Annotated in this window: 56 protein-coding genes (1 of these 56 cut by a window edge); 19 read left to right on the top strand and 37 right to left on the bottom strand. The window is 70.3% G+C overall.

Features of this window, described 5'->3' with window-relative positions:
- From AB0C21_RS03065 to AB0C21_RS03055, 3 genes are all read left to right on the top strand, one after another.
- Nucleotides 1-789 carry the 3' portion of a hypothetical protein gene (locus tag AB0C21_RS03065; RefSeq protein WP_500202392.1) on the top strand. The gene continues 63 nt to the left of window position 1, outside the view, so the window shows 789 of its 852 coding nt (coding positions 64-852); its start codon lies off the left edge, out of view; its stop codon occupies nucleotides 787-789.
- The gene (gene fahA / locus AB0C21_RS03060; protein WP_500202391.1) at nucleotides 786-1952 is read left to right on the top strand and encodes a fumarylacetoacetase; all 1167 of its coding nucleotides are present in this window, start codon (nucleotides 786-788) and stop codon (nucleotides 1950-1952) included. The genes AB0C21_RS03065 and fahA overlap by 4 nt, the downstream gene beginning before the upstream one ends.
- 118 nt (nucleotides 1953-2070) lie before the next feature.
- Complete coding sequence (locus tag AB0C21_RS03055) at nucleotides 2071-2601, top strand: hypothetical protein (protein ID WP_500202390.1); 531 nt, start codon at nucleotides 2071-2073, stop codon at nucleotides 2599-2601.
- Nucleotides 2602-2825: 224 nt separating this feature from the next.
- Here the strand turns inward: AB0C21_RS03055 and AB0C21_RS03050 are convergent, their stop codons facing one another.
- Entirely contained in the window at nucleotides 2826-3110 is a 285-nt protein-coding gene (locus tag AB0C21_RS03050) for a hypothetical protein (RefSeq protein WP_500202389.1), read from the bottom strand.
- Between the two features lie 192 nt (nucleotides 3111-3302).
- Nucleotides 3303-4307 (bottom strand): alpha/beta fold hydrolase, encoded by a 1005-nt coding sequence (locus AB0C21_RS03045; protein WP_500202388.1) that lies wholly within the window; start codon nucleotides 4305-4307, stop codon nucleotides 3303-3305.
- Nucleotides 4308-4429: 122 nt separating this feature from the next.
- On the opposite strand from AB0C21_RS03045, the gene AB0C21_RS03040 reads away from it, so the two are divergent.
- Nucleotides 4430-4924: a nuclear transport factor 2 family protein gene (locus tag AB0C21_RS03040; protein WP_500202387.1), complete on the top strand. Its 495-nt coding sequence runs from the start codon at nucleotides 4430-4432 to the stop codon at nucleotides 4922-4924.
- Nucleotides 4925-4951: 27 nt separating this feature from the next.
- Here AB0C21_RS03040 and AB0C21_RS03035 read toward each other — a convergent pair whose 3' ends face one another.
- From AB0C21_RS03035 to AB0C21_RS03025, 3 genes are read right to left on the bottom strand one after another with little or no spacing between them, the layout of a single operon-like run.
- Nucleotides 4952-6136, bottom strand: coding sequence for an oxygenase MpaB family protein (locus tag AB0C21_RS03035; protein WP_500202386.1), 1185 nt, complete (start codon nucleotides 6134-6136; stop codon nucleotides 4952-4954).
- On the bottom strand, nucleotides 6129-7118 hold the full coding sequence (locus AB0C21_RS03030) for a polyprenyl synthetase family protein (protein ID WP_500202385.1): 990 nt from the start codon (nucleotides 7116-7118) through the stop codon (nucleotides 6129-6131). Before AB0C21_RS03030 ends, AB0C21_RS03035 begins: the two co-directional genes overlap by 8 nt.
- Nucleotides 7111-7371 (bottom strand): hypothetical protein, encoded by a 261-nt coding sequence (locus AB0C21_RS03025; RefSeq protein ID WP_500202384.1) that lies wholly within the window; start codon nucleotides 7369-7371, stop codon nucleotides 7111-7113. The genes AB0C21_RS03030 and AB0C21_RS03025 overlap by 8 nt, the downstream gene beginning before the upstream one ends.
- A gap of 179 nt (nucleotides 7372-7550) precedes the next feature.
- On the opposite strand from AB0C21_RS03025, the gene AB0C21_RS03020 reads away from it, so the two are divergent.
- Complete coding sequence (locus AB0C21_RS03020; protein ID WP_500202383.1) at nucleotides 7551-8102, top strand: GNAT family N-acetyltransferase; 552 nt, start codon at nucleotides 7551-7553, stop codon at nucleotides 8100-8102.
- Nucleotides 8103-8130: 28 nt separating this feature from the next.
- Here AB0C21_RS03020 and AB0C21_RS03015 read toward each other — a convergent pair whose 3' ends face one another.
- Both AB0C21_RS03015 and AB0C21_RS03010 read right to left on the bottom strand, forming a co-directional pair.
- Nucleotides 8131-9282, bottom strand: coding sequence for a glycosyltransferase (locus AB0C21_RS03015; RefSeq protein WP_500202382.1), 1152 nt, complete (start codon nucleotides 9280-9282; stop codon nucleotides 8131-8133).
- A 2-nt stretch (nucleotides 9283-9284) separates the two neighbouring features.
- Nucleotides 9285-9866 (bottom strand): TetR/AcrR family transcriptional regulator, encoded by a 582-nt coding sequence (locus AB0C21_RS03010; protein WP_500202381.1) that lies wholly within the window; start codon nucleotides 9864-9866, stop codon nucleotides 9285-9287.
- A gap of 188 nt (nucleotides 9867-10054) precedes the next feature.
- On the opposite strand from AB0C21_RS03010, the gene AB0C21_RS03005 reads away from it, so the two are divergent.
- Nucleotides 10055-10252 (top strand): hypothetical protein, encoded by a 198-nt coding sequence (locus AB0C21_RS03005; protein WP_500202380.1) that lies wholly within the window; start codon nucleotides 10055-10057, stop codon nucleotides 10250-10252.
- Between the two features lie 117 nt (nucleotides 10253-10369).
- Here the strand turns inward: AB0C21_RS03005 and AB0C21_RS03000 are convergent, their stop codons facing one another.
- A complete protein-coding gene (locus tag AB0C21_RS03000; protein WP_500202379.1) occupies nucleotides 10370-10951 on the bottom strand; it encodes a hypothetical protein in 582 nt (193 codons plus the stop codon).
- A gap of 329 nt (nucleotides 10952-11280) precedes the next feature.
- Here AB0C21_RS03000 and AB0C21_RS02995 point away from each other — a divergent pair, with 329 nt between their 5' ends.
- Nucleotides 11281-12357: a helix-turn-helix domain-containing protein gene (locus AB0C21_RS02995; RefSeq protein ID WP_500202378.1), complete on the top strand. Its 1077-nt coding sequence runs from the start codon at nucleotides 11281-11283 to the stop codon at nucleotides 12355-12357.
- A 33-nt stretch (nucleotides 12358-12390) separates the two neighbouring features.
- Here the strand turns inward: AB0C21_RS02995 and AB0C21_RS02990 are convergent, their stop codons facing one another.
- From AB0C21_RS02990 to AB0C21_RS02960, 7 genes are all read right to left on the bottom strand, one after another.
- Complete coding sequence (locus tag AB0C21_RS02990; RefSeq protein WP_500202377.1) at nucleotides 12391-13077, bottom strand: class I SAM-dependent methyltransferase; 687 nt, start codon at nucleotides 13075-13077, stop codon at nucleotides 12391-12393.
- A gap of 22 nt (nucleotides 13078-13099) precedes the next feature.
- On the bottom strand, nucleotides 13100-14332 hold the full coding sequence (locus AB0C21_RS02985; RefSeq protein ID WP_500202376.1) for a DUF4032 domain-containing protein: 1233 nt from the start codon (nucleotides 14330-14332) through the stop codon (nucleotides 13100-13102).
- Between the two features lie 4 nt (nucleotides 14333-14336).
- Entirely contained in the window at nucleotides 14337-15626 is a 1290-nt protein-coding gene (locus AB0C21_RS02980; protein WP_500202375.1) for an ABC transporter ATP-binding protein, read from the bottom strand.
- Between the two features lie 9 nt (nucleotides 15627-15635).
- Entirely contained in the window at nucleotides 15636-16466 is an 831-nt protein-coding gene (locus tag AB0C21_RS02975) for a carbohydrate ABC transporter permease (protein ID WP_149260353.1), read from the bottom strand.
- A complete protein-coding gene (locus AB0C21_RS02970) occupies nucleotides 16466-17416 on the bottom strand; it encodes a carbohydrate ABC transporter permease (RefSeq protein WP_149260354.1) in 951 nt (316 codons plus the stop codon). Before AB0C21_RS02970 ends, AB0C21_RS02975 begins: the two co-directional genes overlap by 1 nt.
- A gap of 28 nt (nucleotides 17417-17444) precedes the next feature.
- Nucleotides 17445-18704 carry an extracellular solute-binding protein gene (locus tag AB0C21_RS02965; protein WP_500202374.1) on the bottom strand — a complete coding sequence of 420 codons (1260 nt, stop codon included), beginning with the start codon at nucleotides 18702-18704 and terminating at the stop codon, nucleotides 17445-17447.
- 544 nt (nucleotides 18705-19248) lie between these two features.
- On the bottom strand, nucleotides 19249-20235 hold the full coding sequence (locus AB0C21_RS02960) for a hypothetical protein (RefSeq protein ID WP_500202373.1): 987 nt from the start codon (nucleotides 20233-20235) through the stop codon (nucleotides 19249-19251).
- Nucleotides 20236-20437: 202 nt separating this feature from the next.
- Between AB0C21_RS02960 and AB0C21_RS02955 the strand changes: the two genes are divergently transcribed.
- Entirely contained in the window at nucleotides 20438-21610 is a 1173-nt protein-coding gene (locus tag AB0C21_RS02955) for a hypothetical protein (protein WP_500202372.1), read from the top strand.
- A 275-nt stretch (nucleotides 21611-21885) separates the two neighbouring features.
- Here the strand turns inward: AB0C21_RS02955 and AB0C21_RS02950 are convergent, their stop codons facing one another.
- The gene (locus tag AB0C21_RS02950; RefSeq protein ID WP_500202371.1) at nucleotides 21886-22077 is read right to left on the bottom strand and encodes a DUF6243 family protein; all 192 of its coding nucleotides are present in this window, start codon (nucleotides 22075-22077) and stop codon (nucleotides 21886-21888) included.
- Nucleotides 22078-22323: 246 nt separating this feature from the next.
- Between AB0C21_RS02950 and AB0C21_RS02945 the strand changes: the two genes are divergently transcribed.
- Nucleotides 22324-23394, top strand: coding sequence for a quinone-dependent dihydroorotate dehydrogenase (locus AB0C21_RS02945; protein ID WP_500202370.1), 1071 nt, complete (start codon nucleotides 22324-22326; stop codon nucleotides 23392-23394).
- Between the two features lie 54 nt (nucleotides 23395-23448).
- Here AB0C21_RS02945 and AB0C21_RS02940 read toward each other — a convergent pair whose 3' ends face one another.
- The 4 genes from AB0C21_RS02940 to AB0C21_RS02925 all read right to left on the bottom strand — a co-directional run bounded on the left by AB0C21_RS02940 (nucleotide 23449) and on the right by AB0C21_RS02925 (nucleotide 28257).
- Entirely contained in the window at nucleotides 23449-24888 is a 1440-nt protein-coding gene (locus tag AB0C21_RS02940; RefSeq protein ID WP_500202369.1) for a DUF7059 domain-containing protein, read from the bottom strand.
- A 335-nt stretch (nucleotides 24889-25223) separates the two neighbouring features.
- The gene (locus AB0C21_RS02935) at nucleotides 25224-26066 is read right to left on the bottom strand and encodes an N-acetylmuramoyl-L-alanine amidase (protein ID WP_500202368.1); all 843 of its coding nucleotides are present in this window, start codon (nucleotides 26064-26066) and stop codon (nucleotides 25224-25226) included.
- Nucleotides 26067-26158: 92 nt separating this feature from the next.
- Nucleotides 26159-26404 (bottom strand): hypothetical protein, encoded by a 246-nt coding sequence (locus tag AB0C21_RS02930; RefSeq protein WP_235036917.1) that lies wholly within the window; start codon nucleotides 26402-26404, stop codon nucleotides 26159-26161.
- Between the two features lie 779 nt (nucleotides 26405-27183).
- Complete coding sequence (locus AB0C21_RS02925) at nucleotides 27184-28257, bottom strand: LacI family DNA-binding transcriptional regulator (RefSeq protein WP_500202857.1); 1074 nt, start codon at nucleotides 28255-28257, stop codon at nucleotides 27184-27186.
- A 335-nt stretch (nucleotides 28258-28592) separates the two neighbouring features.
- Here AB0C21_RS02925 and AB0C21_RS02920 point away from each other — a divergent pair, with 335 nt between their 5' ends.
- On the top strand, nucleotides 28593-29282 hold the full coding sequence (locus AB0C21_RS02920; RefSeq protein WP_500202367.1) for a TetR/AcrR family transcriptional regulator: 690 nt from the start codon (nucleotides 28593-28595) through the stop codon (nucleotides 29280-29282).
- Nucleotides 29283-29677: 395 nt separating this feature from the next.
- Here AB0C21_RS02920 and bldC read toward each other — a convergent pair whose 3' ends face one another.
- Both bldC and AB0C21_RS02910 read right to left on the bottom strand, forming a co-directional pair.
- Nucleotides 29678-29881, bottom strand: a complete 204-nt coding sequence (bldC, locus tag AB0C21_RS02915; protein ID WP_012850682.1) for a developmental transcriptional regulator BldC — start codon at nucleotides 29879-29881, stop codon at nucleotides 29678-29680.
- Between the two features lie 272 nt (nucleotides 29882-30153).
- A complete protein-coding gene (locus AB0C21_RS02910) occupies nucleotides 30154-31071 on the bottom strand; it encodes a DUF8083 family protein (protein ID WP_500202366.1) in 918 nt (305 codons plus the stop codon).
- A gap of 102 nt (nucleotides 31072-31173) precedes the next feature.
- Here AB0C21_RS02910 and AB0C21_RS02905 point away from each other — a divergent pair, with 102 nt between their 5' ends.
- Both AB0C21_RS02905 and AB0C21_RS02900 read left to right on the top strand, forming a co-directional pair.
- Nucleotides 31174-32256: a Leu/Phe/Val dehydrogenase gene (locus AB0C21_RS02905; protein WP_500202365.1), complete on the top strand. Its 1083-nt coding sequence runs from the start codon at nucleotides 31174-31176 to the stop codon at nucleotides 32254-32256.
- 333 nt (nucleotides 32257-32589) lie between these two features.
- Nucleotides 32590-32796, top strand: a complete 207-nt coding sequence (locus AB0C21_RS02900) for a DUF3073 domain-containing protein (protein WP_149260363.1) — start codon at nucleotides 32590-32592, stop codon at nucleotides 32794-32796.
- A gap of 248 nt (nucleotides 32797-33044) precedes the next feature.
- Here AB0C21_RS02900 and purM read toward each other — a convergent pair whose 3' ends face one another.
- Together purM and purF are read right to left on the bottom strand one after the other, a co-directional pair.
- Complete coding sequence (purM, locus tag AB0C21_RS02895; RefSeq protein ID WP_500202364.1) at nucleotides 33045-34085, bottom strand: phosphoribosylformylglycinamidine cyclo-ligase; 1041 nt, start codon at nucleotides 34083-34085, stop codon at nucleotides 33045-33047.
- Nucleotides 34082-35575: an amidophosphoribosyltransferase gene (gene purF, locus AB0C21_RS02890; protein ID WP_500202363.1), complete on the bottom strand. Its 1494-nt coding sequence runs from the start codon at nucleotides 35573-35575 to the stop codon at nucleotides 34082-34084. The genes purM and purF overlap by 4 nt, the downstream gene beginning before the upstream one ends.
- A gap of 127 nt (nucleotides 35576-35702) precedes the next feature.
- Here purF and AB0C21_RS02885 point away from each other — a divergent pair, with 127 nt between their 5' ends.
- Nucleotides 35703-36068, top strand: a complete 366-nt coding sequence (locus AB0C21_RS02885; RefSeq protein WP_500202362.1) for a hypothetical protein — start codon at nucleotides 35703-35705, stop codon at nucleotides 36066-36068.
- On the opposite strand, the gene AB0C21_RS02880 is transcribed toward AB0C21_RS02885, so the two are convergent.
- Both AB0C21_RS02880 and AB0C21_RS02875 read right to left on the bottom strand, forming a co-directional pair.
- Complete coding sequence (locus AB0C21_RS02880) at nucleotides 36065-36703, bottom strand: LamG domain-containing protein (RefSeq protein ID WP_500202361.1); 639 nt, start codon at nucleotides 36701-36703, stop codon at nucleotides 36065-36067. The two genes, AB0C21_RS02885 and AB0C21_RS02880, sit on opposite strands and share 4 nt — an antisense overlap.
- Before the next feature lie 110 nt (nucleotides 36704-36813).
- Nucleotides 36814-37257, bottom strand: coding sequence for a sterol carrier family protein (locus AB0C21_RS02875; RefSeq protein WP_500202360.1), 444 nt, complete (start codon nucleotides 37255-37257; stop codon nucleotides 36814-36816).
- 128 nt (nucleotides 37258-37385) lie between these two features.
- Here AB0C21_RS02875 and AB0C21_RS02870 point away from each other — a divergent pair, with 128 nt between their 5' ends.
- From AB0C21_RS02870 to AB0C21_RS02860, 3 genes are all read left to right on the top strand, one after another.
- Nucleotides 37386-39392 carry a serine/threonine protein kinase gene (locus AB0C21_RS02870; protein WP_500202359.1) on the top strand — a complete coding sequence of 669 codons (2007 nt, stop codon included), beginning with the start codon at nucleotides 37386-37388 and terminating at the stop codon, nucleotides 39390-39392.
- A 135-nt stretch (nucleotides 39393-39527) separates the two neighbouring features.
- Complete coding sequence (locus AB0C21_RS02865) at nucleotides 39528-40688, top strand: S8 family peptidase (protein WP_149260370.1); 1161 nt, start codon at nucleotides 39528-39530, stop codon at nucleotides 40686-40688.
- A gap of 151 nt (nucleotides 40689-40839) precedes the next feature.
- Complete coding sequence (locus AB0C21_RS02860) at nucleotides 40840-41811, top strand: coiled-coil domain-containing protein (RefSeq protein ID WP_500202358.1); 972 nt, start codon at nucleotides 40840-40842, stop codon at nucleotides 41809-41811.
- 29 nt (nucleotides 41812-41840) lie between these two features.
- Here AB0C21_RS02860 and AB0C21_RS02855 read toward each other — a convergent pair whose 3' ends face one another.
- From AB0C21_RS02855 to AB0C21_RS02810, 10 genes are all read right to left on the bottom strand, one after another.
- Nucleotides 41841-43124, bottom strand: a complete 1284-nt coding sequence (locus tag AB0C21_RS02855) for a tyrosine-type recombinase/integrase (RefSeq protein WP_500202357.1) — start codon at nucleotides 43122-43124, stop codon at nucleotides 41841-41843.
- Nucleotides 43124-43339: a helix-turn-helix transcriptional regulator gene (locus AB0C21_RS02850; RefSeq protein WP_500202355.1), complete on the bottom strand. Its 216-nt coding sequence runs from the start codon at nucleotides 43337-43339 to the stop codon at nucleotides 43124-43126. Before AB0C21_RS02850 ends, AB0C21_RS02855 begins: the two co-directional genes overlap by 1 nt.
- Entirely contained in the window at nucleotides 43336-45030 is a 1695-nt protein-coding gene (locus tag AB0C21_RS02845) for a replication initiator (protein ID WP_500202856.1), read from the bottom strand. Before AB0C21_RS02845 ends, AB0C21_RS02850 begins: the two co-directional genes overlap by 4 nt.
- A gap of 5 nt (nucleotides 45031-45035) precedes the next feature.
- Nucleotides 45036-46502 (bottom strand): FtsK/SpoIIIE domain-containing protein, encoded by a 1467-nt coding sequence (locus AB0C21_RS02840; RefSeq protein ID WP_500202354.1) that lies wholly within the window; start codon nucleotides 46500-46502, stop codon nucleotides 45036-45038.
- A gap of 85 nt (nucleotides 46503-46587) precedes the next feature.
- A complete protein-coding gene (locus AB0C21_RS02835) occupies nucleotides 46588-46899 on the bottom strand; it encodes a hypothetical protein (RefSeq protein WP_500202353.1) in 312 nt (103 codons plus the stop codon).
- Nucleotides 46899-47177 (bottom strand): hypothetical protein, encoded by a 279-nt coding sequence (locus AB0C21_RS02830; protein WP_500202352.1) that lies wholly within the window; start codon nucleotides 47175-47177, stop codon nucleotides 46899-46901. Before AB0C21_RS02830 ends, AB0C21_RS02835 begins: the two co-directional genes overlap by 1 nt.
- Nucleotides 47177-47626, bottom strand: a complete 450-nt coding sequence (locus AB0C21_RS02825; protein ID WP_500202351.1) for a plasmid replication, integration and excision activator — start codon at nucleotides 47624-47626, stop codon at nucleotides 47177-47179. The genes AB0C21_RS02830 and AB0C21_RS02825 overlap by 1 nt, the downstream gene beginning before the upstream one ends.
- A 97-nt stretch (nucleotides 47627-47723) precedes the next feature.
- A complete protein-coding gene (locus AB0C21_RS02820) occupies nucleotides 47724-48455 on the bottom strand; it encodes a GntR family transcriptional regulator (RefSeq protein ID WP_500202350.1) in 732 nt (243 codons plus the stop codon).
- A 323-nt stretch (nucleotides 48456-48778) separates the two neighbouring features.
- Complete coding sequence (locus tag AB0C21_RS02815; RefSeq protein ID WP_500202349.1) at nucleotides 48779-49084, bottom strand: hypothetical protein; 306 nt, start codon at nucleotides 49082-49084, stop codon at nucleotides 48779-48781.
- A gap of 171 nt (nucleotides 49085-49255) precedes the next feature.
- Nucleotides 49256-49549, bottom strand: a complete 294-nt coding sequence (locus tag AB0C21_RS02810) for a hypothetical protein (RefSeq protein WP_500202348.1) — start codon at nucleotides 49547-49549, stop codon at nucleotides 49256-49258.
- Between the two features lie 292 nt (nucleotides 49550-49841).
- On the opposite strand from AB0C21_RS02810, the gene AB0C21_RS02805 reads away from it, so the two are divergent.
- Together AB0C21_RS02805 and AB0C21_RS02800 are read left to right on the top strand one after the other, a co-directional pair.
- A complete protein-coding gene (locus AB0C21_RS02805) occupies nucleotides 49842-50753 on the top strand; it encodes a DUF5919 domain-containing protein (protein ID WP_500202347.1) in 912 nt (303 codons plus the stop codon).
- On the top strand, nucleotides 50750-51556 hold the full coding sequence (locus tag AB0C21_RS02800; RefSeq protein WP_500202346.1) for an inositol monophosphatase family protein: 807 nt from the start codon (nucleotides 50750-50752) through the stop codon (nucleotides 51554-51556). Before AB0C21_RS02805 ends, AB0C21_RS02800 begins: the two co-directional genes overlap by 4 nt.
- A 76-nt stretch (nucleotides 51557-51632) precedes the next feature.
- Here AB0C21_RS02800 and AB0C21_RS02795 read toward each other — a convergent pair whose 3' ends face one another.
- Nucleotides 51633-52676 (bottom strand): DUF3644 domain-containing protein, encoded by a 1044-nt coding sequence (locus tag AB0C21_RS02795; protein WP_500202345.1) that lies wholly within the window; start codon nucleotides 52674-52676, stop codon nucleotides 51633-51635.
- Between the two features lie 482 nt (nucleotides 52677-53158).
- Between AB0C21_RS02795 and AB0C21_RS02790 the strand changes: the two genes are divergently transcribed.
- On the top strand, nucleotides 53159-54505 hold the full coding sequence (locus AB0C21_RS02790; protein ID WP_500202855.1) for a pentapeptide repeat-containing protein: 1347 nt from the start codon (nucleotides 53159-53161) through the stop codon (nucleotides 54503-54505).
- Nucleotides 54506-54565: the final 60 nt, after the last annotated feature.

Below are 54565 nucleotides of genomic sequence, written 5' to 3'. Positions count from 1 at the left end.
CCGCCGGGGCTGGCGCCGCTCGCCGACGCCGTCCCGGCGCACCGCGACCACCTGGCCGCCCCGTACGCCGGCCTCGTCGGTCCGCTCGTGCTGCCCGCCACCGCGCTCGACGCGCTGTACCCGCTGCTCGACGGCGAACCGCTCGATGTGTCGATCACCGCGCCGAGCGGCCCGTGCGAGGCCGCCAAGGCGGTGGGCGTCGCCGCCGACCTGGCCGTCGACCTGCGCGGGCTGGAGGTCGCCGTCCCGCCCGGCATGGGCCCGGAGGAGTTCTTCCGCGTGCTCGGCCGCCCGGACGTGCCCGTGTACGTCGAGATCCCCCGCGACGAGCGGCGCCCCGCGTTCATCGAGGCCGTCGCCGCGCGCGGCGACCGCGCGAAGTTCCGCACCGGCGGTGTGAAGGCCCACCTGTACCCGAGCCCGGACGAGCTGGCCGCCGCGGTCACCGCGGTCGTGGACGCGGGCGTCCCGTTCAAGGCGACGGCGGGGCTGCACCATCCCGTCCGCAACACCGACCCGGAGACCGGGTTCCACCAGCACGGCTTCCTGAACCTGCTGCTCGCGACCGACGCCGCCCTGGACGGCCGCCCGGCCGCGGACCTCGCCGCCATCCTGGCCGACCGCGATGCCCCGGCGGTCGCCGCCCGCGTGGCCGGGCTCGGCGCGGCGCGCACGGCGGCGGTCCGCGCCCGCTTCCTGTCCTTCGGGACGTGCAGCATCACCGACCCCCTGACCGAACTCGCGGACCTCGGGCTGCTCGGGTCCGCACTCCTGGAGACCACCCGATGACCCGCATCGCGATCCCCGAGGACTCCCCCTTCGGGCTCGCCAACCTCCCGTACGGCGTGTTCTCGACCCCGGGCACGGCGCCCCGCGTGGGCGTCCGCGTGGCCGACTCAGTCGTGGACCTCGCCGCCGGCCTCGGCGACGACGTCTTCGCCGCGCCGTCGCTGAACCCGTTCATGGCCCAGGGCCACGCGCGCTGGGTCGAGGTCCGCGAGCGGGTCCTCGACCTGGTGTCGGAGGACGTCCCGGACGAGGCCGTCCACCCCCTCGACGCGGTGACGCTCCACATGCCGTTCGAGGTCGCCGACTACGTGGACTTCTACGCCTCCGAGCACCACGCGTCCAACCTCGGCCGGCTGTTCCGCCCCGACTCCGAGCCGCTCATGCCGAACTGGAAGCACCTGCCGGTCGGGTACCACGGCCGCGCCGGGACGGTCGTCCCGTCCGGGACGGACATCGTGCGGCCGAGCGGGCAGCGCAAGGGCGAGTCAGCGCCCACCTTCGGGGAGAGCCGCCGCCTGGACATCGAGGCCGAGGTCGGCTTCGTGGTCGGCACCGGCTCGGCGCTGGGCGAGCCGGTGAGCGCGGACGACTTCGACGAGCGCGTGTTCGGCGTCGTCCTGGTCAACGACTGGTCGGCCCGCGACATCCAGGCGTGGGAGTACGTCCCGCTCGGCCCGTTCCTGGGGAAGAGCTTCGCGACCTCGGTGTCCCACTGGGTCGTCCCGCTCCTCGCCCTGGAGGCGGCCCGCGTCGCCACGCCGCCGCAGGACCCGGAGCCGCTCCCCTACCTGCGCGAGAAGAACCCGTGGGGCCTGGACCTCGACCTCGCCGTCTCCTGGAACGGGCAGGTCGTCTCCCGTCCGCCCTACCGGGAGATGTACTGGTCGCCCGCCCAGATGCTCGCGCACATGACGGTGAACGGCGCCTCGTCCCGCACCGGCGACCTGTTCGCCTCCGGGACGGTCTCGGGCCCGGCCAAGGACCAGCGCGGCGCCTTCATCGAGCTCACCTGGGGCGGCAAGGAGCCCGTGACGGTCAACGGCGAGCCGCGCACCTTCCTGGAGGACGGCGACGAGGTCTCGATCACGGCCACGGCCCCCGGCCCCTCCGGCACCCGCATCGGCTTCGGAGACGTGACGGGCCGCATCCTCCCCGCCCGCTGACCCGCCCCGGCGGCCTGCCCGCCGCCCGCCCCCGCACGGGGCGGGCGGCGAGGGCCGCCGTGAACCGGGCCGCGTCCCCGTGCGTCCGATCGACGGACCGGTTACCGGAAGGACGCGCATGACCGCCCTCATCGTCTTCGTTCTTCTCACGGCGGTCGCGCTGTTCGTCCTCGGATGCATGGACCAGCGGACCCTCTACTGGAAGAACCGCGCCTGGCAGTACCGGAACCCGGAGGCCAACGAGCCGTCCGGCGCCGCGTTCGCGGCGGCCCGCGCCGGATCGTTCGCGGGCACCGTCGCGCTGCTCATCACCGCGAGCGTCCTGTACGGCGCCGACAACGCGCGGACCTACTCCACCGCGCAGGTCGACTCGGTCGCCTCCGCCGCCGCCTCCCGGCTGGACGACGGCCCGTCGCCGGGGCTCGGCTCGTCGGTCGGCACCACGTCCGACGTCTACGACGCCGTCAACGACGCCGGGCGCGGCAACGTGCACATCCGTTCGGCGGGCGGCGACAAGTACGAGCTGACGAACCGCAAGGGCAAGAACCCCGTGTGCCTCACCGTCACGGTCGACAACGCACTGGACCTGGGCGGGGGCGAACCCTGGAGCCACTCGGTCTCCACGTCCGTCCACGACGGCCCCTGCTGACTCACGGCCCGCGAAAACACGGTCCCTGAAAGCACGGTCCCTGAAAGCACGCCCTGAAACACGGCCACCGCCCGCGGAGCACCATTCCGCGGGCGGTGACGTGATTCTGGAGAAATGGTCCGTGAATGCCGGGCAAACGGACCCGCCAAGACACGCCAATGTGTTGTCAGCGTACCCGGCCGGTTACCGAAGGCATGGGCGGACGGTTTGGAGGCACTCGGCGGTCAGGCGCTCGCGCGCTGGCCGAAGAGCGCCTTGACGAACCTGAAGAGCATGAGCACCGGCAGGACGAACGCGTAGAAGAACATGAAGTACCCGCCGCCGTCGAAGATGAACCCCAGGTACACGGAGTAGCCGAGGAACCCCAGGCCGAACGCGAGGTTGAGCAGCCTTTCGCCGACGGTCTGGCCGCCTCCGATGGCCGCCATCGCGAGCATGGCGATGCCGGACACCAGCAGGAACACCACGTACCAGGAGAACGCGGCGTCGGCCCCGAAGTCGATATTCATGACATCCCTCTGAATGTGCGTGACAAAGTCGGATGATCATAGCGGGGCGCCACCGGGGCGATGCATCTTTATTTCTGGCCTGGATAGGCCACCGCCGGTCCCGAGGGCGACTCCCTCGGCATTTCACGGACAGTTCCTGAACGGATGCGGGATCAGTCTCCGCAAACGCGGCGTAAGGACCTGCCGGCGTGACTACACGGGAAGGTCGGCGAGGAAGGCGAGGATCGCCTTGTTGACCTTGTCGGGCGCTTCCATCTGCACGAAGTGGCCTGCGCCTTCGATGATGTGGACGTCCCGGAGGCCCGGAACGTGCGCCTCCATCTGCTTCAGCGCGTCGGATCCCATCATCTGGAGGACGGGGTCGCGCTCGCCCGTGAGGAACATCGTGGGGACGGTGACGGGCTCGTCCGGACGGCTCTGCTTCTCGTTCCAGACGTGGTCGTAGGCCCGGTACCAGTTGAGGCCGCCCGTGAAGCCCGTCCGGCGGAACTCGGCGGCGTAGTAGGCGAACTCGTCCTGCGACAGCCACGGCCACGGCAGCGGTGGGGCCTCGGGGAGCACATCGAGGTACCCGTTGCCTTCGCTCGGGTGCTGCCAGATGTCAAGGTACCTGTAGCCGCCGCTGAGCGCCCAGAAGACGTTCGCCAGGAAGCGCTCCGGCTCGGCCCCCAGTTCCTCGTCCGCAGGCCCCTCCTCCTGGAAGTAGTGCACATGGACGAAGTGCCGTTCGGCCATCCGCGCGTAGAGCTCAGTGGGCGGGCGCGTCGAGACGGGCATGCGCGGGACGCTGAGCTGGATCAGCGCCTTGACCCGTCCCGGGGCCCACTGGGGCAGGTCCCAGACGAGGGCGGCTCCGAAGTCGTGGCCCGCGAAGACGGCCTCGCCGATGTCCAGGGCGTCCAGGACCCCGACGAGGTCGGCGACGGTGTGCCGCCGGTCGTAGTCCCGCGGCGAGGGCGGGCGGCCGCTGCGCCCGTATCCGCGCATGTCGAGGGCGATGGCGCGGTAGCCCGCCGCGGCCAGCGCCGGGAGCTGCCGCCGCCAGCTGTACCAGAGGCCCGGGAAGCCGTGGCACATCACCACCGGGACGCCGGCGCCCTGCTCGACCACGTGAAGGGGCACGTCGCCCGCGTCCAGCATGTGGTGGCGCACGTCCATGCCACCGCCCATACCACCGCCGTCCTCGCCGAGGCTCATACCGGCACCTCCCTCCGGTACGACGATCATGAGGCGTCCCGCACGGCGGGGCGGCCCGGTCTCCCGTTCAGCGGGACACCGGTTGGACGGGCCGTCCGCCCACCCGCGAAGGTCGAGCCACCATGACGCAGCCACCGAGCCCCGACCTCGCCGCGCGCGTCGCCCGGCTGGAGGCCATCGAGGAGATCAAGGCCCTCAAGCACCGCTACCTGCGGGCCTGCGACGCCAAGGACCCGGAGGGCTTCCGCGCCTGCTTCGTCGCCTCGGGCGCCTCCCTCGACTACGGGCGGCTCGGCGCGTTCGACGACGCGGACGGCATGGTCAGGGTCTTCGAGTCGATCGCGCTGCGGAAGGTCGACGGCGGGAACGCGATCCTCGACATGCACCACGCGATGCACCCGGACATCACCGTGCACGACGAGACGCACGCGTCGGGACGCTGGACGCTCAAGTTCCGCCAGGTGAACCTGGAGAACGGCACCGAGTCGGTGAGCACCGGCGAGTACGACGACGAGTACGTGGTCGAGGACGGCCGCTGGAAGATCGCGAAAAGCCACTTCCACCGCCAGTGGGGGATCACCCGCCCGCTCGACGCCGGCTGCCGCGTCGACCAGTGAGCGGGCGGGCGCGCCCCGGCCGGGTTCTCAGACCGCGTGGACGGGCGGGGGCGGGGTCCAGCGCGCCTTGCCCGCGGGCAGCCCGAAGTCGGACCTGAGCTCCTCGGGGATGGCGTAGTGCATGACGCGGCCCCGCGTCAGTGAGGACAGCTCCAGCAGGCTGACCAGGTGGCCGAGCCGGTCGGAGATCTGCTCCGCCCAGGGGCCGCGGTCCTCGAACCACTCCAGGGCCCCCAGCAGCGCGGGCGCGAGCCCGATGACCTGGTCGAACCGCGTGCGGGGGACCTCCAGCCAGTCGGCCGCGGTGTCGCCGACGAGGTAGCGGATGAGGGCGGGCACGACCGGGTCCAGCAGCGTCCCGGGGACGACCTGCTCGTACATCTCGATCAGCTGCCGGGTCAGATGCGCCCCCTCGGGCGAGGGGCCCATGTGGCGCAGCATGTACCGGTCGGAGAACTCCCTCGCCGCCTCCAGGTCCGGAGGGATGGTGTCGGGCTCGATGCCCAGGATGACGCCGACGACGCGCCAGGCGTAGTAGTAGGCCTCCGCGCCTTCGGCGGTGATGTGGATGCCCATGCGGTGCAGTGCGTCCAGCACCTGGATGCTGAACATCATCAGCGCGCCGAGCATGTCCTCCTGGCAGATCGGGACGGGCTCGGGCCAGCGCCCCTCCTGCTTGAGGTGGCGGCGGATGGAGGCGTGCAGCAGCCGGACCTTCTGCGCCGCCGGGAGGAACCGGCCGCCCGCCTGGAAGGCGTCGGGCCGCATGAGGTAGACGGTGAACTGCCCGGTCTCGGCCATGCGGCGCGAGGGGTAGGCCAGCGAGTGGGTCGCCGACAGCAGCCTGGCCCCGTTCGGGATGACGTAGCAGGCGGGCATCGCCGCGAACGACAGGGCGGTGGAGATGTGGACGTCGTTGTCGACGAAGAACTGCCGGGCCTGCTCCATGACCGCCCAGTCGACCCAGTCCGGCGGGGTGGAGGTCGCCTCCAGGTAGGTGCGCGCCGCGTCGGGAAGGCCGTCCGGCAGCTCCTGGCCGGAGGTGGTGAACCAGCGCATGAGGGTGTTGAACCTGCCCACGTCGCCGGCGCTGAACAGGGCCTCCACGGTCGCGTCGGCGAGCGGGTCGCCGACCAGCCGCAGGGCGTCCATGTACTCGTCGGTGTATTCGGCCGTGCGGTCGGCCGTGCGGTGGGCGCTGCGGTCAGTCATCGGCGGTCACCTCGCAGATCAGTCGGGTCAGGGCGTCGGCGGCCTCCGGGGGCGGCCGGGTGCCGGAAAGGGCCGCTCGCGCGGCGTCCGCGCGTTCGTCGATCATCTGCCGGACGCGGTGCGGCGCCTTGCAGCGCAGCATGATCTCCCGGATCTCGGCCGCGCCGTCCGGGGTGAGCGGCCCTTCCTGCAGGTCACGCAGGCGCCGGCGATCGAGCTCGCAGGCCTCGGCCAGGGTCAGTGCCAGCAGGGCGGTGGGCTTGCGGCCGGCCAGGTCGTCCAGGAGCGATTTGCCGGTCCGGGCCGGGTCGCCGAACACGCCCCGCAGGTCGTCGCGCAGCTGGAACGCCTCTCCGAGCGGACGGGCGTAGGCGGCCAGCGCGTCCAGCGTCGCCGCGGTCGCGCCGCCCAGCATCGCGCCGATCTGCAGGGGCCGCTCGACGGTGTAGGAGCCGGTCTTGAACCGCACGATCGTCAGCGACCGGCCCACGTCGGGCTCGGCCCCGGTCCGCAGGAGCTCCAGGCACTCGCCCGCCACCAGTTCCCGGCCCATCGCCGTCCAGAGCGGCAGGACCCGTCCCAGGAAGGTCCGGGGCAGGCCCGAGGCGTGGAACATCTGCCCGGCCCACACCACCAGCAGGTCGCCGACCATGATGGCGAGGGCCTCGCCGAGCCGCTCCTGGGCGCTCGGCCCGCCGCGCCGCAGCGGGCTGCGGTCGATGACGTCGTCGTGGACGATCGCGGCGGCGTGCACCAGTTCCAGCGCCGCCGCCGCGCGGACGACCGCGTCGGTGTCAGGCCGGCCCGCGGCGCGCCAGCCCCAGTAGCAGAACGCCGGGCGGACGCGCTTGCCCCCGGTCACCGAGAGCCGCAACTGGTCGGCGACCGGCGACAGTTCGGGGTCCAGGGCCAGTAACTCGGAGATCTCGCCATCGACGAACTCCTCCAGCGCCCGGTCGACCCGGGCCCGAAGGTCAGCCATCCCCGGCCCGCTCGGCAGCGTCTCCGGTCCGCGCGGCGACCCGGCGGGCCAGGATCTCCATGTGCGCCTGCGGGGCGGCGCCGCCGCGCCGCAACGCCAGTTCGCCGCGCGCCCGGAGCTCCTGGCGGACCTCGCCGAGACCGGGCAGCCACTTGGTCAGGTCCCGCATCCCCGTCAGGACCACGTCCGCGACCCCTGCCGCGAGGCAGAGGACCTCGTCCCGCGATCCGGCTCTTCCGGCATCCCGCTCCATCGTCACCTTCCGCTCTCTCGATGTCACAGTAAGTGATAGCAGGAGAGGGGCCGACATCCTCTGAAACGGGTCGCTAGAACCACCTCACGGCCGCTCAACGCGAAACTCACCGTTGATGGTGTTGCCTGACGCCGCTTCCGTACGGCAGACCATCGGCGGCACGGATAGAGTCGCAGCTGATGAGCAGCATGGACCCTCTGAGCAGCATGGAACCGATCTTCCGGACGGCCTCGGCGGAGGACGTCCCGGCACTCGTGGCGCTCGTGGAGAGCGCCTACCGCGGCGAGTCCAGCCGCGCAGGTTGGACCACCGAGGCCGACATCCTCGACGGCCGGCGCACCGACCCGGACGCCGTCGCGGCCGTGGTGGACGACCCCACCTCGGTGATGCTGGTGGCCGAGGTGGACGGCGCCCTCACCGCCTGCTGCCAGCTGGAGGACCGCGGCGGGCACGCCTACTTCGGCATGTTCGCCGTCAGCCCCTCCCAGCAGGGCGGCGGACTCGGCCGCCGGGTCCTCACCGAGGCCGAGCGGCTGGCGCGCGAGCGGTGGGGCGCGGCCGAGATGCACATGACGGTGATCAGCGTGCGCGAGGACCTGATCGCCTGGTACGTCAGGCGCGGCTACGTCCGGACCGGCAAGACGAGCCCGTTCCCGTACGGCGACGAGCGCTTCGGCCTCCCCAAGCGCGACGACCTGGAGTTCGAACTCCTGGTGAAGAAGCTCCGCTGACACCTGGCGGCGGGACCGCGTCCCGCCGCTAGGTGGCTTCCAGGGCAAGGTGTTCGAGCCGGTCCGCCGCGTGCGCCAGGCCCGGCGCGGCTTGGACCCGCTCGGCCAGCGCGGTCGCGGCCGCACGGTAGGACGGATCCTCGATGACCGTGCGGACGGCCGCGGCGATCTCCTCGGAACCTGCGGCCTCCCCGTCCAGCGCGATCCCGGCACCCGACTCGGCCGTGCGCCGGGCCAGGACGGGCTGGTCGGCGGCCGGGTTCGGGAGCGCGACGATCGGCACTCCGTGGGCGAGCGCGGCGGCGACGGTCCCGTGGCCCGCGTGCGTCACGACCGCGGCCGCGTGCGGCAGCACCTCGGCGTGCGGGACCCATGGCAGGACGACCGCGTCGCGCGGCACCCGCAGCCCGGCGGCGTCCGTCAGCGCGGTGGTGGCGAGGACGCGGTGCCGCCCGCCGGCGAGGGCGTCGAGGGTGCGCTGGAGGCGCGTGGTCTGGTCCCATGCCAGGCCGGTGGAGAATCCGACCACCACCAGCGGGCGAGTGTCGTCCGCGTCCCACGGGAGGCTCAGTCCCGAGGGCGGCTGGGCGTCGAACACCGGACCGATGTAGTCGAACGATGACGGCGCCTGGTCGGCGAGGGGGTCCAGCTCCCGGATGCTCGTGCACAGCGGGAGGAACGGCGTCCAGGCGTCCCACAGCCGGTCGAGGGCCGGGCGCCCTGCCCGGCCGCGCACGGCGTTGACCGCCGGAAGCAGCATCCGCTCCATCGGCCCGCCCGGCGGGCACAGCGCACCCGGCGCGCTGTGCACCAGGACGGCCGCGGGTGTGGAGGACGCCTCCAACCCCGCGAGCGCGCCGAACATCAGGCAGTCGGCGACCACGCCGTCATAGGCGCACGAGGCCAGGAGTTCTGGGATGTCCGCCAGGTGCGCGGAACAGGCCCACACGGCGTCGACCAGCGCGGGCAGCCAGCCCTCCGGCGGCGGCGCGGCGGGATGGCCGGCGTCGGCGCGGGGCAGGGCGCGGAAGGCGAGCCCGGCCTTCTCGAAGCGGGCCCGCTGCCCGCCGTAGCCCGCGACCGTGACGCGGTGTCCCCGCTGCTCCAGGTGGCGTGCGAGGCCGCTCATCGGCCCCTGGTTCCCTGCCCCGTCCCACGTGAGCAGCAGCCAGCCCGCCATCGTCACACCCCTTCCAGGAGGGACTCGATCATGAAGGTCATCGTCGCCTCGGCCTCGGACCGCGACCGCCCCATGTCCCGGCGCAGCAGCTTCCACGTGTAGACGTCGCAGGCGCAGACGAGCGCGTCGACGGCGGTGGCCCGCCGCTCGTCCGGCACCGAGTCCAGCCGTGGGCCGAGCTGGCTCTCGACATGCCGCCGGTGCCGGGTCCGGCCGATCCGGACGATGGGCGCCACCGCCGGGTCGGCCTCGTCCGCCAGGTTCCGCACCACCGCGTCCCCGTACTTCTCGTAGTGGTCGAACCATGCCGAGACCGAGCCGGGGACGTCCCCCGGCTCGGGCTGCCGCAGCTCGGCGCCCATGCCCTCCAGGAGCCTCTCCAGAGCCAGCTCGATGAGCCGGGCCCGGCTGCCGTGCGCCCTCAGCACCGTCGGGACGCTGACGCCCGCCTCGGCGGCCACGTCCTCCAGCCGGATGTCCGAGCGCAGCCGGGAGCCGAGCAGTCGCACCGCCGCGTCCAGCACCCGCTGCCGCGTCTCCTCCGCCGACCGCGCCCGGGCCCGCATGGTGTAGGACCTTTTCATGATAATCGAGACTAACACGAAAGTGGCGAGGGCCCTGGGCGCCGCGGCCTGCCGCGCGGGCGACGGGGAGCCGCCTTCCTCCTGAATTGAGGGTTGGTCGTTCATGTATAGGGGGTTCGACGGCGAAAGTCTCACTGGGCTGTTCAATGAAAGAATTCAGGGGTGTCGATCATTGGGGAGGCGGGCGCGTGAAGTTCGTTCTTGAAGTGGACATGGATGAGGGCGCCGTCGCCAAGGACGCCGTTGGCGAGTTGGGGCGGATCCTGCGGTACTGGGGAGGGAACGTCCGGCACTACGAGCTGAAGCCCGGTGACGGGTCCGCCGTCTACGACTCGGACTACCGCGAGGTGGGACACTGGGAGATCACCGAGACGCCCGCACAGTGACCGACCCGCAGAAGTGAGCATGGGAAACGCCCGGCCGGAATGTTCCGGCCGGGCGTTTCACGGGGAGCCCCAGGGTTGGGTCAGACGGGCTTTCTTGCGGGGGGCCGACCCCCGGGGTCAGACGATGTTCTTCGGGCGGTACGCCTTGTACTGGCTGCCGCTGGACAGCCCGTACGTGCGGGTGCGGTGGTCGGTTCCGTAGCCGCCGCGCTGCTCGTACGCCCAGTAGGCGGTGTGCTTGCTGCTGGTCCACTTCTCGAAGATGACGACGTGCCGGGTGGTGTTGCTCCCGATCGCGTCGATGATGAGGTCGCCCTTCTTCAGCGACGACATCGAGATCCGCTTGCTGTAGGTGGACGACGCCAGGCCGACCGTGTTGGGGCCGGGCTTGGGCAGCCGCAGCGTCATGGACGCGTAGCCGGAGCAGTCGGTGCGGTAGCCGCCGTGCGTCTTCGACTGGCTGTAGGGGACGCGGCTGCTGGTGTGCGGGTGCCAGGTCTTGGCGCGGGCGATGACCTGGTCACGGGTGACCTTCGGGACGGCGGCCGCCGCGACCTTGCTGTCCGCCGCCTGCAGCTGGACGCCACGGGCGGGCGCCTGGTGCGCCGCGGGGGTGGACACGCCGTAGAGGCCGAACGCGGTTCCGCCGGCGAGCGCCAGGGAGCTGACGCCGAGAAGAACGGCTCGAGGGGAAGCCATTGGCAATCCTCCGTGAATTGCTCGGGAATTGCGCCCCGTCGGGCGCTGAGTTCGGGGGTGCCGATCGACCCGGCAAACGATAGGGAGCCCGGTACGCCATTCGGCAAGCCCATCGGAAAGGTTGGGACACTGGGACGGGCCGGACGTCCCCCACCTGCGCGAACGCCGTCCCTGGAGGGGCTTTCGCGGGACAGCGGGACAGCTTTGAAAGGACCAAGTGATCACGTTGGGTGCCGATACAGGAACACACGGTGATCACATTCGGTTCTTGTCCTGCCCTCCCGGGAACTGGGCATAATGGCCAGCCCGGCCCGAGGGAGATATGCCATATGAGCCGAAGACGAACACCGACTCCGCTGCCCGGCGGCACTCCGGAGGCGGTGCGGATCCTGCTCACCGAGCTGCGCGCCCTGAAGGAGGAGTCCGGGCTCGATCTGCGTGCTCTGGAGCGCCGGACGCATGCGAGCCGCTCGTCCTGGGGCCGGTGGCTCAGCGGCGAGACGTGGATCCCGGCCGACGCCGTCACCTCGCTCGCGGACCTGTGCGGGGCCGACTCGCGCCGCCTCGCGGTCCTGTGGGAGGTGGCGGACGAGGCCAGGCGCTCGGCCCCGGCCGCGGTGGAATCCGCGTCCGAAAACCGCACGGCGTCCCCGTCCGAAACCCCCGCCGCTGCCGCGGCGTCCACCGGGCCGAACCACGCCGAGCCCGTCCAGGACGCAGCGCCCGCCGAACGCGCAGGGCACGTCGGCGCTCCCGGGGCCGCCATCGAGTTGGGGCCCGCCGAACCTGCCGGTGCCGGGGAGCTGTCAGCGGCCGGCCGGACGCGTTCGCGCCGGCTGCTCTTCCTCGGCGCCGTCGCCGGGTGCACGCTCGTCGCCGGGAGCGCCGGCGTGGCCCTCGGGGCGGCGCTCCAGACACCGCCGGTGGCCGGGGCCGCGCGTGAGCGGCCGTCCGGGACGGCCCGGCCGGCGGCCAAGGGGATCAGCCGTCACGAAGTCCTCGTGCGGGCCCAGGCCTGGCACCCGCACGGCGCCAAGCGGGTGCCCTACGACCAGAACGCCGGCTACCAGGGCTACCGGACCGACGGCTCGGGCTACGCGTCCATGGCGCTCGGGCTGCCGAAGCCCGGCCCCAACTCGGCGCTCCTTGAGGCGTCCTACTGCCGGCGGATCCCGATGGCGTCGCTGCTCCCCGGCGATCTCGTCATCAAGGCGAGCGGCGGCGCCGACGTGCGCGAAGTGCTGGTCTTCGAGCAGTGGACGAGCCCCGACCGCCGCGCCTACTGGGCCTACCAGCAGCGCCGCGGCTACGGGACCGACCACCTGGTGCGCCGCGACGGCCTCGCGTCCGGAAGCGACCACCACGGCTGCCGCCCCCTCAACGTCCAGGACGACCCGGTCGGCTGAACCCGCCGAGCGGTGCCGGGCCGCCGCGGGCGGTCAGGAGCGGGCGGGGACGAGGCGGAAGGCCACGAAGGCGGGCGACTCCTCCAGTTTCGCGTGGTCTTCGGGGTAGCGGTGGGCCATCTCGGGGACGGGACGCGGCTCCACGAGCTCCTCGATGAGGAACCCGGCCGCGCGGAACTCGGCGCAGATCGCCGTCAGGGGACGCCGCCACGCCCGGATCGGCCAGTCGCGCTCGGGGCTCAGCGACTCCTCCACCGTTTCTTCGGCGAAGTAGGAGCCGCCCAGGCGGAGCCAATCCGCCATGGGGTGCTCCGTGGAGAGGACGAGGGCACCGCCCTTGCCCAGGATGCGGCGCAGTTCCTTCAGCAGCGCGACGCGGTCGTCGAAGTAGTGCAGGGCCAGCGCCAGCACGACCAGGTCGACCGAGGCGTCCGGCATCCAGGTCAGCGGCGTGGACAGGTCGTGGACGCGAAGGTCGGCGCGGCCTCCGGTGCGTTCGAGGGCCATGCCGACGAAGGTGGGGCTGACGTCGCAGCCTGCGACGCGGGCGCCGCGTTCCAGCAGTTCGCGTGCGTAGAGGCCGGGGCCGCAGGCGGCGTCGAAGACGGTGAGGCCGGCCACGTCCCCCGTGAGGCCGAGCACGGCGGGACGGTCGTAGAGGGCGTTGTAGGCGCTGTCCTCGGCATGGATGGCGTACTCGTGGGCGAAGCGCTCGTACATGCCCCCGATCGTGCCAGAAGGATCAACCACTCGTGTCAGGGGCGCGTCCGGTCTCTGTCAGATCCTCGGGGACCTGGGGCAGGACGGAGGTGAGGTAGTCGCGGGCCGCCGCCGACGTTCCGACGTCGCGGCCAGCCTTCTCGGACAGGAACCAGCGGTGTTCGAGCACCTCGTGGAACAGTTCGACGTCGTCCAGGCGGTCGCGCAGGTCGGGCGGGACCGCGGTGACGACCGGCTCGTACACCTCGGCAAGCCAGCGGTTCGATGCCACCACCTCGGGGACAGGGCCGCCGCGGACGCGCTCCAGGTGCCCGCGGAAGGCGGCGATGTCGTTGAGGAGGCGGCGGGCCTGGTTCTCCTGGGCGTCCAGCCCGGTGCGGGCCATGAGGATGCGGCGGTGGTGCCCCGGCTCGGCCACGCGGGTGCGGACGCGCAGCCGGGCGCCGGACGGCCCGGCGTCCACCAGTTCCACCTCGTCCACGTCGAAGCCGAGCGAGTTGATGCGGCGCAGGCGCTCGGCGATGCGGAAGCGCTGCTCGTCGGGACGCAGGACCTCCTCGCGGGTCAACTCGTCCCACAGCCCCCGGTAGCGGCGGACGGTGTCGTCCGCGACGTCGATGGGGTCGACCTCCTCGGGGAGCGTGCCCGCGGCGGCCAGGTCGAACAGCTCACCGGCGATCCGCTCGCGGGCCAGGGACAGGTCGTAGCCGCGCTGCCCCTCGCTGAGGGACGGGTGCAGTTCCGCGGTCTCCGCGTCCACCAGGTAGGCGGCGAACGCCCCGGCGTCCATGCGGAACAGGACGTTGGACAGCGAGCAGTCGCCCCACATGAAACCCGCCAGGTGCAGCCGCACAAGGAGCTCCACCAGGGCGTCCAGGAGCCGGTCGGTGGGATGCCCGTACCGCGCGTTGGCGAACAGGGCACGGTAGGACGAGGAGAAATCGAGGAAACGCGTCACGAGGATCGCGTCCAGATCGGGACGGTCCACGACCACGCCGATGACCTCCACCGCGGGCAGGCCCAGCTCGCGGAGCCGCCGAAGGAGCCGGTACTCGCGGCGGGCCAGCCGCGCGTCCAGCTCCTTCATCGCGTAGACGGCCCCGCCCTCGGCCACGAACCGGACCGTGTGCCGGGACAGGCCGCGCTGCCTGATCTCCACCAGCCGCTCGTCGTCCCAGTCGCCGAGCGGCTCGGCCCACGGGAGGTCCAGCAGGCCGGCCGCCGACTCGCCGGGCGGGGTGAAGACGAAGTGCATCGGCTCAGGGGCCCGCGACGGACGTCCCGGACGCACCCTCGGCCTCCGGTTCGCGCTGCGCCTCCCGGTGGGCGGCGCGCGACTCCTCCGCGAGGCGGTCGAGCTGCGCGACGCGCTCCTCGTCGCGGGTGAGATTCTCGCCGGTGGACGGGTCGAACAGGTGCACCCGCGTCGTGTCGATCCACAGCTCCGCCTCGCGTCCCGGCGCGATCAGGCTGGCCGCGTCCAGCGCCACGACCGCCTGGGTCCGCAGCTGGTCGCCGTCGAGCTCCCGGGACAGGTCGCGCAACTGGGCGGTGAGGTCCGCGGGCGCCTCGTACGGGACGTAGGCGTACAGCTCGTTGCCGAGCCATTCGGTCACGTCCACCCGGACCCGGACGAGGCTGCCGCGCGCCTGCTTCTCCTCGCCGACGAGCGAGGCGTCCTCGAAGTGCTCCGGGCGGATCCCGACGAGCACGACCGAGCGGTCGCCGATCGCGGCGGCCTTGCGCGCGTCGCGCAGCTCGAACCGCCCGAGCGGCGTCTCCAGGAAGACGCCGTCCGCGGCGCGGTCCACGGACGCGGGCAGGAAGTTCATCGACGGTGACCCGATGAACCCGGCGACGAAGAGGTTGACCGGCTCCTCGTACAACTCGCGCGGGCTCCCGACCTGCTGGAGGACGCCCTTGCGCAGCACCGCGACCCGGTCGCCGAGCGTCATCGCCTCCGTCTGGTCGTGCGTGACGTACACGGTGGTGACGCCGAGGCGCCGCTGGAGCCGGGAGATCTCGGTCCGCATCTGCCCGCGCAGCTTGGCGTCCAGGTTCGACAGCGGCTCGTCGAACAGGAACGCGTCCGCCTGCCGGACGATCGCGCGGCCCATCGCGACCCGCTGCCGCTGCCCGCCGGACAGGTTCGCGGGCTTGCGGTCGAGGTGCTCGGTCAGCTCCAGCAGGTCGGCGGTCTCCTTCACCCGCCGCTGCACCTCGTCGTCGGAGACCTTGGCGAGGCGGAGCGGGAAGGCGATGTTCTCGAACACGCTGAGGTGCGGGTAGAGCGCGTAGTTCTGGAACACCATCGACAGGTTCCGCTCCCGCGGCGCGACCTTGTTGACGACCCGGTCGCCGATGACCATCTCGCCGGACGTGATGTCCTCCAGCCCGACGATCATCCGCAGCAGGGTGGACTTGCCGCAGCCGGACGGCCCGACCAGGATCATGAACTCGCCGTCCCGCACGTCCAGGGAGACGTCGTTCACGGCCGGGAAACCGTCGCCGTACCGCTTGACGATGTTCTTCATGGTGATGGCGGCCATGGTTTCCTCTCAGCCTTTGACGGCGCCGGACGTCAGCCCGGCCACGATGCGGCGCTGGAACGCCAGGACGATGATCACGACCGGGACCGTGACGACGACGGCGGCGGCGCAGATGGCGGTGGTGGGCTGCTCGAAGTAGGACTCGCCGGTGAAGAACGCCAGCGCCGCCGGGACGGGCCGGGCCCGGTCGGTGGAGGTCAGCGAGATCCCGAAGACGAAGTCGTTCCAGCAGAAGAAGAACGTCAGGATCGCGGCGGTGAACACGCCGGGCGCCGCCAGCGGGACGATCACCTTGCGGAACGCCTGCCAGGAGGTGGCCCCGTCCACCTGCGCGGCCTGCTCCATCTCCCAGGGGATCTCGCGGAAGAACGCCGACAGCGTCCAGATCGCGAGCGGCAGCGCGAACGAGATGTAGGGGATGATCAGGCCGGGCCAGGTGTCGTAGAGCCCGATGTTGCGCCACAGGTCGAACAGCGGCCCGACCAGCGACACCACCGGGAACATCGCGATGGCGAGCGCGAACGACAGGATCAGCCGCTTGCCGGGGAACTCCAGCCGCGCGATGGCGTACGCCACCAGGGTCGCGAACACCACCCCGACGAACGTGGCGATCAGCGAGATGCCGATCGAGTTGATCAGTGCCGAGGTGAACAGGTCGGTCTTGAAGACCGTCTCGTAGTTGTCCCACGTCCAGGTCTTCGGGAAGAAGCCCTGGACGTTGCCGATCTCGCTGGGCTGCTTGAACGACAGCATCACGATCCACACGATCGGGAACGCCGTCCACACCAGGATCAGCAGCGAGGCGACGATCCACAGCCACTTCGAGCGCGCCGACTCCATCAGCGGTCACCTCGCACCTGGGAGAGGTCCACCCGGAACCCCTTGATGAACACGGCCGCGATCAGCACCACCGACAGGAACAGCAGCACCCCGACCGCGTTGCCGAGGCCGAGTTCGGTCCGGGTGATGATCTGCTGGTAGGTCAGGAACGACAGCACCTGGGTCTTCTCCTGGCCGGACGTCATGATGAAGACGTTGTCGAAGATCCGCCACGCGTCGAGCGTCCGGAACAGCACCGCGACGAGGATCGCGGCCTTCATGTTCGGGATCGTGACCCGTTTCAGCCGCTGCCACGCCGTCGCGCCGTCCACCGTGGCGGCCTCGCCGAGGTCCGCCGGCACCTGCGCCAGCCCGGCGAGCAGCAGCAGCGACACGAACGGGGTCGTCTTCCAGATCTCCGACAGGACGATCACGAAGAGCGCCGCCCAGCGGTCGGAGAACCAGGCGAAGTCGCCGAGCCCGAACCAGGAGTTCACGAACCCCGACTGGACGTCGAAGGCGTACTTCCAGGCGAACGCGGAGATGACCGTGACGATCCCGTAGGGCAGCAGGATCGCGGTCCGCACCGTCCGCCGCCCGAAGACGGCGCGGTGCATCACCATCGCGAGCGCGAACCCGATCACCAGCTCGACCCCGACCGTGGCCACGGTGATGATCAGGGTGGTGAGCACCGTCTGCCAGAACAGGGCGTCCGACAGCGCGGTCGCGTAGTTGCCGAGGCCGACGAAGCGCCGGTCGTCCGGCGCGGTGATCCGGTAGCTGAACAGCGACTCGTACACCGCGTTGATCAGCGGGTACGCGGTGACCAGGAGCATCACCACCACGGCGGGCAGCGAGAGCAGCAGCCCGAGCCTGCGCTCCGCGCGGCCGCGGTCGGAGATCTCCGCGCGGGCGGGAGCGGGGGCGCCGGCGGACCGGTCGAGCTTCGGTGCCGTTTCTGCGGACGTCATCCGGACACCTTCCTTTCAGGGCCTTCCCTCACAGCAGCGCCTCGCCGCCGAGGACCGCCCGGGCGAACTCCGCGGACCGGCGCGGCGTCGTCGCGGGGTTCACCGACGCGGGCGGATGCCAGCGGTTCTGGATGGCGCCGGAGATGTCGGCGTAGTAGGGGGTGGCCGGGCGGGGCGCGGCCGAGGCGATGGAGTCCCGCATCAGCGGGGCCATCGGGAACTCCTTGAGGATGTCGGGATCGTCGAAGATCGCCGGGCGTGCGGCGACGTTGCCCTCGTCGAGCATGTACCGCTTCATGTTCGCCGGCGACGTGATGCACCGGGTCGCCTCGACCGCGAGGTCCTGGTGCTCGCTGTAGGCGCCGACGCCGATCTCGATCCCTCCGAACGGCGGCCGGCTCGGCTGCTGCGGGTCGACCGCCGGGTAGCGCGCCCAGCCGAGGTCGCCGACGATGTTCTTGCCGATCGCGCCCGCGTCGGCGTCGCCCTTCTCGGCCCGCCAGACGTAACCCCAGTTGAGCAGGAAGCCGCCGCGCGCGCCGTTGATCGTCGCCCGGGACTGCTCCTCGATGTCGGTGGACAGCGTCGGGCTCGCGGCGGAGGACCGGGCGAGCTTGCGGATGATCGACGCCGCCTGCCGGCCGGCCGGCGAGTCGATGTCGATGCTCGCGTCGTCGCCCTTCTCGGCGTCGCTGATGATCCGGCCCCCGGCCGAGGCGATCAGGGCGTTGATCCACACCATGTAGCCCTCGTACCGGTTGCCCTGCACGCCGATCGTCGTGTTCGTGCGGACGGCCGCGTCGATGAGCTTGTCCCAGGTGAAGCCGGGCGCGTTCGGGTCGATGCCCGCCTTCTTCGCCACCGACTTGCGGTACCAGAGCAGCTGCGTGTTGGCCCAGAAGGGCGCCGCGTAGAGCTTGCCCTCCCACATCGAGCTCTGCACGGCGGGCGCGAAAACGCCCTCGGTCAGCGGCGCGGCCTCGCTCTTGGTGAACGGGCGCAGGAACTTGGCGTTGGCCGCCTCCGCCACGAACACGGGGTCGAGGCTCATGAGGTCGAGCCCGGAGTCCTTGGCGGCCAGCCGCCTGATCAGCTGCTCGCGCTGCTGCGTCGCGTCGCTCGGCAGCAGGGACGTCTCGATCCGGTACCGTCCGCCCGCGGCCTGCGTGCAGGACTTCGCGATGGCCGCCTGCCCGCCGTTGTCGGGGTTGATGTACCAGGTGAGCTTCGGCGCGCCGCCGCCGTCCCCGCAGGCCGTCAGCCCGCCGGCCAGCAGCGCCAGCGCCATCGCGGCCCTCGGCCATGCGGATCGCCGCTCGGGCCCTGCCGATCGCCGCCGCGGCCATGCCGATCGTGCCCGCTCCGCGGGACCGTGCCGTCCGGCCACCCTCGTCCGGTGCCGGGCGGGTTCCGCCTCGCTCTCCGCTCGATCGACTCGCTCGACCATGGGGCCTCCCGAAACCCCCACCGGGATGCGGGCACTTCGCCGGGCCGCCCCCTCGGCGGGATTGGCCCCCCATTCGACCACCGGATTACGTGAGTGTCGAGATCCGGAGAGTAATCGGAAGGCAAAGGATCTTGATCAGGGGATGGCGCGGCCATGGTCCGGGCGTGAAGGTCGAAGCGTGGAATTCAGGGCCTGAAGGCCGACTCATTAAGAGCGATACATGAAGGTCAGGGGCGTGAAGATCCGGGGTGTGAAGGGCGGGGCGTGAAGTGGCGTGCATGAAGAAGGCGCGGAGAGAGCGCGGACCCCGACCGACCCGCGCGCCCTCCGCGCCTTCGCCTGTGTGGACGGTTGGTCCTGTGGGCGGGTGTGGCGCGGTGGCGGCTCAGTAACCGCCGCCCGACCCGTAGCCGCCGCCTCCGCCGCCGTCACCGGTGCCGGAGCCCGACCCCGTGCCGGCCGCCTTCTTTCCGGTCGGGGTGGTGGCCCACCAGACCCCGCCGACGCCCTGGCCCTTCGTGTCGCCGGGCTGCTTGTCCTGCTCGTAGTAGTACATGGGCCAGCCGTCGACGGTGAGCTGGCATTTGCCGTCGTCCTTGCGCTCGATGAAATTGACGACCTTCTTGGAGACGCCTTCGAGCTTGAGGTGCTTCCAGCCGTTGAAGACGGCCGGCGGCCATGCCTTCTTGCACGAGCCGAAGCAGTTGGTCGTCGGCGGCTTGTTCTTGTCCTTGTCGAAGCGATAGAGCGTCATGCCCTTGCCGTCGGTCAGGATCAGGCCGAGTTTCGGGTCCCGCTTGGCCTTGACGACCGTCCAGCCCTTCCAGCGGTTGCCGTTCGCCTGCTTGAGCGGGGCCGCCTTCTTGCCGGTCGGCGCCGCGGCGTACCAGGTGCCGCCCACCCCCTGGCCCCGCGTGTCGCCGGGGCTGAGGTCCTTGGCGAACCGGTAGAGCGGCCACCCGCCGAGCGTGACCTGCCACTTGCCGTCCGGGCGCTTGACCTTGCCGACCAGCGACTGCTGGACGCCCTTGACCTCGGTGTTGCCCTGACCCGCCCACACGGGCGGCCATGCCTTGGCGCACGCGCCCGCGCAGGTCGACGCGGGCGGGCGGGCGGTGTCGTTGTCGAAGCGGTAGAGGGTCATGCCCTTGCCGTCGGTGACGACCCTGCCGAGCTTGGTGACGCTGGCGACCTCCAGCACCGTCGGCTCGGGGGCCGGCGACTCGGACGGTTCGGCCGACGGCTTCGCCTGTGCCTGGGAGCCCGCGGCGTTCTGCTTCCCCCCGGCCTTCTCCTGCCCGCACGCGGTCAGCACAAGTCCCGACGCCGTGAGGGCGGCCGCAGCGGGGATCGCCCAACGTGGGAATTTCATGTCGTGTCCTCCAGGTCGTTCTGGGCCCCGGCTCCGGTTCCAGGTCCCGCACGTCGATCGAGGTGGAGCCGCCGCTCTCCCGGATCGAGGAGCAATACGGTGAACCACACGGAACGGGTTCAACCCCCGGGAACCGGACGCCCGCGCGCCGAGTCACATGCACGTGCCGTACGCAAGCGGGGCGGGAACGAGGAAGGCTGCGGTGACCACCGGAAACGACTCAGCGGCCCCGGTCGACCTGACGAAGGACCGCCCCGCCGAACCGGGCGCGACAAGGCCGGGCCCGGCGTGGATCGTCGTCCCCGCCCGCGTGCTGGCACTGATCGTCGTGATCCCGCTGCGGTTCGGGTGGGACCTGGCCGTGCTGACGGCCCGCGGCGTCCGGGCCGCGTGGAACGCTCTCATGCGGGCCCCGGGCCGGTTCGCCCGCCTGCTCGGCCGGCTGCTGCGGAGCGCCTGGCTCGCGCTGTACCGGTGGCTGCTCGCCCCTGCCGGACGACTCCTGGCCGCAATCGGCCGGGGGGTCGCCGCGCTGGTCGACCTCCTCGTCGTCCGGCCGCTGCGCTGGCTCGCCGTCGTCGTGGTCCTCGGCTTCCTGCGGTGGTTCGGGCGCGGGACGGGACGGCTGGCCCGATGGATCCACCGGGTCCTGATCGCGCCGATCGGCCGGCTGTTCTCCCTGATCGGGCGCGGGCTCGGGGGGCTGCTCGCGTTCCTGCTGCTCCGTCCGCTGCAGGCGCTCGGCCGAGGGCTCATGTGGCTCCTCGGCATCCTCGGACGCGGCTTCGGGCTGCTCTTCAAGGGCATCGGCCTGCTGCTGGGCGTCCTCGTCGTCCTGCCGGCCGTGCTGCTGTGGCGGTACGTCCTGCGGCCGCCGCTGCTCGGCATCGCCTGGCTGGCCCGCACCCTCTGGGCCGGTCTCACCTGGCTCGGCCGCGGAACCCTCACCGTCCTGGGCGCGCTCGGCGGCGTGCTCGCATCCGGCTGGCGCGCCTTCGCCGCGGCCGTGGTGTGGTCATGGCGGCTGATCGGGCGCTTCCTGGCCTGGCTCGGACACGTCCTGATCGTCGTGCCCGCACGGACGGTGTGGCGCTACCTGCTGGCACCCGTCGTCGCCGGGGCCGTGGGGGCTTGGCGCCTCGCGGCCCGGATCCTCCGGTGGCTCTGGCGGACGCTGATCGTCGTCCCGGTGCGGGTCCTGGTCGTCACCCCGGCACGCTGGACACGGACGAACGTTCTACGCCCGATAGGCCACGGCGTCCGCTCGACCTGGCGGGTCACAATCCGCGACCCGCTCCGCGCCACCCGACGCACAATGCGAGAGGCGGCCCGAGACGTACGCCTCCAACTCCGCCGAACCTTCCGAGGGCGCTGAGTTGATTGCAGTGCCCTCCTCCTTCGGGCCCCGAGGGCCCTCCATCGTCGGGCACTGCGGCGATCGCTGGCATCGCTCCGACTCGCCTTGCGGCTCGCTGCGCGATCAGATTCTTGCTCCACTCGAATCTGCCTTCGGACGCGATCGCGAACACTGGGGTTGTTGCGGGGTTGCGCTGCAAGGCGAACTGTCCAGGGGCCTCCGCACGACTCAACTCCTCGTCCCCGGACGAACGAACCGCGCCGGTCCCGGAGGAGACCGGCGCGGTCTGGTCGCTACTCGTTGTCGGAGGTGTGCTGCTCGTTGCGCTCGCGCATCTTGCGGAGCAGCTCCTTCTTCTTCTCGGCCGCCGTTCGGGCGTCGCCGCCGGCCGCCTGCGCCTTTCCGCCGCGCAGTTCTCCGCGCGACAGGTTCCTGCGCTGGCCGCCTACGCCGAGCATGCCGTTCCGGCCCCGGCTCTTGGACATGAGGTTCTCCCGTTCGGCTGGGTGTGGTCTTCGTTCGGCACCCAGGTCCGGCCGCGCGGGAGCGTGCAGCTCAGACGCGGATCGCGTCCCGGCCGGACCCGCCGGCGGGACGGTCGCGGTAGACACGCTGCGGAGTGGGCCACCAGGCGGTGGCCTCGGCATTGACCAGCATGCGGTCAGGGTAGGCAGCGGCTCGGCGGGCCCTCAACCGAATTCCCGGCGGCATGGCTGGGATACTGGTCGGCGATGTATCGACTCCTGTTCTCACTGGTCATCTCCCGTGTTCCGGCGGAGACCGTCCACCATCTGACCTTGCGGGCGCTGCACGCGATCCAGGCGGTGCCCGGCGCGGTGCCGCTGCTGCGGCGGCTGCTCGCGCCCCGCGACCCCGCGCTGGCGGTCCGCGCGTTCGGGCTGGACTTCCCGAGCCCGCTGGGGCTGGCCGCCGGGTTCGACAAGGACGCCGTCGCCTTCGCGGCGCTCGGCGCGTTCGGGTTCGGCCATGTCGAGATCGGGACGGTGACCGGGCGCCCGCAGCCCGGCAACCCGCGCCCGCGGCTGTTCCGGCTCGTTCCTGACCGGGCGGTCATCAACCGGATGGGCTTCAACAACGCGGGCTCCGAGGCCGCCGCGGGGCGGCTCGCCCGGCGGGCGCCGGGGACGATCGTCGGCGCCAACATCGGCAAGACGAAGGTCGTCCCGGAGGCCTCGGCGGCCGCCGACTACGTCGCGAGCACCGAGCGGCTCGCCCCGCACGCCGACTACCTCGTCGTCAACGTCAGCTCCCCCAACACGCCCGGCCTGCGGAACCTCCAGGCCGTGGAGCACCTGCGGCCGCTGCTGACGGCCGTGCGGGAGGCCGCCGACCGCTCGTCCGCACGCCGCGTCCCGCTGCTGGTGAAGATCGCGCCGGACCTGGCGGACGACGACGTCGACGCCGTCGCCGACCTCGCCCTCGAACTCGGGCTCGACGGCATCATCGCGACCAACACCACCATCGGCCGCGACGCCCTGCTCAGCCCGCCCGCGCTGGTCAAGGAGACCGGCGGGCTGTCGGGCGCGCCGCTGCGGGAGCGGTCCCTGGAGGTCCTGCGCCGGCTGCGGTCGCGTACGGGCGGGCGGCTCACGCTGGTCTCGGTCGGCGGCGTCGAGACGGCCGACGACGTGTGGGAGCGCATCAGGGCGGGCGCGACCCTCGTCCAGGGCTACACCGGGATGATCTACGGCGGTCCGCTCTGGGCGCACCGCGTCAACCGCGACCTGGCGCGCCGCCTGCGCGGCAGCGCCTTCCGCACCCTCGACGACGCGCGAGGCTGATCTCCGGCGGGTCGGTCCTGCGCCGGCGACCCGGCCGGTGTTCGCGAACGCGCACTAGACGAAGAAGCCGTCAGCGATCAGTTCCGGCAGGACGGCGTCGGCGTGCGCGCGGACCTCGCCCGCGTCCATTCCGGTGAGCTGTGCGATGGCGTCGAGGAGCGGGTCGACGGGCAGAGTGCCGTCGCAGACCCCGGCGAGGGCGGCCTCGACCGTCCCGACACCGGCGGCGCGGCGGAGCCGCCGCGTCTGCCGCAGCACGATCCGCTCCGGGTCCTCGGCGCCGGGCGGGCCGATCTGCTCCTGGACGAGACCGGGCGCCGCCGCGAGCAGCCGTCCACAGGCTGTGGAAAACTCGTCGGCCTTCGTGAGGCCGTCCAGCACCTCGTGCGCGTACGCGCCGACGGGCTGCTCGACCGCGTGCCGGAGCTCCTCGATCCGGACGGCCGGACGCTCGGCGCGCCGCAACGTGATCCAGCCGAACCCGATCCCGGTGACGTTCTCCCGCTCGAAGTGATCGAGCCACGCCTCGTACCGGGCGCGGTACTCGGGCGTGCCCGCCTCGCAGGAGTCCCGCAGCCACAACTCGGCGTACTCCGCCGGATCCTGGACGTCGCGCTGGACGATCCACGCGTCGCAGCCGTCCACCCACGCGCCGACGCGCTCCTCCCACGGGACCCCATCGACATGCAGCCAGTTGGCCAGGAGCTGGCAATATCCGCCGTCGTTCAGGTACCGCGAGGCGCTCTGGACGAGCCGCCGGCAGAAGTCGTCGCCCGCCATCCCCGACTCGCGGTAGGTGAACCGCCGATCGCCGGGCGGCGCGACAACGAACGGCGGATTCGACACGATCAGGTCGAACCGGCGGCCCTGGACCGGCTCCAGCAACGACCCGCGCAGCAGTTCCGCGCCGTCCACGCCGGACAGCGCGAAGCTCATCGCGGCCAGTTCCAGCGACCGCGGATTCACGTCCGTCGCGGTGATGCGCCCGCCCGGGGAGCGCCCCGCCACGTGCACCGCCTGGACGCCGCAACCCGTGCCCAGATCGAGCACGTTGTCCACAGGCCTGTGGACAACCAGCTGCGCCAGGTTCGCCGACGCGCCGCCCGTGCCCACGACGTGATCGTCCGCCGGGACGCGTCCATCGCCGGGCCGGACCTTCAGATCGGAGACGGCGTAACCGGCGTGCCCGTCACCGTCCACGGCCTCCAGCGGCTCGACGCGCACCAGCGCCCGCACCTCCCCGCCGGACGCCTCCGCGAGCCCCGCCGCCACGAGATCGTCCACGGCGACGGCGTCCTCGGGAACGGGCACCTGGAGCCAGAACAGCCGGGTCAGGACCTCGACCGGCGACCCGCCGGCCGTCGCCCGCAGGGCGGGCACGATCTCGTCACGCGCCAGCGCCCCGCCCGCGACCGGGCCGAGCGCCTCGCGCACCCCCGCGACGCTGTAGCCGGCCCCGAGCAGCAGTTCACGCACACGACGAAGATCACGCATCCGCCCATCCTGCCCGCTGCGGGCGCGCTACGCGTCCCGGATCGCCGGACATGCCCTGCCGGAACACCCCGCGAAACCCACCAGCACACGGACCAGGCTCTAGCCGCAACTGACAAAGACCGAAAGGTTGCGATCGCGTCCGAAGGCAGGTTCAAGCGAAGCGAGAACCTGATCGCGCAGCGAGCCGCAAGGCGAGACGGAGCGATGCCAGCGATCGCCGCAGTGCCCGACGATGGAGGGCCCCCAGGGCCCGATGAAGGAGAGCACTGCAATAGACACAGGAGGGCCCTCCGGGCCTGAAGGAGGGCAGGGGGCACTGCAATGAACACAGAACCTCACTGCAGGTACGTCTGGAAGCCCTCGGCCAGGGACTCTGCGATGCGCTGCCGGAAGGACGCGCTGGACAGCTTTTCCGCGTCGCCCGCGTTCTGCATGTTGCCGCACTCGATGAAGACCTTCGGCACGGTCGACATGTTGAGGCCGCCGAGGTCGTCGCGCCGGTCGATGGCCTTCTTGCCGAGGTAGTTGGAGTACGGGATGCCGGTGCCCTCGTGGTAGGCGTTCCGGAGCGCTTCGCCCAGCTCGGCGGAGGCGGACACCATGTCGGCGTTCCGGCCGATGGACAGCGGCTCGATGATGTGGAAGCCGTGGCCGGACGGGGACGCCCCGTCGGCGTGGATGGACAGCGCGGCGTCGGCCTTGAGCCGGTTGCCGACCGCGGCGCGGTCGGTCACGCAGGGGCCGACGCCCTTGTCGTCCTTGCGGGTCAGCGTGACCTTCGCGCCCCGCGAGCGCAGGAGGTCGGCGAGCCGCTTCGACACGTCCCAGGTGAAGGCATGCTCCGCGTAGCCGGCCTTGGTCTCGGTGCCGGTCGTGTCGCAGGCCTTGCTGCCGTTGCCGATCTTCACCTGCCGGTTGATCGCCGACGGGTTGGCGGCGTTCCCGCCGTTGTGCCCCGGGTCGATGACGATCACCTTGCCGTCCAGCGCCGCCGGGTCCCCCTTGGCGGACGCGGGCGACTCGCCGCCCTTCGACCCGCCCGGGGACGCCGCCCCGGCGGTCGGCGGCCCGGCCGCCTCACCGCCGCCGGACGTCCCGGAGGAACCGTTGCACGCGACTAGCGCGCCCAGGCACAGCGCGATACCGGCGACCGCGGGGCCGCCTCGATTGATCCGCACAGGCCGATTCCTCCGTGATGACTTCGTTACCGACCCTGACAGTCTGCACACCCGCGCAGGTTCGTCAAACGGAGTCGGCGGAATCGGGGGGTTCAGCCGCGCAGCGGGTCCTCCTTGCCCAGCAGGGCCGCGAGGGCGCGCGCCTCGTCCGCGTCCAGGCCGAGGACCACGCGGGGACGGCCCCACGGGTGGTCGATCGAATGGGCGACGTAGCTGGCGACGGACTCCGACACCTGCTCGGCGAGGCCGCGCGCGTGCCGCCACTCCGACCACGCGCGTTCCAATTCGCTCGCCGCGCGCTGCGCGCACGACACCAGTTCCGGATCACGCACGAGCATTACCCCCTGGCTGAACAGACCCTTGACCCGACCGCCGGCGGGCGTTGGCCCGGAGGCCTACCGCTAGACCGCCCGGGACCGCCCGCCGACGGTGAAGTCCCATTAACCACCTGCCCGCGCGCCCCGTCCCGGCGAATGCGACAGCCTTGGCCCGCCCCTTACCCGCCACGCACCGGTTCGAGAAACGATCGACCGTCCCCGTACCCCCGCCATACCGGCCCAGCGCCCTAGCCGCCAACGCCACGCCGCGAAGAACCCCGGCTTCACGCCCCACAGCGCCACGCCCACAGCCCCGCGGCCCAAGAAGAGTGCCCGATTACGTGACCACGATCCTCGCGTCACAGCCACGCCCTCACGAAGCACGCCCTCACGAAGCACGCCCTCACTTCCACGGCGCCACCGCGTTACGGCGCCCAGCGCCAGGACGTGACGTGACGGCCGCCGGCCTCACGGCGGCCGGCGTCGCGGCGCACGGCCGACGGCCTCACATCCCACGGCGTCGCGGGGCGCGGCGGTGCCGCGGTGCGGGGCTGCGAGCACGGCGTCGTGGCGCCGCGGCCGACGGTGTTACGGGGCGCGGTGGTGCCGAGCGCGGCGTCGCGGCCAGGGCATTGCCGGCCAGGGCTGCTCTGTTCTGCGGCGCCGAGGAGCTTGGGAGCGCCTGGCCACGGAGCACGTCCGCGAGCCGGGGGTGTGGGCCACGCGTCGTGTGCCAGGGCGGCGGGGGTGCGGGAGCGAGGGGAGGGCGGGAGAGGTCCTGGGGCGGCGTGGGGGCGGGGTCACGGGATGGGAGCGGGTCCCGTCGTCGAGCGGACCACCAGGTGCGGGACGACCAGCTTCTGGCGCGCGGAGCGGGACGGGTCGCCGATGCGGGCGGTGAGCATCTCGGCGGCCACCCGGCCCATGTCGCGGCGCGGCTGGTCGACGCTGGTCAGCGAGATGTGCCGGATCGCCGCGAGGTGGGTGTTGTCGTACCCGACGATCGACAGGTCCGCGGGGACCCGCATGCCGAGCTCGTCGGCGGCCGACAGCGCCCCGGTCGCGACCAGGTCGTTGGGAGCGAAGATCGCGGTCGGCCGGGCGTCGCGGCGCAGCAGGGAGCCCGCGGCCCGGTAGCCGCCGTCCTCGGTGAAGTCGCCGGCCTCCACGACGATCTCGTCGTCGAGGCCGTGGCGCCGCATCGCCTTCTCGTAGCCTTCGCGGCGGTAGCGGGCGGTCGTGGAGCGCGCCCCCTCGATGTGCGCGATCCGCCGGTGGCCGAGCTGGACGAGGTGGTCGACGGCGAGGCTCGCACCGAGTTCGTCGTCGTCCACCACGATGTCGACGCCGTGGACGTCGCGCTCGCCGACGACCACCACGGGAACGCTGGCGGCGGCCTCCTTGAGCGACTCGGGGACGACGCTGAGCAGGACCAGCCCGTCCACCCGCATCTCCAGGAACGCCTCGACCGCCTCGGCCTCGAACATCGGGTCCCAGCGGCCGCTGCCGACCAGCATCCGCAGCCCCGCGCCGTGCAGGCTCTCCTGGAGGCCGTCGAGGAACTCGGCGAAGAACGGGTTGTGCAGGTCGGCGACGATGGCGCCGATCAGCCGGGTGCGCCCCTCGACCAGGCTGCGCGCCACGGCGTTCGGGCGGTAGCCGAGCTCCCGGGCGGCCTGCAGGACGGCCTGCCTCCGGCGTTCGCTCACGTGCGGTGACCCCCGCATGACCAGCGAGACAAGCGATTTGGACACACCGGCGCGTTCGGCGACATTGCGGATCGTCGGTTTCGGCGCGGGCACCGTCCTGCCCTCGTCGCGCGGTGCGGGAGAGGGCTCGGTGCGCGGGCGTGGCACCGAACCCTTCCCCTGCATGTCGTGCGGGGGGTTTGCTTCATCAGCTGACATGGCACTCCGTCCAGGGGGACCTGCAGGACCTGCCGCGGCGCCGCGCCGGTGGGGGATTCGGCGCGCCGCCCTCCGCTCAGGAGGAGATGCCATGATGCCGCGCCTTCCCCCCATACCGCCGCAACAGTGAGTAACGGGCATCCGACAATGGTGGTTCGGGCCTGTGGTGTTCCGGATCACAGCGGGCCCGGAACGATCATGCCCCCGTTCCCGGGGCCCCGGGACGGGAACGGATGAGGAGACCGCCACCGGCGCACTCGGTGTTGCGCCCTCCGCGCGCCGTGCTCGGATACCCTGCCCAGGTGGGAGATCGTGCGGTGACCGGTGAGAAGGCGCGAGGCCGGCCGAGCGGCGGGCGCGGGCGTCGCCGGCTCAGCGTGGACGAACGGCGGGACGAGCTGATCGAGGCCGCCCTGCAGCTGTTCAGCACGCGCTCGCCCGAGGACGTCTCGATCGACGACGTCGCGGCGAAGGCGGGCGCCTCCCGGGCGCTGGTCTACCACTACTTCGGCGGCAAGAACGAGCTGTACATCGCCGCGCTCGGCAGTGCCGCCAAGCAGCTGTCGGTGCTGCTCGAACCGCCCACCGAGGGCAAGCCGCTCGAACGGCTGCGAATCTCGCTGAAGCGCTACTTCGACTTCGTGGAGAGCCACGCGGCCGGGTACACGGCGCTGCTGCGCGGCGGGCCCGCTGACCGCTCGGGCGAGGCCGGCGAGATCGTCGACGGGATCCGCCGCCTGCTGCTGGACCGGATCCTGCACTCGCTGGACATCGACGTTCCGCCGCCGATCCTGCGCATCACGCTGCGCTGCTGGATGGCGACCGTGGAGACCGCCGGCCTCGACTGGCTGGAGAACGGCGACGTGGCCCGCGCCGACCTGGAGCGGCTGCTGGTCGACCAGCTCGTGGTCATCATGCACGTCTCCGGGCGGCACGACCCGGGCACGGGCGCCCTGTTCGACCGCCTGGCCCAAGAAGAGATGGGCCAGTAGCCGGCCGGCGATGAACCAGTAGCCGTCCGACCTGGGGTTATCGCCCTGACGTGCACGGAGTTTCGGACATCCAACTCGGCCGCGTCCACAACCGGACACAACCCCCAGATAGGTAGCGCGTTATCCGCGCTCCGCAGGCCGGGCGCGCTTGCCCGGGCCGACGCCGCGTCGTCCTCGGGGGCGGGCGCTCGGGGCGCCCGTTCCGAGGACGACGCGGGACTGGCGTCTGGGACGCACGGTTCTCGGATGACCGTCGTCCCGTGTCGGCCAGGAGGCCACCGATCGGGGCCCCGCACGAATCCCGGCGCGAGGTCCGTTCGGGCGCCTCCTGGCCGCCCCCCTCTTGTGCCGTGTGCGTCCGGAGGGCTCCCCAGGAGCCCGGCCGGTCGGAGTCTCTACTCCGAGCGCTGCTGCGGTATTCCCGCGAGCAGTGCCCGCACCTCCGCCTCGCGGTAACGGCGATGCCCGCCGAGCGTGCGGATCGACGTGAGCTTTCCCGCTTTCGCCCAGCGCGTGACGGTCTTGGGGTCGACGCGGAACATCGTCGCCACCTCCGCCGGCGTCAGCAGGGGCTCGGCCTCTGGCGTACGTGCTGACATGTTTGCGGCCTCTCCTCCGTGGACCGATGACAGCGATCCTGCGATTGATCTCGCGTGGTCACTGATGTCCCCTATGGCCCGAAAGAGCCACTATGACATCACAACGTGTAACCTTGCCACCACTCAGCGCAACAAGCAAGTTCCTGGCGGTAGTTGCGTGCAAACATCCCCGCGGGAGCAAGGTGCCGTGCGTCTCCGGTGGCCACTGGGTCACGCTGCGTGATTCTAGCGACACGTATAGTCGTATCGCGCGCAGATTCGGGAAATTTGTTTTAGTTCGCGGCCTCGAGCGCCCGTACAGGGCGCCAGCGGGCGAGGAGACGCTTGTACATCGCGACGGTCAGCTCGACCTCACCGCGCTCCATCCCGGTGAGGGCCACGGCCATCTCCGCGACCGACTCGTCCGTCCGGAGCGTCGTGTCGTCCAGCAGGTGGACGAGCCCGCCGTAGTCGAGCTCCACGAGCGCGCGGGGGTGGAACTCGCCGAGCCAGCGGCCGAGGGTCTCCAGCCGCCCCGCCGACAGGAGGTAGACCTCATCCGTGCCGTCGCCGAGGTTCTCGCGCACCACCGGGAGTGCCGCCGCCACCCGGCGGCGCGCCTCCCCCATCGACGTGACGTAGACGAGGGTCCGCGCAGGCGCGGCCGTCGCCGAACCGTGGACCGCCGCCTCGTCGGCGGTGTCGTCCGCCCGATATCCGGTGCCCGGCGTGCCGAGCATCAGGCACCGCTCACCGCGTGCGAACGGGACGAACCAGTCCAGCGGGACGTGCCAGGTGCTCGTCAGGATGTGCGGGCGCAGGGACCGGCCGCCCTTCTTCCACTGCTCGAAATCGCCCCTCACCCGTTCGGACACGGGCGGCGGGACGAAGGCCGCGGCCACGCCCGCCGCGTGCTCGTCCCTGAAACGCTCGAAGGCCAGCCACGACCGCAGCCGCGTCCCCCAGGGGCACACGTAGATCATGTCCTCCAGGCGGCGCACGTAGGCGTCCCTGCTCTCCCGTTCCGGGACGACCTCGGGCGGCGAGCCCGTCAGCCTGAGCACGGCCTCCCGGTGCTCCACCCCGAGCGCGTGGATCCGCCTGGGACGCCGCCTGGAGTCGGCGTAGACCGTCCACAGGGTCCGCGCGGGCTCCGGGAAGGCGGTCACCGGTTCATAAACCCGTAGGTAGGCCGCGTACGGAAGCACCATCGCATCGTGACATGAGAATCGCATCGTGACATGAGATTCGGTCGGGCGTGGCGCCATCGCGCACCCTAGGCTGATCTTAGAGACAGAGAGGAGGGCACTACCGTGCCTAATGTCTTCGGGGCGCCCCACAAGGGCACCGAACCCCGACACGAGCAGGTCGTCTTCTGCCAGGACGAGGCCAGCGGCCTGCGCGCCATCATCGCCATCTACTCCACCGCGCTCGGCCCGTCCCTGGGAGGAACCCGCTTCTACCCGTACGGCTCCGAGGAAGAGGCCCTCGCGGACGTGCTGAACCTGTCCCGGGGCATGGCGTACAAGAACGCCCTGGCCGGGCTCGACCTCGGCGGCGGCAAGGCCGTCATCATCGGCGACCCCGCCACGGACAAGTCCGAGGCGATGCTGCGGGCCTACGGGCGGTTCGTCCAGTCGCTGAACGGCCGGTACTACACGGCCTGCGACGTGGGCACCTTCAGTGAAGACATGGACATCGTCGCGCGCGAGTCCCGTTTCGTCACCGGACGGACGGTCGCGCACGGCGGCGCGGGCGACTCCTCCATCCTCACGGCGTTCGGCGTGTTCCAGGGCATGCGGGCCGCGGCCGAGACCGTGTGGGGAGCGCCCACGCTGCGCGGCAAGCGGGTCGGCGTGGAGGGCGTCGGGAAAGTCGGCCACCGCCTGGTGGAGCACCTCCGCGAGGACGGCGCGGACGTCGTGATCTGCGATGTGAACGAGGCCGCCGTCGACCGCGTCCGGGCGCTGCACCCCGAGGTGGAGGTCGTCGCCGACGCCGACGCCATGGTCCGTACGGAGCTCGACGTGTACGCGCCGTGCGCACTGGGTGGCTCCCTGAACGACGACACGGTGCCCGTGCTGGCCGCCAGGATCGTCTGCGGCGCCGCGAACAACCAGCTCGCCCACTCGGGCGTGGAGAAGCGCCTCGCCGACCGCGGCATCCTGTACGCGCCCGACTACGTGGTGAACTCCGGTGGCGTGATCCAGGTCGCGGACGAGATCGAGGGCTTCAACTTCGACCGCGCCAAGGCGCGCGCGGCCGGAATCTTCGACACCACCCGGAAGATCTTCGCGCTGGCCTCCGACGAGGGCGTCCCGCCGGCGGTGGCCGCCGACCGTCTCGCGGAGCGCCGGATGTCCGAGGTCGGCCGGCTCCGGAGCATCCTCCTCTGAAATCCAGGGCGGGCCTGGTGAGTTCCAGGAGGGCGCGGTCTGGAGGGTGGACTTCCTAGACCTGTTTAGACCGTTGCAAAACCGTTGCGAGGGCCGCTGTGGGGCGGCGTACGACCGTCCCACGGTGGCCTTCGCACGTTGACGTGACCACCGGATACACTGTTGTTATCAGCAACCGGAGCGCCGCCACGTACCGTCGATGTACCGAGCCAGGCGCAAAACGGGTACGGTTGTACCCGTGACTGACGCATGGCTCATCAGGCACCGGTTCGTGTGGTACACGCGCGCGTTGATGGGCCCACGAAAGCCCTGACCATCGAGGGGGTCGAGCCAATGGGTCGCGGCCGAGCCAAGGCCAAGCAGGTGAAGGTTGCCCGGCAGCTCAAGTACAGCACCGGCAACACGGACCTCGACCGCCTTAAGGATGAACTAGGAGTCAGCGACTCCGGCGAAGACTCCTATGACGAGCTCGCCGAGAAGTACGCCGACTACGCCGACGACTACGGCACGGAGCCCCGCAAGGACGGCACCTCCGGTTGACCGGCAGACAGCACGCCACCGCCCGCACCGCCGGGCGGTGGCGTTTTGTCATGGCCTCGGAGCGCCCGGGGCTCCTGATCTCGCCGGTCGGTGATCGCGCCGATCGGCGATCTCGCTGAGTCGTCCATGGGCTCCCCAGGACCGCCGCACCACCCCCGAGTGGCCGGGCAGGTCCTGGAGGCGCTCAGCGTTCCGCTCAGGGCCGTCCACGTACCCCGGAGCCCGCCGGGCGACGGCAGGCCCCGAGGTCAGCGCAGGGTCGCGTTGCCGGTGCCTTCGGTGATCTCGCCGAGCGTCCAGGACGGCACTCCGCGGGACGCCAGCAGCCGGAGCGCCTCGTCGGCGCGGTCAGGCGCGACGATCGCGGCCATGCCGACGCCGAGGTTGAACGTCTTGTCCATCTCGGCCTGCGGCACCTCGCCGTGCGCCTGGAGGAGGCGGAACACCGCCGGGACCTCCCAGGAAGAGCGGCTCAGCAAGGCGTCCACCCCCGGTGGGAGCGACCGGGCCAGGTTCGCCGCCAGCCCGCCGCCGGTGATGTGCGCGAACGCCCGCACTCCGCCGGCCTCGGCCAGGGCCAGGCAGTCCTTGGCGTAGATGCGCGTCGGGGTGAGGAGCTCCTCCCCCAGCGGACGGTCGAGTTCCGCCGACCGGGTCTCCAGCGTCAGGTCGGTCGTCGCCAGGATGTGCCGGACGAGGGAGTACCCGTTCGAGTGGATACCGGACGACGCCATGGCGAGCACGACGTCGCCCGCCTTCACGCGGTCCGGCCCCAGGATCCGGTCGGCCTCCACGACGCCCGTCCCGGCGCCCGCCACGTCGAACTCGTCCGCCTCCAGCAGCCCGGGGTGCTCGGCGGTCTCGCCGCCGACGAGGGCGCACCCGGCCAGGGCGCACGCGTCCGCGATCCCGCCGACGATGTCGGCGACGCGTTCCGGCACGACCTTGCCGCAGGCGATGTAGTCGGTCATGAACAGCGGTTCGGCGCCGCACACGGCGAGGTCGTCGATGACCATGCCGACCAGGTCGTGCCCGATCGTGTCGTAGACGCCGAGGCGCCGTGCCAGGTCGACCTTGGTGCCGACGCCGTCCGTGGACGTCGCGAGCAGGGGCCGCTTGTAGCGCAGCAGCGCCGAGGCGTCGAAGAGCCCGGCGAACCCGCTGACGTCGTCGACGACCTCGGGGCGCCGCGACCGGGCCACCCGGGACTTCATCAGCTCGACGGCGCGCTCGCCCGCCGCGATGTCGACGCCTGCGGCCTCGTAGGAGGTCGTCGGGCGGTCCGTCATCGAGTGGCCTCCAGCAGGTGCTTGCCGCGGGCGTCCTGCTCCACCGGGATGGGGTACTGGCCGTCGAAGCACGCCCGGCACAGGTTGTCCTTGGCGATGTGCGAGGCGGAGATGAGCTCGTCCAGGGAGATGTAGCCGAGCGAGTCGGCGCCGATGGAGTCGCGGATCTCCTCCACCGACAGGTTCCCCGCGATCAGCTCGGCGCGGGTGGCGAAGTCGATGCCGTAGAAGCACGGCCAGGCGACGGGCGGGCTGGAGATCCGCACGTGGACCTCGGCGGCGCCCGCGTCCCGCAGCATCCCCACGATGGCGCGCTGGGTGTTGCCGCGCACGATCGAGTCGTCCACCACGACCAGCCGCTTGCCCTCGATCGCCTCGCGCAGCGGGTTCAGCTTCAGCCGGATGCCGAGCTGGCGGATCGTCTGGGACGGCTGGATGAACGTCCGGCCGACGTAGGAGTTCTTCACCAGGCCCTGGCCGTAGGGGATGCCGGACGCCTCGGCGTAGCCGATCGCGGCCGGGGTGCCCGACTCCGGCGTCGGGATGACCATGTCGGCCTCGACGGGGTGCTCGCGGGCCAGCCGGCGCCCGACCTCGACGCGGGTGGCCTGCACGCTGCGCCCGGCGATCGTCGTGTCGGGCCGCGCCAGGTACACGTACTCGAACAGGCAGCCCTTCGGGCGCGGCTCGGCGAACCGCTCGGACCGCACGCCGTCACCGTCGATCGCGACCATCTCGCCGGGCTCGATCTCCCGGACGAACCGGGCGCCGACGATGTCGAGCGCGGCCGTCTCGGACGCGACCACCCAGCCGCGGTCCTCCAGGGCGCCGAGCACGAGCGGCCGGATGCCCTCGGGGTCGCGCGCCGCGTACAGCGTCCCCTCGTCCATGAAGACCAGGGAGAACGCGCCGCGCGCCGCCGGGAGGATCTCCCGCGCCGCCTCCAGCGCACCGCCCGTGTCACCCGTGGGAGGACCACCCCCCGAAGGGCCGGTCAGGCCGTGCGTGGCCAGCAGCGCCGTCAGGACCTCGGTGTCGGTCGTGGCGGTCAGCACGCCGGGCGCCAGCCGCGCGGCCAGCTCCGGCGTGTTGATCAGGTTGCCGTTGTGGACGAGCGCCAGCCCGCCCTCGTCGGTGGACCGGAACGTGGGCTGCGCGTTCTCCCACGTGGGCGAGCCGGTCGTGGAGTAGCGGCAGTGGCCGACGGCTATGTGTCCGCGCAGAGTGTTCAGCACCGACTCGTCGAAGACCTGGGCGACGAGGCCCATGTCCTTGAACACGACGATGCGGGAGCCGTCGCTGACAGCGATGCCCGCCGACTCCTGCCCACGGTGCTGGAGCGCGTACAGGCCGTAGTACGTGAGCTTGCTCACTTCGGCTCTGGCCGCCTGTTCGGCGGGGACCCAGACGCCGAAGACCCCGCAGGCGTCCTGCGGAGCGCGGTCGGAGGGATCGAGGTCGTGGCTCAAACGTCCGTCACGGAGAGGCACGTTCGCCAGTCTAGATGCCCGGTTCACCTGCTCCGATCGGTGGCATCTCCTTAACGGACCTTTACTCCCCGGAACCACGGGCCCCACGCGGTTCCGGGAATCTGGGGACGACACGTGGAGGAACGCAATGACGCTGCCCGGGTACCGGACCTACTCGCCCCCTGCCCCGCCTGTGCGGAGCACTCTGGCCCGGACCTCCCAGGTGCTCGGAATCGTCGGTCTGGTCGGGCTCGCCGCGTGCTTCGCGGGCATGGTCCCGGCGCTCGCGGGGCTCGTCCTGGGGACGATGTCCCTCGTCCGGCGCGACCCGGACCGGCGTCCCGCCCTCGTGGGGGTGGTCTGCTCCGCGGTCGCCCTCATCCTCGGCGCCGGGACGCTCGTCTGGCTGCTCGCCAAGGCGGCCCAGTGCGGGGACCAGGCGCGGTACCCGGACGACCTGGCACGGCGCGGCTGCGTCGAACGCGAGTTCCCGTTCGCCCGGGCCACCCCTTAGCCGCCGGGTTGGTCTGCCAGGGCGCGGACGGCCTCCTGGCCGAGCGGGGAGGCGTACAAGCGGAGGTCGTCGAGGAGGCCGCCGAAGCCGGGCTTGGTGGGCTCCCTGCCCAGGTAGACGGGCCCGGCCGGGGTGACGACGGGGTGTTCCAACGCGACGGCCGCGTCCTGCGCGCCGTCGACGTAGAGGGTCATGCCCCGGGTGTCCACGACGAAGGCGATGTGCGCCCATTGCCCCACGGTCAGCCTGGCCGTGCTGTCGACGTAGTCCGGGCCCTTGACGGTGAACAACTGGACGCGCAGCCTCATCGCGTCCGGGTACAGCCAGAGCCCGAGCCCCCGCGCGTCGTTCTCGGCCACGGGCTTGTAGAAGAGGCTGCGCCATTCACCGGTCGGCCCCTCGTCGACCCGGACGAAGAAAGCCAGGCTGAACCCGAAGATCTGGCTGAGGACGAGCTGCGGCGCCGCGGGGATCACCGCCCGGTCGTGCCCGCGGAGGGCCAGCGCCTCCCCGTCCCGTCCGGGGACGATCTCGGCGGTCTCCGCCAGCTCGGCCGCGGGTGCGGCGCCGGCGGTGTCGGCGGCCCGGCGCCCGTCCACGGTGCCGGCGTCGAACGTCCAGTGCGCGATCAACACGGGATCACCTCCGGTAAGGCGCGCGTTACCCGCGCACGCTATGCGCGCGCTCACCGTCCAGTCGAGAGGCGACGTCCGGTCAAGGAGAACCCGCCGGGCGGGGCGGACCGTCAGTCGAGCGGCAGGGGGAGGTAGGCCGTCAGGTCCGCGCGCGCGCCGCTCGCCCGTACCCGTCCGTTCGCCGCCGCGTCTTCCCAGGTGGAGCGGCCGGTGGCCAGCGCGATCCACGTGGCGGCGTCCATCTCCACCACATTCGGCGGCGTACCACGGGTATGGTGCGGGCCGTCGATGCACTGAACGGCGGCGTGCGGGGGGACCCGGACCTCCACCGAACGGCCGGGCGCCAGCTCGGCGAGCCGATCGAGCAGGTACCGTACCGCTCCCCTGACCACCGGTCGGCTCGGCTCGGCGCCCCCCGCCTCGATGCCGGCGAGGACCGTGTCCAGAGCCGCGCGGCGCAGCTCGGCGGGCTCGTCCGCGCCGGTGTAGGGCGCCAGGCCGAGCGCGGCGCGCTCCTCGTTGAGGACGGCGGGGGAAAGCGGTGTTCGGCGCATCGCGCACGACGCTACCGGGTCCGCCGGGGTATCGCGCAGACGGTAGAAAGGACCCGGTGCCAGGCATGGGGGCGCAGAGGACGGGGAGGCCGGGGACGCCGTCCCCGGATGAGACGGAGGTTCGTCAGATGCCCGAGGCGCTGCCCCTGCAGCCGGGTGACCCGGGAAGGCTCGGCTCGTTCGAGATCACGGGACGGCTCGGCGTGGGCGAGCAGGGTGCGGTCTTCCTCGGCAGGGACCCGGCCGGCCGGCCCGTCGCCGTGAAGGTCCTGCACGTGCGGCTGAGCGGCGAGCCCGTCGCGCGGTCGCGGTTCGCCGACGCGTTCTCCGCGGCCCGGAAGGTGACCGGCTTCTGCACGGCGGCGATCCTGCACGCCGACGTGGAGGGCGACCGTCCCTACGTGGTGAGCGAGTGGGTGGACGGACCGTCCCTCCAGCAGCTCGTGGACGAGGAGGGCGTGCGCGGCCCCGTCGTCGTCGAACGCGTGGCCGTCGGCATGGCGGTCGCTCTGGCCGCCGTCCACCGCGCGGGCGCCGTCCACCACGACCTGAAGCCCGGGAACGTGCTCCTCGGCCGGGACGGTCCCCGGATGAGCGATGTCGGCATCGCCCACGCCATGGAGGCCGTGAACGTGGCCTTCCGCGGGAGCATGACCGAGGACCCCGCCTACAAGTCCCCCGAGCAGTTGAGCGGCATGGGCATCGGCCCTGCCGCGGACGTGTTCGCGTGGGCGTCGACCGTTCTGTTCGCCGCCACGGGCAAGCCGCCGTTCGGCGAGGGGTCGCCGTCCGAGGTGATGCAGCGGATCGTCTACGACGAGGCCGACGTGTCGGGCGTGCCCGACTCCCTGCGCGAGACGGTCGCGGCCGCTCTGGCCAAGGACCCGGCCGAGCGTCCGATGGCCAAGACGATCCTCGAACGGCTGCTGGACCAGGGCAGCGCGCTTGCGGGGCGCCTGCCGGCCTCGATGGTGGAGGAGGGGCGCGCCCTTGCGACGGGCGTGATGATCCACCACGACGTGCCACCGGTCGTACCGCCGCCGCGTCCTCCCATGGCAGCTCCCGGTGGGCCTATGGGAGCCGCTGCTCCCCCGCCCGGGCCTGCCGCTCCTCCAGGACCGCCTCCAGGACCGCTTTCGGGACCGCCACCGGGCCCCCCTGCCGGTGCGCCTTCGGGGCCGTTCCCAGGAGCGCCTGCAGGGCCGTTCTCCGGAGCGCCGTCCGGTGCGCCTTCGGGGCCTCCGCCGGAATCTGCGTCGCCATCGCTGCCGCTGCTGGGGAAGCTCGCGCGCTCGCGCCGCTCACGCCCGGAGCCCGTGCGGGAGCCCGAGCCGCCCGCGGCCGAACTGGATCCTGCCGCGTTCGAGGCGACGACGGCCTTCAACGCGATCGGCCTGGACCGGCCCGAGCGGCAGTCCCAGGCGGGCGGGCGCGACCACGCGGAGCAGACCACGAGGTTCGACGCTCTGCGTCCCGACCCGACTGCGACGTTCGACGCCGTCGGTCCCGATCCGACGGCCACTTTCGACGCCGTCGACCTGCCCGCCCATCCGAACCCCACAGAGCCGAACCCCCTCATTCCGGGGCTGGGGCAAGGGCGCGAGAGCCACGGGCACCGCTCCCCGGCGAACCGGTCGCCCCTGTCGCTCATCGCGAAGATGCGGCGCCCCGGCAACCACGTCCTCGGCCTGGCACTGTCGCTGGCCATAGGCGTCGGCGTCGGCATCGCCATCATCGTCCTGGTGCTCTGGCCCCAGTTGAAGTCCGACGACGACTCGCCGTCCGACAGCACCAACTCGTCCGCCAACCGCCCCGTGACCACGATTCCGCAATCGTTCGCGGGGACCTGGACGGGGACGGTGGTCAACACCAACCGGAACGCCTCCTTCCCCGTGCAGATCACCTTCGAGGCCGGCGGGACGACCGGGCGGGCCCTGTACCCGCGGGAGAACTGCGTCGGCACCCTGCGGCTCACCAGGGGGACGGAGAGCGCCCTGAGGATGAACCTGGACATCGGCAAGCCGTGCACGTCCGGGATCGTCCAGGTGACCCGTCAGCCTGACGGGACGCTCCAGTACACGTGGACGCGGCCCGGGACGAACCTCGGCTACGGCGGGCGGCTCACCAAGGCCTGATCCGGCCGTGCCGCCTCGGGCAATACGCCCAATTTGTCGTCTCATATCAGGACAGTTCCGCTAGGGTTTCCCCTCGATCGAGACCATCGATCATGGGCGGGACGCCTCGCGCGCTCCCCGGCATAAGGAGGAGCCTTGCGGGCTGTCCACCGAAGGCTGCTGCTCGTCGGCACGGTCGCGGCGTGCCTCGGCGGCGCCGCGGCGTTCCCGGTTCTCGCCGACGACTCCGCGTCCCTGGTGAAGGTGACCGCGGCGGAAGGCACCCCGGTGCCCGGCAGGTACATCGTCACGCTGAAGGCCGGAGCGTCCACCGACACGGCCGCCAAGAGCGTCAAGGCCGCGGGCGTCCAGCGCTTCGACGGCGTCCTGAACGCCTTCGCCGCGCGGCTGAACGGCGACCAGCTCAACAAGCTGCGCCGCGACCACCGCGTCGCCGCCATCGAGCAGGACCAGGTCGTCAAGGCCAGCACCACCCAGCGCGCACCGCTGCCCTGGGGGCTCGACCGCATCGACCAGCGGTCGGCGAAGCTGTCCAAGACCTACACCTACAAGTCGTCCGGCAAGGGCGTGAACGCCTACATCATCGACACCGGCCTGGACGTCGGGCACAAGGAGTTCGGCGGCCGCGCCTCGATCGCGTGGGCGGCGCCCTTCAACGGCGACGGACGCGACTGCAACGGCCACGGCACCCACGTCGCGGGCATCATCGGCTCCAAGACCTACGGCGCCGCCAAGTCGGTCAAGCTGCGAGCGCTGCGCGTCCTCGACTGCAACGGCGAGGGCTCGATGTCGGACGTCGTCGCCGCCGTCAACTGGCTGCGCACCCACGCCGCCAAGCCGGCCGTGGCGAACATGTCGCTCGGCGGCCCCAAGTCCTCGGCGCTCAACACCGCCGTGATGAACCTGTCCAAGTCGGGGGTGTTCACCTCCGTCGCCGCCGGCAACGAGAACGCCGACGCGTGCAACACCTCGCCGGCCGGTGCGGGCTGGGTCATGGCGGTCGGCGCCACCACCAAGTACGACAACCGCGCCTCGTTCTCCAACTGGGGCAAGTGCGTCGACATCAACGCCCCGGGCTACGGCATCTACTCCACCTGGCCGGGCGGGGGCCACAAGGCGCTCAGCGGAACGTCCATGGCCGCCCCCTACGTCAGCGGCGTCGCCGCCCTGTACCTCTCCACGCACCCCAAGGCCACCTTCCCGACGGTGCAGAAGGTGCTGAACGACAACTCCACCCACACCCTCAAGAACCTGCGCTCGCAGCCCAACCGGCTCCTCTGGAAGGGCAAGCTGTGAGTCCCGTCACGTAGGATTGCCCGGCTCCCCAGCAAGGGGGCCGGGCATCTCGCGCCTTCGCCCCGTCCCACTGTTCGCAGGGGTTTACTCTTGGCGAGGCACACGGCTCTTTAACGTCCATTGACCTTCGGCCATGACGAGAGGAGAACACGTGGAGACCCCCGCCTCCACCCGTCGGCACGCTGACCGCCGCCGCGGCCGGCGACACACCGCCGCGGCTCTCGTGGCCCTCGCCACCGCGGTGCCCCTGCTCGCCGCCGCGACGCCGTCCGCGGCCGCCCCGCCGGCGTCCCTCCCCCTCGACCCGGGCGACAGCGGCAAGTTCGCGAAGCTGAACCGCCAGATCGAGCAGCTCGACAAGGAGTACGGCGGCGACCTCGCCAAGCTGAAGGACGCCGAGTACGCCGCGAAGAAGGCGCTGGACAAGTCCAACGACCTGCAGCGCGACCTCCAGGAGGCCCGCAGCGTCGTCGCGCAGCTCGCCGCGTCCCAGTACATGACGAACGGCGAGGACCCCACCGTCACCTTCCTCGCCGACGCGAACCCCTCCGACCTGCTCAGCAACGCCACCCTGGTCAGCCACCTCGCCCAGAACAAGGCGGGCAAGGTCGCCCAGATCCAGAAGCTCGTCGACGACCAGACGAAGGCCCGCAAGCAGGCCCAGCAGAAGATGGTCGAGCTGAACAAGGAGATCAAGGACCTGAAGCGGCGCAAGTCGCAGATCCAGTCCCTGGTCAAGAAGTACAAGCCCGAGTCCCCGAGCGTCGGCATGGGCGGCGTCACCCCGCGCATGCTCAAGGTGAAGAACACCATCGACCTGGAGACGGGCCCCTTCCCCACCATCGGCTGCGTCCGCCACACCGGCGACCCGCAGGACCACGGCACCGGCCACGCCTGCGACTTCATGGTCACCACGGGCGGCGTCATGGCCACTGGCAGCGCCCAGGCCCTGGGCGACCGCACCGCCTCCTACGCCATCGCCCACGCAAGCGCCCTGGGTATCAAATACATCATCTGGCGCCAACGCATCTACGACCTCCGCAGCCCTGGCTGGCGCTCCATGGAAAACCGAGGCGGCGTAACCGCCAACCACTACGACCACGTCCACATCTCGGTCTTCTAGACGTATCTCGCGCTGACCAGGGCCGCAGCTCACGAGATCTCCCGAGAGGGCACATCCAGGGCACACGTGCCCGGAATCGTTCCCCAGGTGTCATCGATCGCCTTGCGCATCCGATCACGGCTCGACGGCATGAGATGCGTGTACGTCCGGAGCGTGAACCCAGGGTCAGCGTGCCCAAGGAACTCGGCGAGGGCCCGAATGTCCACGCCTTGCTCCAGGAGGACGCTCGCGAAGTGGTGCCGCAGCGCGTGAAAGCCGTTGTCCCGAGTTGCCGGAACATCGGCCCGCACGAGCGCCGGCTTCCAGACGAAGCGGTTCCACTCCGTGCGATGGATCGGCGTCCCCTGCCGAGTGGTGAAGATCAGCCGCGCCGTCACCGGGTCGCCGTCCGGTGTCTTCCATGGCAGGGTCACCGGCACGGGCGGGTAGTTGTCCGGCTGCATGTGCTCGGCCAGGAGCAGCCGCAGCGACTCCGGTAGCGGGATGTCGCGTTCCTTGCCGCCCTTGGGCAGAGCGAACACCTTACGACGACCCCTGAAGATCTTGATCTGCCGCCGGATGTGGACGACTCCGCGAAGGAAGTCGATATCTTCCTCAGCCAGCCCGAACGCTTCGCCTTGCCGAAGTCCGAGGCGAGCCCCAACCGCCACCATCACGGCGTATCGCTCGGTGATGACCTGCCCGACCGCCGCCACCCGTTCGACGGACCACGGTTCGAACTTCCGCCCATCCCGCTTCGGCGCACGGACCGAGGAGGCCCGGCACGGGTTCTTGATGATCACGCCGTCATCTATGGCCGCGTTGAACACCGTGGAGACGTGCGCGAGGATCACCCGGACGTAGTTCGGCGCGATCACCTGCTGCCGTCCCCGCAGCCACGCTTGCATCAGGGACGGACGCTTGGACAGCGCGCCGAGCTGCTTGTCACCGAGGTCCGGATAGACGTGCAGGCGTAGCCGCTGCTCGATGGCGTCGCGGGTCCCCTCGTCGAAGGTTTGGGCCGCAAGCCACTGCTCTGCGTACTCCCGGAAGGTGATCTTCCCGGCGTTCGGGTCGACGTACATCCCGGAATCGAGGTCAGCCTTGACCTTGGCATCGAAGGCATCAGCGCACGTGTTCGGGTCCTTGCCCGCCTTCTTCGGGAAATTGCGCTTGCACTGCTTGCCGTTCTCGTCACGCCACCGGACCTGCCACCGATCCCCCTTGCCGTGATCCACGCTGGGGAATTGCTTGTGCTCTCGGCATCGCGGCATGGGCTTGCCGTGTTCGTCGTTGCGAGGCTTGGCCGCATGCCACCGGTCGTACACAGCCATTACGCCGCCTCCTGCTGCTGGCGGAACCAGTCGAGAACATCAGTCGGCAGGTAGCGCAGATGCCGCCCGACCTTGGCCGCTTTGGGGCCGGTACCGAGGTAACGCCACTGGTGGAGGGTGGCCACCGGAACACCCAGGAAGCGAGACACCTCCTGCGGAGTCCACGTCCGATCGACCGGCAGGTTCAACACCTCGGCCTCTGACTCCCTGCTCACGCTGCCTCCGCAGTTGCCGAAAGTTCGGGGGTGTCGTTCTGTGTCGCGGCGTCGAGCTGGCGGCGCCGTTCGATGCGTTCGTTGATCAGGTGCAGAAGCCGAGCTTCGGTCGGCTTGACGTCGGGATCAGCGGGACCGGCGCGTTCCCAGACGTGAACGGCGTTGGGGTCGGCCGGGTTGGAGACCGGGATGCCCGCCTCAGCCAGCCGCGCCAGCACCCACGCCTTTCGATCCGCCTTGTGGTCGGCCAGGGTCTTGCCGGACCACTTGCGGGAGACCAGGACGCGGCGGCCGCCGTAGCCGAGGTGTTCGCGGCGGTGTGCCTTGCCCTTGCAGAAGCCCGGCTGCATGCCTTTGCGGGGGTTCTTGGGTTGGATGCCGTAGCGCAGCCAGTTCGCGCACGTGGGCGAGCACGGCTCATAGCGGAGCGCTTCGGCCATCCGGTCGACATGCTCACGCTGCGCCGCAGTCTCAGCCTGGTGGCACTCGGCCACGCCCTTGACGAGGTACTTGGTCAGGTAGCCGATCAGCTTGCGGGACTGCGGGGAGTCGGCCATGACGCCTTGTGCGTCGATCTGCCGCCCGAACCTCACCACGTGGAGCGGTTCGGCGTCTTCGTCCAGGCCGAGCGCGTCCAGCGCGTCATCCCAGGTCGGGAGGACCTCGCCGGTTGCGGGATCGAGGTAGCCGCCGCCGTCCTCTCCCGCGACGTCATCCCAGACCGGCAGATGATCCCCGGAGAAGACGACCCGTTGTGTCGAGGGCCACCACACCTGGTGATACGTGGCCGCCACGACCTGTCGCAGTTCGGCGCGGGAGATGGTTCCGCGGATGGCCATGTGCAGGTGGGGGGCGTGACGGCGTTGGGGTTCGACGGTGGCGAAGTACTGGACGTCGTAGCCGACGAATCGGCGCAGGTTCTGCACGAACCGATCGACCAGCTTGGAGAAGTGCAGAGCGTCCCGAGCCGCCCGCGTGTAGTCGTACGACTCGGGGTCGACCGGGGTCCCGTCCGACCGCACCCGCCCGTAAGAGCCCAGGGTGAGCGTGAGGAACAGGGACGGCCGGAAGGTCTTGCCGTCCTTGTCCCGGTAGACCTTGCCCACGGTGCGGGAGTCGACCGGACGCCGAGGAAGGTCCGGAGCATCCTGCCGCCGCCGCGTGGAACGAGTCCGCCGGCCTTTGCTCTCATCACCGGACTTGAGGGCACCGCGCACCCCGGTGCGTTCAATCTCGTTGTCCAGGTCACGCACGACCGCATCCCAGAACCCGACGTCTTCCCCCTCCGCCGACCCCTCCTCGGCCGCCTTGTCACGGGCCGCCGCAGCTTGCGCCCGCAGCTCCATCCACGCGCGCTGCTCGTCGTCGGGATCGGCGCGCGTGATGACCGGTTCCTCGGTCAGGTGCCAGCCCTGGGAGCACTGCACGGCCCGAATCTTGCGCTTCCGCTCAGCACACGACGGGCACACCGAGGCCAGGGTGTGACCGCACGGCACGTAGACGACCTCGGCCGCACCGGTGTTGAGGTCCACGCGCCGCATCGGGACGGGGCGGATGCAGACGCCGTGTTCGACCGCGACCGCTTCCAGCACGCCCCGCGCCAGCGGAGGCAGCGTCTTGACCACCGCACCCGTCCCCGAACCCGGAGCAGCGGCCGGAGCCGACTCGGAGGGCGAACCGTCGAGGGCCAGTTGGGTCACGCCGCTCCCTCGATGTCGAGGTCAGGGACGCCGAGCGCGACCATGTCCCGGATGTCGTCGTCGGAGACGTAGGCCGCCCGCACGCGGACCGGGTCGGGGGTGGTCTCCAGCCGGACGAACCCGACCCCCGCCCCGATCTCGGGGATGGAGGAGATTTGGTCGGCCAGGGCGCCACGGTCGCGGGCTCCGTCGCCGAGCACCATGTCGACCTGTTCGTCTTCGTCGAGGCGCAGGGCGATTCGGTCGGGGAACAGGTTGCGCAGGTTGTTGACCTCTTTGCGCGCGTCCTGCTGCGCACCGATCACGCAGTACCCCACCGACCGGCCCTGTGAGGTGAGCACAGCCAGCGCCGACTCTGCCCGCTTGCGCAGATCACGTTCCGGGCAGTAGGCGGTCAGGAACGCCAGCTCATCGACCACGATGACCCGGAACGGATGCTCATGCGACGGCGTGAACGACCGGGTGACGCCCGCGAAGCGCTCAGCACGGGCGTTCATGTCCGCCGCAGCGTCCTCCAGCAGTTCGACCATGCCGCCGGACGGGTCGGAGGAGTACCGCCCGTACCGTTCGAACAGCGGACGCCCGAAGCTCAGTTCCCTGCGTTTGGGGTCGACGGCCCAGACCTCCACGAGGCCCGCGATCATCAACGGCAGCAGCGCGCGGATAGCGGACCAGATCACCGAGCCCTTGCCGGCACCCGTCGCGCCCGCGATCAGCACATGCGTGCCGAGCAGCCGCAGCCGCCAGGGCGAGCCGTCCTCTTGCCGTCCGATCACCAGCCCCGACAAGTCCACCGCGGACGCGTCGGGGACGGGCAGCGCGGGGAAGGGGACGGCGAGAGCGTCACGGCGGACGAACTCCAGCCAGATGCGCCCCGGACGGTCCCCGTCCCGCACCCGGACCGGCACCGCCCCGAACCCGTGCGCCAGGTTCGAGGTCACGTTCTCCCACGCGTCCGGGGCCTGCCCCTTGAGCATCTTCACCAGCACCCGATCCGACGTCGGGCCGCAGCGGACCCGGACCAACGTGGGCAGGTACTCCCGCCCTTTGTGGACCTTGGTGAGTCCGGCCGTGACCAGGACGGGTTGCCAGTGCCGCCGGTACACCGCCACCAGCCGCCACCAGCCATGAACCGGACGGACCACCGACCGGACGAACGAGGGACGGTCCAGCGCCGCCCACGCCACCAGGCCCACGGCGACGAGGGCCAGGACCACGACGGGGACCGCCCAGCCGTAGCGGTGGCCGAGCCAGCCCAGGCCGGACAGGACCGACACGGGGACGATGTTGCGGACCAGGAACACGATCGTCCGGACGAGCGCGCGGACGGCGTTGACCAGGAGCACGAGGCCCTCGGGCATGTGCCACACCGGAGGCGCCCACTTGGGCGCGGCGAACGGGTCTCGCTGCGCCTCTACGGCGACGTTCTCACCGGGGCCGAGCTTGCGGAACTCCCATGCCATGATGGGTCTCACCTCTTCTTTGTGCAGTTCAGGGGAGAGAGCGGGGCGGCCGGAGGTACCAGCTCCAGCCGCCCCACCTTGCTTTTCAGGCCGCCGACTCGACCGACCCGCCTGGCACCGAAGCCCCGTCGGTGTGGAGCCGCTCGACCTCGGCCGCGTACCGCGCGAACAATTCCGCGAGGCGGCGCGCGGTCGCCAGGTCTTCGGCGGTCGGCGCGGCCGGGTCGGTCGGCGTGATGGTCACGTTCGCGCCAGCGTGCATGAACGCGATCTGCGCGCGGGGACCGCCGTGCGAGCAGTACACCGACATCTGCCGATCCGGGATCAGGTTCACCACGATGCGGGAGGTCCCGTCCGGATCGACCGACACCGTGGTGTAGCTGTTGGAGTCCGCCATCACGCCGCCTTCCGCTTCCCCGAAGACCGGCCCGAAGAGGGACGACGCCCCGACCGGTACATCCGCTCCACCTCCACCGCGTACGCCGCAGCCTGGGAGGCCAGGCCCCGCGCGAACTCCACATCACCCGCGCTCACACGCTCCGGGAGGGTCAGGGTGACCAGCACCCGACCGGCCGAGACGGTGAACAGCGGTGTACGCGCCCGGAACGGCTTGAATTCCACCGACGCCCCGGCGTCGATCGGCAGGGACAGCGCCGACATGCGCCCGCCCGCCATCAGGCAGCGTCCTTCGCGGCCGCACCGCTGTTGTCCTTGCTGGTGCGGCCCGCGCCGCCCTTGTTGAGGTTGGCCGGGAGGACCGCCGACGCCTTCAGCGAGTACGCCAGCCGACCGGTACCGGAGTTGACGTACGGCGTGACCGCCAGCCCCTCGAACTCCACCGGCACGAACGGGAACCCCGCCGGAGCCGCCGGAACGACCGGCTGAACCGGGCCGGTCAGCTTCACCTTGAACGTCCCCTTGGACTCGGGGTCGGCGTCGAGGACCTCCACCGCCCACACCAGTTCCCCGGTGTCCTTGTCCCGCGCCTGCACGAAGTTGTCGACGGTGGAGCGGTCGAAGTCGCGCACCGCCTCCACACCGCCCTTGACGAACGCGCCGTAGGGGAACACGTCCCCGAACGCGACCTTGAACGGACCCTTGACCGCCATCGTGATCACTCCCATCCGGTCAACTGTCTGTCAGTTGACCTAGCAAGTGCGATCATAGACATACCCAGCTTGGTCTATCAAGTAACCAACCCTGGCGAATCGGCGGAATCGGTCACGCCAGCGGGTAGGCGTCCTCCAGCTCATGCAGGTCAGCAGGCATGACTGTGTCGATCACCAGCAGCGGACGCCCGGCAGCATCCCGAGCAGTCGCATACACGACGAGGACCGGCGTCCCCGCCCGCATCGAGAGAGCGCCCGCTTCCTCGTCGGTCGGCATCCTCGCAACGATGTGCTCGATGATGTGATCAAGCTTCACGCCCTTGCGGGACTCCAGGTGTTCCCGCACCCCCTGTTTCAGCGGCGCAGCGCTGGTCAGATTCGTCCCCTCAGCCAGGTCCAGAGGCAACCACAGGGAGAGGAGTTCAGACGGCGCCTCATCAGCCGTCAGCAGGCGCCGGCGAAGGAACGCCTTGCCCGACGAGTCGAGACCGAGCAACGTGCGGACGCGGTTGGGGGCGTCGACGACGCCCGCGGCCAGGACCTCGCCGGGAATGGCCGCTTCCGAGCCAGCCAACCGAACCTGCCCCGCTCGCGCACTCTCCAGCGACGCCAGCGCAGGACGACCCCGAACGAACCGGCCCTTGCCCTGCTGAGAGTCGATCCAGCCTTGATCGCGAAGTACCCGCAAGGCCGCTACCACGGTTGGCCGGCTGACGCCGAACTCATCGATGAGCTGGTGTTCACTGGGCATCGCCGAGCCGGGCGCGTACTGGCCCGCTTCTATGCGCCGTTGAAGCTCTGTGACGAGCTGAGCGTACTTCGGCGGCACGGACTCAAGACTCATCTCGACCGTCCATCATCTGACAGGTTGTCTTACCAGGACTCTTGACTCTCAACCTACTGTCAACTCGCTACTAAGTCACGACTACCGGACGCCAGAAGGCCCAACTACGTCGCCAGGAACAGCCGACCCCCGCGCCTCAGCCATCCTGTCCGCGAGCTGCATGGGCGTCATCGCTTCGAGAAGCACCCACCGCGCATGGCAGGGCATCATGGCCCACCATCGGAAGGTGTGCTGTCCGAACCAGACCGATGCGCCCGGGAATCGGCGTTGCAGGGTGATGACTGCCGCCGTCTCGTTGTCGGGGGCGTCACCGGTCCACGGCCTCATGGCCGAGGCTCTGGACGGTGGGACGCACCCGACTCGCCCATGAACGCGATGATCCGTTCTACGGCGCCGTCCAGGTCCGTGACCGGGTGGAGGTTGTCGACCCGCCACCACGAGACCTGTCCCTTGCGGCGGTTCACCACGACGTAGCCGATGGCGTCCAGCGACGTCCCGCCTGGCCGGATGACTGTCAGTCCGGGAACCGCGTCACGCATCTGGACGCACAGGCCGCGCTTGACCAAGGCCCGGCACAGGTCAGTCAGCACCAGGAGTTCGGCGTTACGGGAGATAGAAGGATCCATCATCAGTCTCGCTTTCGTTGGAAGCAGAGCCGACGGCGCGGGGTCTGGCCCGCCCGTCCACATGCGTGATCAGTGGGGGCAAGGGGGGCGATCACGCAACGGACCTTCCTCGTCGCGCCGCCGGCTCTGCTGTTCAATCGCACTCGGCCAGCCCGCCAGGCCAGCCCAAGAGCGCTAGTCGAAGTGGTCGTCAGCCGAACCGTTGAGCTGTCCCGCTTGAGCGGTAACGAAGCGAGCGACCTGGGCCGCCGCGCCCGGCACGTCGTTGACCGGGTGCTTGCTGTCATCGCGTCGCCAGGTGAAGGTTCGCCCGGAGGCCCCGACGAAGACCCAGACGAACAGGCCGGGATTGGCGGTACTCACCAGCAGCCCCGGCATCCCCTCGTCCAGCCGGACGGCTAGGCCCAGACCGATGAGCGAGGCCCGAAGATCAGCCAGAAGCCGAAGCTCGAAGTCCCGCGCGTTCAAGACTCCGCACCGTCCTGCCGGTCAGACGCGCGCCCCGTGCCCAAGCAGTCAGGGCAGGCATCCCGACGACGCTCAGCCGGAACGCCCGCCACGTGCCCCGGAGCCAACGTCCGTCGCGCCACTCGCCGCTTGACCCCGCGGCCCCCGCAAGAGGTGCAATCGCTCACCATGACGACACAGTGCCAACGAGTCACGTTGCGTCACGAGGTCATGATCACCTCGTCTTGCGCGCCACCGTCTTGCAACTGTCTCGACTTTGTCTCGTCTTCGGTGCCGCCCCACCCCTAGCCTGATGAATGACGACCAGAGAGGACGGACGGTGTCTCCCCAACCGATCCTGTTGCAAGTCCTGATCCGGCAGCGCCGCCTACATCGGTACGGCATGTTCCAGGCCGCCTACAACGAGGCCGCCAAGAAGATCTCGCGCGAACTTGCCGGCACCGCACCCAGCCGCGCCCAGCTCCACCGCTGGACATCCGGCGAACTCAAACGCCTGCCCTACACCGATCACTGCCGTGTCTTAGAGGCGATGTTCCCCGAGTGGACGGCAGACGAGCTGTTCGCCCCCTGCCCGCCGCACATCCTGGCCGACGAGCCCGCCGCCTACGCCCCCAGCGACGAGCGTGCCGACCTTGAATCGACCGCTGACCGCGTAGGCCCCAACCCCTACGCCGACGTCACCGCCGTCTTCCCCACCCGCGCCGAGTTCTCGTTCGCACACCCGCCACACGCCCTGCTCGACGGCGCGACCAGCATCAGGGCCGCCGGCCTTTCCCTCAACATGCTGTGCCAGCAGTACCCCGACCAGCGCATCTACCGTCTCATCGAGGACGGCACCACACTGCAAGCGCTGTTCCTGGACCCCGAGGGCGAGGCCATCCGAGCCCGCGAACGCGAAGAGGGCTACACCGACAACCACCTGACGACCCTCACACGCCTGAACATCGAGGTCCTGACCCGCCTACGCAAGCGCCTGTCGCCCGAAGCCCAAGACCGATTGAGGGTCGCCGTCTACGACGAGACAATCCGGTTCAACATCATGCTCCTCAACAACCGGCTCTGCGTGATGCAGCCCTACCTACCGAGCGCCCGCGGAGTCGACTCGCCCACCTTCCTCGCCGAGCGCAACGCGACCGGCACCGGCCTGTATGAGACGTTCGAAGAGATCTTCAACGCGCTATGGGAACGAGGCCGCACCGTATGACCGACGCACCCGCCGCCCTACTACCCGTCGCCCTCAAAGCAGGCGAGATCGCCAGCGACCTAGTACGCACACGCGTCCCCGGCTTGCTCACCGCCAAGGGTGACCGCGACATGGCCAGCGAAGTCGACTACGCCGTAGAACGCGCCGTGCGCGACTACCTCAAAGAGCGAACGCCCGACATCGCCATACTCGGCGAAGAAGAGGGCATCAGCGGCGACACCACTAGCGAACTCATGTGGGCCATCGACCCGGTAGACGGCACCGCCAACTTCGTCCGCAACATCCCGCTCTGCGGTATCTCCATCGGCCTCATCGAACGAGGCCGCCCCACCGTAGGCGTCATCGATCTCCCGTTCCTAGGCGACCGCTACCACGCCGCCCAGCACACCGGCGCCTACCTCGGAGACCGCCGCATCCAAGCCAGCATGACCACCGACCTCAAAGACGCCATCGTCGCCATCGGCGACTACGCCGTAGGCGAGGGGGCCGAAGCCAAGAACCGCCAACGCATCGCCCTCACCGAACGCCTAGCCGCCAACGTCCAACGCGTCCGCATGCTCGGCTCAGTCGCCATCGACCTGGCATGGGTCGCCGAAGGGAAGCTAGACGCCAGCATCACCCTGTCCAACAAACCCTGGGACATGGCCGCCGGCGTCATCATCGCCCGCGAAGCCGGAGCCAAGGTAACTGACCAGCAGGGCACCGATCACACATTCAAATCCGCAGCTACCATTGCATGTAATCACCAACTCACACATGGAGTAATATCGTTCTTCAACGACATGTCAAACCCGCATATGTGAGCCGTAAAGAAATGCAATATTTCAAAGGCACCCGCGAAGCTGCACAAGCTTCGCCAAGCCTCCCTGACTTCGCAATCTAAGCTGGGTCGAGTGGCCGAGGCGAATGACCCACAATCTTTTCAAATTCTTCCGGATCACCCAGCTTCCTGATTAGGTATTTAACCCACGCTTCCGTATAGACGTGACGTCCGAATAGAATATTGTATCGACAGAACTGTTGTTTCGTTTGTTCGGGATACTCACTGCCTTCTGGTGGGCGGACGTCAAAGTGCTTCCAGGCCCTAGCATGGTCATTCACAGTGAACTTCCATCCAAGGCCATTCTGGATCTTGGCTACAACCTGCTTGGGAAGGAGTGAGCCGAGATCTTCGATGGGCACTTGCTTCTCACGAATTACGGTCTGCATTTTCTCCATCAAGCCGAGTTGATCCTTGTCAAGATCCTCCAGGCGAACGAAGCTCATGGCGACATCGGCCTCAGTCTTTGATCCAGTCTTTGGGACAAGGTAGATGCGGAAGTCATAACTTTGGTCGCTGCTTATATCGAACTCGACCGACGCATCGAAGTCCTGCACATAATCGAGCACAGTACGCGGAACGCGTTTCCGAACTTCTTTTATGGCGCTCACCGCATCATCGGTGATTGTGGAAACGAAGAGTGGGAATCGCAGGCAATCTGCCAGTGACTCACCTGCTCCGAAATTTTCGATGAGAGTGCGCTCATAGTTGAGCAAGAGAGCCTGGGTCTTTCCCGCAATCAATGTAGCTACGTCGCGCTCGTGGCGATGTTCAATTTTATTGCGAAGTCCGATGAAAAATTCAAGATTCACACGTCTGGGGTCACGCTCATCAAATTCTTCAGATGACATTTGATGTAGAGGCTTAGTGACCCAGTCACCATCTCTAGTGCGCTGACGCTGGCCACGGCTATTTCGGATGTAAAGATCTAGTCCATCGCGTTCATACCTAGCCTGTAGAAGCTTCAACCAGCCGATCGACATGTGGACGATTAATGCCTCTAGCTGTCGTTCCATCCCGGAACGGTTATAGAGATCGACTGCTAATAGAACTTCGTTCTTTGAATCCTGCAGTTGATGCCACCAGCGCGGTCGTGGAGCCATGGAGACCATCGTAGCTTCGCCTCATACGGACAGGCGACCATTTTCTACACAAGCGGTACTGGCAACCGGCTGCCGAATTGGGCTGTTTGGGATCAAGGGGCGGCGGCGCTCAGGCCGCTGCGCGGCCCCGCGCCAGGCCGCCCGGAGCATGCGGCGTGGGCGCCGGTCACCGGCCGGCCGCGCCTGCCCGCGCATCGCGAGTCCGCCGCGACGTCCGCCAGCCGCTGGCAGTCACCAGGGCGCGCCGCCGCCCGTCTCCGCACGTATCTGCCGCAGGACAGATTGCTTGAGCGAGCGTGACTCGGGGGCACGCTGCCCCCGAACCCCCTGCGGCCCGGAGCACTCGTCCGCGCGGGAACCTCTGTCACACCTTCTCGCCGTTCGCGCGGACGAGCACTCCGGCATGTCTCCCCAGGGTGGCGGCAACCGACTCTTCAAGAAAACCGCGGGGACCGGTCGTGCGTCTTAGCGGCGTGAGCGATATGGAGCAGCCGCCGGAGTACCGCCCAGTCAAGAACGCACACAGGGCGTTGGGCATGTGGTCGATGCGCCAAGCGTTGACGGTCGCCTTCTCGGGTGCTTCGGTCATGCTGGTCGCAGCGTGGTTCTTCGTGACGTGGCTCTTGGGTTCACCACCGCCAGCTCAGCCCAAGCCGCTGGACACCGCCGCACAGCTAGACCTGCTCAAGCTGGTGTTCGCCTTGGTCGCCGGAGCCGGGGCCCTCGTCGCCTTGGTCACCGCCTACCGCCGCCAACGCGTGGACGAGGTCGCTGCCGAACGAGCTGAACGTGCCCAGGAGCACGCCGAGCGAGTTGCCCGGGAAGCGGCCTACGACGCCACCGAGCGACGAGTCACTGAACTGTATGGCCAAGCCGTTGAGCAACTCGGTCACGACAAAGCCGCCGTTCGTCTCGGAGGTCTCTACTCCCTGGAACGCTTGGCCCAAGACCATGCCCAGCACCGACAAACCGTTGTTGACGTGGTCTGCGCCTACCTACGCATGCCCTTCCAACCCTCCCCACCCGACCAGGGAACCGAGGCCACGGCACCAGATCCTGCCGGCGATGCTGCCCGGCAGGAACTCCAGGTCCGCCTCGCTGCCCAACGCCTTTTGCACCGTCACCTCACCGTTGTCCCCGGTACGGAATTCCCCGGCACCTATTGGGATGACATGGTCATCGACCTCACCGAAGCCCACCTGATCGACTTCGAATTCTCGCGTTGTCGCCCCGGACAGGCCACATTCGCACGAGCCCGATTCAGCGGGGATGCCTGGTTCAAAGAGACCCACTTCACCCGCGATGCCTCCTTCAACGAGGCCCAGTTCACCAGCAACTGCTGGTTCAGTGAGGCCCAATTCAGCGCGCACACCTGGTTCCAGGCGGCCCAGTTCGCCGACGACACCTACTTTGACAGGGTTCAATTCAATGGGGCCACCTTCTTTGACGATGCCCAGTTCTACGGGGTCACCATGTTCGGCGAGACCCGGTTCGGCGGCGATGTCCGGTTCACCGATGCCCAGTTCAGCGCCATCGCCTTCTTCGAGAAGGTCCAGTTCAGCGGGTCCGCTTGGTTCACTCGGGTCCAGTTCAGCAGGGGAGCATCGTTCGACGAGGTCCAGTCCAGCCGGCGCGCTTGGTTCACCAAGGTCCAGTTCAGCGGGCGTGCCTCGTTCGACGGGGCTCGGTTCAGCGGCGACACCACCTTCGACGACGCTCAGTTCAGCGACGAGGCCAGGTTCGACCGGGCACAGTTCAGCGGCGACGCCTCGTTCAACAAGGCTCGGTTCCGCCTGAGCTTCCCCCGGTTCCACGGACACCTCATCTGAGTTGACCTTGATCAACTTGGGAAAGAAGTGTCTCGTGCCACCACCTCACCCGCCCGAGTT

The sequence above is a fragment of the Spirillospora sp. NPDC049024 genome (assembly GCF_040649235.1).
In the GTDB taxonomy this organism is placed as follows: Bacteria; Actinomycetota; Actinomycetes; order Streptosporangiales; family Streptosporangiaceae; genus Spirillospora.
This window is presented reverse-complemented; position numbering and strand designations above follow the sequence as displayed.

What these genes read in the sequence shown, in the direction of transcription:
- fahA (WP_500202391.1), top strand. Translation starts at nt 786, where the DNA reads ATGACCCGCATCGCGATCCCCGAGGACTCCCCCTTCGGGCTCGCCAAC.
- AB0C21_RS03055 (WP_500202390.1), top strand. Translation starts at nt 2,071, where the DNA reads ATGACCGCCCTCATCGTCTTCGTTCTTCTCACGGCGGTCGCGCTGTTC.
- AB0C21_RS03050 (WP_500202389.1), bottom strand. Translation starts at nt 3,110, where the DNA reads ATGAATATCGACTTCGGGGCCGACGCCGCGTTCTCCTGGTACGTGGTG.
- AB0C21_RS03045 (WP_500202388.1), bottom strand. Translation starts at nt 4,307, where the DNA reads ATGAGCCTCGGCGAGGACGGCGGTGGTATGGGCGGTGGCATGGACGTG.
- AB0C21_RS03040 (WP_500202387.1), top strand. Translation starts at nt 4,430, where the DNA reads ATGACGCAGCCACCGAGCCCCGACCTCGCCGCGCGCGTCGCCCGGCTG.
- AB0C21_RS03035 (WP_500202386.1), bottom strand. Translation starts at nt 6,136, where the DNA reads ATGACTGACCGCAGCGCCCACCGCACGGCCGACCGCACGGCCGAATAC.
- AB0C21_RS03030 (WP_500202385.1), bottom strand. Translation starts at nt 7,118, where the DNA reads ATGGCTGACCTTCGGGCCCGGGTCGACCGGGCGCTGGAGGAGTTCGTC.
- AB0C21_RS03025 (WP_500202384.1), bottom strand. Translation starts at nt 7,371, where the DNA reads ATGGAGCGGGATGCCGGAAGAGCCGGATCGCGGGACGAGGTCCTCTGC.
- AB0C21_RS03020 (WP_500202383.1), top strand. Translation starts at nt 7,551, where the DNA reads ATGAGCAGCATGGACCCTCTGAGCAGCATGGAACCGATCTTCCGGACG.
- AB0C21_RS03015 (WP_500202382.1), bottom strand. Translation starts at nt 9,282, where the DNA reads ATGGCGGGCTGGCTGCTGCTCACGTGGGACGGGGCAGGGAACCAGGGG.
- AB0C21_RS03010 (WP_500202381.1), bottom strand. Translation starts at nt 9,866, where the DNA reads ATGAAAAGGTCCTACACCATGCGGGCCCGGGCGCGGTCGGCGGAGGAG.
- AB0C21_RS03000 (WP_500202379.1), bottom strand. Translation starts at nt 10,951, where the DNA reads ATGGCTTCCCCTCGAGCCGTTCTTCTCGGCGTCAGCTCCCTGGCGCTC.
- AB0C21_RS02995 (WP_500202378.1), top strand. Translation starts at nt 11,281, where the DNA reads ATGAGCCGAAGACGAACACCGACTCCGCTGCCCGGCGGCACTCCGGAG.
- AB0C21_RS02990 (WP_500202377.1), bottom strand. Translation starts at nt 13,077, where the DNA reads ATGTACGAGCGCTTCGCCCACGAGTACGCCATCCATGCCGAGGACAGC.
- AB0C21_RS02985 (WP_500202376.1), bottom strand. Translation starts at nt 14,332, where the DNA reads ATGCACTTCGTCTTCACCCCGCCCGGCGAGTCGGCGGCCGGCCTGCTG.
- AB0C21_RS02980 (WP_500202375.1), bottom strand. Translation starts at nt 15,626, where the DNA reads ATGGCCGCCATCACCATGAAGAACATCGTCAAGCGGTACGGCGACGGT.
- AB0C21_RS02975 (WP_149260353.1), bottom strand. Translation starts at nt 16,466, where the DNA reads ATGGAGTCGGCGCGCTCGAAGTGGCTGTGGATCGTCGCCTCGCTGCTG.
- AB0C21_RS02970 (WP_149260354.1), bottom strand. Translation starts at nt 17,416, where the DNA reads ATGACGTCCGCAGAAACGGCACCGAAGCTCGACCGGTCCGCCGGCGCC.
- AB0C21_RS02965 (WP_500202374.1), bottom strand. Translation starts at nt 18,704, where the DNA reads ATGGCGCTGGCGCTGCTGGCCGGCGGGCTGACGGCCTGCGGGGACGGC.
- AB0C21_RS02960 (WP_500202373.1), bottom strand. Translation starts at nt 20,235, where the DNA reads ATGAAATTCCCACGTTGGGCGATCCCCGCTGCGGCCGCCCTCACGGCG.
- AB0C21_RS02950 (WP_500202371.1), bottom strand. Translation starts at nt 22,077, where the DNA reads ATGTCCAAGAGCCGGGGCCGGAACGGCATGCTCGGCGTAGGCGGCCAG.
- AB0C21_RS02945 (WP_500202370.1), top strand. Translation starts at nt 22,324, where the DNA reads ATGTATCGACTCCTGTTCTCACTGGTCATCTCCCGTGTTCCGGCGGAG.
- AB0C21_RS02940 (WP_500202369.1), bottom strand. Translation starts at nt 24,888, where the DNA reads ATGCGTGATCTTCGTCGTGTGCGTGAACTGCTGCTCGGGGCCGGCTAC.
- AB0C21_RS02930 (WP_235036917.1), bottom strand. Translation starts at nt 26,404, where the DNA reads ATGCTCGTGCGTGATCCGGAACTGGTGTCGTGCGCGCAGCGCGCGGCG.
- AB0C21_RS02925 (WP_500202857.1), bottom strand. Translation starts at nt 28,257, where the DNA reads ATGCAGGGGAAGGGTTCGGTGCCACGCCCGCGCACCGAGCCCTCTCCC.
- bldC (WP_012850682.1), bottom strand. Translation starts at nt 29,881, where the DNA reads ATGTCAGCACGTACGCCAGAGGCCGAGCCCCTGCTGACGCCGGCGGAG.
- AB0C21_RS02910 (WP_500202366.1), bottom strand. Translation starts at nt 31,071, where the DNA reads ATGGTGCTTCCGTACGCGGCCTACCTACGGGTTTATGAACCGGTGACC.
- AB0C21_RS02900 (WP_149260363.1), top strand. Translation starts at nt 32,590, where the DNA reads ATGGGTCGCGGCCGAGCCAAGGCCAAGCAGGTGAAGGTTGCCCGGCAG.
- purM (WP_500202364.1), bottom strand. Translation starts at nt 34,085, where the DNA reads ATGACGGACCGCCCGACGACCTCCTACGAGGCCGCAGGCGTCGACATC.
- AB0C21_RS02885 (WP_500202362.1), top strand. Translation starts at nt 35,703, where the DNA reads ATGACGCTGCCCGGGTACCGGACCTACTCGCCCCCTGCCCCGCCTGTG.
- AB0C21_RS02875 (WP_500202360.1), bottom strand. Translation starts at nt 37,257, where the DNA reads ATGCGCCGAACACCGCTTTCCCCCGCCGTCCTCAACGAGGAGCGCGCC.
- AB0C21_RS02870 (WP_500202359.1), top strand. Translation starts at nt 37,386, where the DNA reads ATGCCCGAGGCGCTGCCCCTGCAGCCGGGTGACCCGGGAAGGCTCGGC.
- AB0C21_RS02855 (WP_500202357.1), bottom strand. Translation starts at nt 43,124, where the DNA reads ATGGCTGTGTACGACCGGTGGCATGCGGCCAAGCCTCGCAACGACGAA.
- AB0C21_RS02840 (WP_500202354.1), bottom strand. Translation starts at nt 46,502, where the DNA reads ATGGCATGGGAGTTCCGCAAGCTCGGCCCCGGTGAGAACGTCGCCGTA.
- AB0C21_RS02835 (WP_500202353.1), bottom strand. Translation starts at nt 46,899, where the DNA reads ATGGCGGACTCCAACAGCTACACCACGGTGTCGGTCGATCCGGACGGG.
- AB0C21_RS02830 (WP_500202352.1), bottom strand. Translation starts at nt 47,177, where the DNA reads ATGGCGGGCGGGCGCATGTCGGCGCTGTCCCTGCCGATCGACGCCGGG.
- AB0C21_RS02825 (WP_500202351.1), bottom strand. Translation starts at nt 47,626, where the DNA reads ATGGGAGTGATCACGATGGCGGTCAAGGGTCCGTTCAAGGTCGCGTTC.
- AB0C21_RS02820 (WP_500202350.1), bottom strand. Translation starts at nt 48,455, where the DNA reads ATGAGTCTTGAGTCCGTGCCGCCGAAGTACGCTCAGCTCGTCACAGAG.
- AB0C21_RS02815 (WP_500202349.1), bottom strand. Translation starts at nt 49,084, where the DNA reads ATGATGGATCCTTCTATCTCCCGTAACGCCGAACTCCTGGTGCTGACT.
- AB0C21_RS02805 (WP_500202347.1), top strand. Translation starts at nt 49,842, where the DNA reads ATGAATGACGACCAGAGAGGACGGACGGTGTCTCCCCAACCGATCCTG.
- AB0C21_RS02800 (WP_500202346.1), top strand. Translation starts at nt 50,750, where the DNA reads ATGACCGACGCACCCGCCGCCCTACTACCCGTCGCCCTCAAAGCAGGC.
- AB0C21_RS02795 (WP_500202345.1), bottom strand. Translation starts at nt 52,676, where the DNA reads ATGGCTCCACGACCGCGCTGGTGGCATCAACTGCAGGATTCAAAGAAC.
- AB0C21_RS02790 (WP_500202855.1), top strand. Translation starts at nt 53,159, where the DNA reads ATGGAGCAGCCGCCGGAGTACCGCCCAGTCAAGAACGCACACAGGGCG.